This window comes from Pseudonocardia humida, from assembly GCF_023898865.1.
GTDB classification, from domain to species: Bacteria; Actinomycetota; Actinomycetes; order Mycobacteriales; family Pseudonocardiaceae; genus Pseudonocardia; species Pseudonocardia humida.
Map to the genome: position 1 here is coordinate 1 of NZ_JAGSOV010000049.1, position 54,093 is coordinate 54,093.

The 54,093-nt window shown below is 74.8% G+C and carries 61 protein-coding genes, 1 tRNA gene and 1 pseudogene (1 of these 63 only partly in view); 30 read left to right on the forward strand and 33 right to left on the reverse strand.

Annotation, left to right across the window (positions count from 1 at the left end; translation table 11 throughout):
• Positions 1-1,317: MFS transporter (locus KDL28_RS23340; RefSeq protein ID WP_252441619.1), on the reverse strand; the 1,317-nt coding region annotated here is incomplete at its 3' end.
• 69 nt (positions 1,318-1,386) lie between these two features.
• Between KDL28_RS23340 and KDL28_RS23345 the strand changes: the two genes are divergently transcribed.
• Positions 1,387-2,064 carry a TetR/AcrR family transcriptional regulator gene (locus tag KDL28_RS23345; protein ID WP_252441620.1) on the forward strand — a complete coding sequence of 226 codons (678 nt, stop codon included), beginning with the start codon at positions 1,387-1,389 and terminating at the stop codon, positions 2,062-2,064.
• Positions 2,065-2,068: 4 nt separating this feature from the next.
• Here KDL28_RS23345 and KDL28_RS23350 read toward each other — a convergent pair whose 3' ends face one another.
• On the reverse strand, positions 2,069-2,398 hold the full coding sequence (locus KDL28_RS23350; protein WP_252441621.1) for a branched-chain amino acid transporter permease: 330 nt from the start codon (positions 2,396-2,398) through the stop codon (positions 2,069-2,071).
• Complete coding sequence (locus KDL28_RS23355; protein WP_252441622.1) at positions 2,391-3,065, reverse strand: AzlC family ABC transporter permease; 675 nt, start codon at positions 3,063-3,065, stop codon at positions 2,391-2,393. The genes KDL28_RS23350 and KDL28_RS23355 overlap by 8 nt, the downstream gene beginning before the upstream one ends.
• A 62-nt stretch (positions 3,066-3,127) precedes the next feature.
• Here KDL28_RS23355 and KDL28_RS23360 point away from each other — a divergent pair, with 62 nt between their 5' ends.
• A complete protein-coding gene (locus KDL28_RS23360) occupies positions 3,128-3,583 on the forward strand; it encodes an Lrp/AsnC family transcriptional regulator (RefSeq protein ID WP_252441623.1) in 456 nt (151 codons plus the stop codon).
• A gap of 9 nt (positions 3,584-3,592) precedes the next feature.
• Here the strand turns inward: KDL28_RS23360 and KDL28_RS23365 are convergent, their stop codons facing one another.
• The 3 genes from KDL28_RS23365 to KDL28_RS23375 form a co-directional block, all read right to left on the reverse strand.
• Entirely contained in the window at positions 3,593-4,246 is a 654-nt protein-coding gene (locus tag KDL28_RS23365; protein ID WP_252441624.1) for a TetR/AcrR family transcriptional regulator, read from the reverse strand.
• Between the two features lie 254 nt (positions 4,247-4,500).
• A complete protein-coding gene (locus KDL28_RS23370; RefSeq protein WP_252441625.1) occupies positions 4,501-5,511 on the reverse strand; it encodes a phenylacetaldoxime dehydratase family protein in 1,011 nt (336 codons plus the stop codon).
• Complete coding sequence (locus KDL28_RS23375; RefSeq protein ID WP_252441626.1) at positions 5,508-6,533, reverse strand: carbon-nitrogen hydrolase family protein; 1,026 nt, start codon at positions 6,531-6,533, stop codon at positions 5,508-5,510. Before KDL28_RS23375 ends, KDL28_RS23370 begins: the two co-directional genes overlap by 4 nt.
• Positions 6,534-6,658: 125 nt before the next feature.
• Between KDL28_RS23375 and KDL28_RS23380 the strand changes: the two genes are divergently transcribed.
• Positions 6,659-7,594 carry an AraC-like ligand-binding domain-containing protein gene (locus KDL28_RS23380; protein ID WP_252441627.1) on the forward strand — a complete coding sequence of 312 codons (936 nt, stop codon included), beginning with the start codon at positions 6,659-6,661 and terminating at the stop codon, positions 7,592-7,594.
• A gap of 15 nt (positions 7,595-7,609) precedes the next feature.
• On the opposite strand, the gene KDL28_RS23385 is transcribed toward KDL28_RS23380, so the two are convergent.
• Together KDL28_RS23385 and KDL28_RS23390 are read right to left on the reverse strand one after the other, a co-directional pair.
• Positions 7,610-8,050, reverse strand: a complete 441-nt coding sequence (locus KDL28_RS23385) for an OsmC family peroxiredoxin (RefSeq protein WP_252441628.1) — start codon at positions 8,048-8,050, stop codon at positions 7,610-7,612.
• Between the two features lie 5 nt (positions 8,051-8,055).
• On the reverse strand, positions 8,056-9,078 hold the full coding sequence (locus tag KDL28_RS23390; protein WP_252441629.1) for a zinc-dependent alcohol dehydrogenase family protein: 1,023 nt from the start codon (positions 9,076-9,078) through the stop codon (positions 8,056-8,058).
• A gap of 108 nt (positions 9,079-9,186) precedes the next feature.
• Here KDL28_RS23390 and KDL28_RS23395 point away from each other — a divergent pair, with 108 nt between their 5' ends.
• Entirely contained in the window at positions 9,187-10,044 is an 858-nt protein-coding gene (locus KDL28_RS23395; RefSeq protein WP_252441630.1) for a helix-turn-helix domain-containing protein, read from the forward strand.
• A gap of 27 nt (positions 10,045-10,071) precedes the next feature.
• Here KDL28_RS23395 and KDL28_RS23400 read toward each other — a convergent pair whose 3' ends face one another.
• The 6 genes from KDL28_RS23400 to KDL28_RS23425 all read right to left on the reverse strand — a co-directional run bounded on the left by KDL28_RS23400 (position 10,072) and on the right by KDL28_RS23425 (position 13,625).
• Positions 10,072-10,707, reverse strand: a complete 636-nt coding sequence (locus KDL28_RS23400; RefSeq protein ID WP_308216048.1) for a maleylpyruvate isomerase family mycothiol-dependent enzyme — start codon at positions 10,705-10,707, stop codon at positions 10,072-10,074.
• Positions 10,704-11,201 (reverse strand): SRPBCC family protein, encoded by a 498-nt coding sequence (locus tag KDL28_RS23405; RefSeq protein ID WP_252441631.1) that lies wholly within the window; start codon positions 11,199-11,201, stop codon positions 10,704-10,706. The genes KDL28_RS23400 and KDL28_RS23405 overlap by 4 nt, the downstream gene beginning before the upstream one ends.
• Positions 11,198-11,536 carry an ArsR/SmtB family transcription factor gene (locus KDL28_RS23410; RefSeq protein WP_252441632.1) on the reverse strand — a complete coding sequence of 113 codons (339 nt, stop codon included), beginning with the start codon at positions 11,534-11,536 and terminating at the stop codon, positions 11,198-11,200. Before KDL28_RS23410 ends, KDL28_RS23405 begins: the two co-directional genes overlap by 4 nt.
• Positions 11,537-11,588: 52 nt before the next feature.
• Entirely contained in the window at positions 11,589-12,029 is a 441-nt protein-coding gene (locus KDL28_RS23415; protein WP_252441633.1) for a VOC family protein, read from the reverse strand.
• Positions 12,030-12,175: 146 nt separating this feature from the next.
• On the reverse strand, positions 12,176-13,102 hold the full coding sequence (locus KDL28_RS23420; RefSeq protein ID WP_252441634.1) for a pyridoxamine 5'-phosphate oxidase family protein: 927 nt from the start codon (positions 13,100-13,102) through the stop codon (positions 12,176-12,178).
• 37 nt (positions 13,103-13,139) lie between these two features.
• On the reverse strand, positions 13,140-13,625 hold the full coding sequence (locus tag KDL28_RS23425; RefSeq protein ID WP_252441635.1) for a VOC family protein: 486 nt from the start codon (positions 13,623-13,625) through the stop codon (positions 13,140-13,142).
• A 103-nt stretch (positions 13,626-13,728) separates the two neighbouring features.
• On the opposite strand from KDL28_RS23425, the gene KDL28_RS23430 reads away from it, so the two are divergent.
• From KDL28_RS23430 to KDL28_RS23445, 4 genes and pseudogenes are all read left to right on the forward strand, one after another.
• Positions 13,729-14,298 (forward strand): CGNR zinc finger domain-containing protein, encoded by a 570-nt coding sequence (locus KDL28_RS23430; protein ID WP_252441636.1) that lies wholly within the window; start codon positions 13,729-13,731, stop codon positions 14,296-14,298.
• Positions 14,299-14,366: 68 nt separating this feature from the next.
• A complete protein-coding gene (locus tag KDL28_RS23435; protein ID WP_252441637.1) occupies positions 14,367-14,756 on the forward strand; it encodes an ArsR/SmtB family transcription factor in 390 nt (129 codons plus the stop codon).
• Positions 14,753-15,400 (forward strand): annotated as a pseudogene (locus tag KDL28_RS23440) (cation efflux transmembrane domain-containing protein); the annotation flags it as partial. The gene KDL28_RS23435 and the pseudogene KDL28_RS23440, both read left to right, overlap by 4 nt.
• 283 nt (positions 15,401-15,683) lie before the next feature.
• Positions 15,684-16,100 (forward strand): RidA family protein, encoded by a 417-nt coding sequence (locus KDL28_RS23445; RefSeq protein WP_252441638.1) that lies wholly within the window; start codon positions 15,684-15,686, stop codon positions 16,098-16,100.
• A gap of 34 nt (positions 16,101-16,134) precedes the next feature.
• Here KDL28_RS23445 and KDL28_RS23450 read toward each other — a convergent pair whose 3' ends face one another.
• Complete coding sequence (locus KDL28_RS23450; protein WP_252441639.1) at positions 16,135-16,788, reverse strand: class I SAM-dependent methyltransferase; 654 nt, start codon at positions 16,786-16,788, stop codon at positions 16,135-16,137.
• Complete coding sequence (locus tag KDL28_RS23455; protein WP_308216049.1) at positions 16,785-17,864, reverse strand: cytochrome P450; 1,080 nt, start codon at positions 17,862-17,864, stop codon at positions 16,785-16,787. Before KDL28_RS23455 ends, KDL28_RS23450 begins: the two co-directional genes overlap by 4 nt.
• A 178-nt stretch (positions 17,865-18,042) precedes the next feature.
• Between KDL28_RS23455 and KDL28_RS23460 the strand changes: the two genes are divergently transcribed.
• Positions 18,043-18,684, forward strand: a complete 642-nt coding sequence (locus tag KDL28_RS23460; RefSeq protein ID WP_252441641.1) for a TetR/AcrR family transcriptional regulator — start codon at positions 18,043-18,045, stop codon at positions 18,682-18,684.
• Between the two features lie 40 nt (positions 18,685-18,724).
• Here the strand turns inward: KDL28_RS23460 and KDL28_RS23465 are convergent, their stop codons facing one another.
• The 7 genes from KDL28_RS23465 to KDL28_RS23495 form a co-directional block, all read right to left on the reverse strand.
• Positions 18,725-19,552 (reverse strand): alpha/beta hydrolase family protein, encoded by an 828-nt coding sequence (locus KDL28_RS23465; protein WP_252441642.1) that lies wholly within the window; start codon positions 19,550-19,552, stop codon positions 18,725-18,727.
• Between the two features lie 182 nt (positions 19,553-19,734).
• The gene (locus KDL28_RS23470) at positions 19,735-20,673 is read right to left on the reverse strand and encodes a cyclase family protein (RefSeq protein ID WP_252441643.1); all 939 of its coding nucleotides are present in this window, start codon (positions 20,671-20,673) and stop codon (positions 19,735-19,737) included.
• Positions 20,674-20,921: 248 nt separating this feature from the next.
• Positions 20,922-21,182, reverse strand: coding sequence for a VWA domain-containing protein (locus tag KDL28_RS23475; protein ID WP_252441644.1), 261 nt, complete (start codon positions 21,180-21,182; stop codon positions 20,922-20,924).
• A 107-nt stretch (positions 21,183-21,289) separates the two neighbouring features.
• On the reverse strand, positions 21,290-21,949 hold the full coding sequence (gene msrA, locus KDL28_RS23480; protein ID WP_252441645.1) for a peptide-methionine (S)-S-oxide reductase MsrA: 660 nt from the start codon (positions 21,947-21,949) through the stop codon (positions 21,290-21,292).
• A 52-nt stretch (positions 21,950-22,001) separates the two neighbouring features.
• Positions 22,002-23,804, reverse strand: a complete 1,803-nt coding sequence (locus KDL28_RS23485; protein ID WP_252441646.1) for a gamma-glutamyltransferase family protein — start codon at positions 23,802-23,804, stop codon at positions 22,002-22,004.
• A 62-nt stretch (positions 23,805-23,866) separates the two neighbouring features.
• Positions 23,867-24,274, reverse strand: coding sequence for a nitroreductase/quinone reductase family protein (locus KDL28_RS23490; protein WP_252441647.1), 408 nt, complete (start codon positions 24,272-24,274; stop codon positions 23,867-23,869).
• 15 nt (positions 24,275-24,289) lie between these two features.
• The gene (locus KDL28_RS23495) at positions 24,290-25,978 is read right to left on the reverse strand and encodes a TM0106 family RecB-like putative nuclease (protein ID WP_252441648.1); all 1,689 of its coding nucleotides are present in this window, start codon (positions 25,976-25,978) and stop codon (positions 24,290-24,292) included.
• Positions 25,979-26,155: 177 nt separating this feature from the next.
• Between KDL28_RS23495 and KDL28_RS23500 the strand changes: the two genes are divergently transcribed.
• From KDL28_RS23500 to KDL28_RS23515, 4 genes are all read left to right on the forward strand, one after another.
• Complete coding sequence (locus KDL28_RS23500) at positions 26,156-26,677, forward strand: DUF6474 family protein (RefSeq protein ID WP_252441649.1); 522 nt, start codon at positions 26,156-26,158, stop codon at positions 26,675-26,677.
• An 82-nt stretch (positions 26,678-26,759) separates the two neighbouring features.
• Entirely contained in the window at positions 26,760-27,281 is a 522-nt protein-coding gene (locus tag KDL28_RS23505) for a hypothetical protein (RefSeq protein ID WP_252441650.1), read from the forward strand.
• A 138-nt stretch (positions 27,282-27,419) separates the two neighbouring features.
• Positions 27,420-27,986, forward strand: a complete 567-nt coding sequence (locus KDL28_RS23510) for a copper resistance CopC family protein (RefSeq protein ID WP_252441651.1) — start codon at positions 27,420-27,422, stop codon at positions 27,984-27,986.
• Positions 27,987-27,993: 7 nt separating this feature from the next.
• On the forward strand, positions 27,994-28,989 hold the full coding sequence (locus tag KDL28_RS23515) for a CopD family protein (RefSeq protein WP_252441652.1): 996 nt from the start codon (positions 27,994-27,996) through the stop codon (positions 28,987-28,989).
• 5 nt (positions 28,990-28,994) lie between these two features.
• Here the strand turns inward: KDL28_RS23515 and KDL28_RS23520 are convergent, their stop codons facing one another.
• Positions 28,995-30,398: a dihydrolipoyl dehydrogenase family protein gene (locus tag KDL28_RS23520; protein WP_252441653.1), complete on the reverse strand. Its 1,404-nt coding sequence runs from the start codon at positions 30,396-30,398 to the stop codon at positions 28,995-28,997.
• A complete protein-coding gene (locus KDL28_RS23525; RefSeq protein ID WP_252441654.1) occupies positions 30,395-31,066 on the reverse strand; it encodes an NAD(P)H-binding protein in 672 nt (223 codons plus the stop codon). Before KDL28_RS23525 ends, KDL28_RS23520 begins: the two co-directional genes overlap by 4 nt.
• Positions 31,067-31,357: 291 nt before the next feature.
• Between KDL28_RS23525 and KDL28_RS23530 the strand changes: the two genes are divergently transcribed.
• The 3 genes from KDL28_RS23530 to KDL28_RS23540 are packed head-to-tail and all read left to right on the forward strand — an operon-like array spanning position 31,358 to position 34,189.
• On the forward strand, positions 31,358-32,386 hold the full coding sequence (locus KDL28_RS23530) for an NAD(P)-dependent alcohol dehydrogenase (RefSeq protein ID WP_252441655.1): 1,029 nt from the start codon (positions 31,358-31,360) through the stop codon (positions 32,384-32,386).
• A 43-nt stretch (positions 32,387-32,429) separates the two neighbouring features.
• Positions 32,430-33,494 (forward strand): amidohydrolase family protein, encoded by a 1,065-nt coding sequence (locus KDL28_RS23535; RefSeq protein ID WP_252441656.1) that lies wholly within the window; start codon positions 32,430-32,432, stop codon positions 33,492-33,494.
• Positions 33,491-34,189, forward strand: a complete 699-nt coding sequence (locus tag KDL28_RS23540) for an iron-sulfur cluster assembly protein (RefSeq protein ID WP_252441657.1) — start codon at positions 33,491-33,493, stop codon at positions 34,187-34,189. Before KDL28_RS23535 ends, KDL28_RS23540 begins: the two co-directional genes overlap by 4 nt.
• Positions 34,190-34,267: 78 nt before the next feature.
• On the opposite strand, the gene KDL28_RS23545 is transcribed toward KDL28_RS23540, so the two are convergent.
• Genes KDL28_RS23545 through KDL28_RS23555 form a run of 3 tightly spaced genes read right to left on the reverse strand, consistent with a single transcriptional unit; the run spans position 34,268 to position 36,908 of the window.
• Complete coding sequence (locus KDL28_RS23545; RefSeq protein WP_252441658.1) at positions 34,268-34,993, reverse strand: class I SAM-dependent methyltransferase; 726 nt, start codon at positions 34,991-34,993, stop codon at positions 34,268-34,270.
• 8 nt (positions 34,994-35,001) lie between these two features.
• Positions 35,002-36,120 carry a 5-methyltetrahydropteroyltriglutamate--homocysteine S-methyltransferase gene (locus KDL28_RS23550; RefSeq protein ID WP_252441659.1) on the reverse strand — a complete coding sequence of 373 codons (1,119 nt, stop codon included), beginning with the start codon at positions 36,118-36,120 and terminating at the stop codon, positions 35,002-35,004.
• 35 nt (positions 36,121-36,155) lie between these two features.
• On the reverse strand, positions 36,156-36,908 hold the full coding sequence (locus KDL28_RS23555; protein ID WP_252441660.1) for an IclR family transcriptional regulator: 753 nt from the start codon (positions 36,906-36,908) through the stop codon (positions 36,156-36,158).
• 133 nt (positions 36,909-37,041) lie between these two features.
• Here KDL28_RS23555 and KDL28_RS23560 point away from each other — a divergent pair, with 133 nt between their 5' ends.
• Positions 37,042-37,296: a DUF2630 family protein gene (locus KDL28_RS23560; protein ID WP_252441661.1), complete on the forward strand. Its 255-nt coding sequence runs from the start codon at positions 37,042-37,044 to the stop codon at positions 37,294-37,296.
• 131 nt (positions 37,297-37,427) lie between these two features.
• Complete coding sequence (locus tag KDL28_RS23565; RefSeq protein WP_252441662.1) at positions 37,428-38,045, forward strand: nucleoside/nucleotide kinase family protein; 618 nt, start codon at positions 37,428-37,430, stop codon at positions 38,043-38,045.
• A 24-nt stretch (positions 38,046-38,069) separates the two neighbouring features.
• Here the strand turns inward: KDL28_RS23565 and KDL28_RS23570 are convergent.
• Positions 38,070-38,155 (reverse strand) — tRNA-Leu (locus KDL28_RS23570).
• 132 nt (positions 38,156-38,287) lie between these two features.
• Between KDL28_RS23570 and KDL28_RS23575 the strand changes: the two genes are divergently transcribed.
• The 10 genes from KDL28_RS23575 (at position 38,288) to KDL28_RS41655 (ending at position 49,900) form a co-directional block, all read left to right on the forward strand.
• Positions 38,288-39,481: an FHA domain-containing protein gene (locus tag KDL28_RS23575; RefSeq protein ID WP_305882232.1), complete on the forward strand. Its 1,194-nt coding sequence runs from the start codon at positions 38,288-38,290 to the stop codon at positions 39,479-39,481.
• Between the two features lie 68 nt (positions 39,482-39,549).
• A complete protein-coding gene (locus KDL28_RS23580) occupies positions 39,550-40,008 on the forward strand; it encodes an FHA domain-containing protein FhaB/FipA (protein WP_252441698.1) in 459 nt (152 codons plus the stop codon).
• Between the two features lie 67 nt (positions 40,009-40,075).
• Positions 40,076-41,467, forward strand: a complete 1,392-nt coding sequence (locus tag KDL28_RS23585) for a PP2C family protein-serine/threonine phosphatase (RefSeq protein ID WP_252441664.1) — start codon at positions 40,076-40,078, stop codon at positions 41,465-41,467.
• Complete coding sequence (locus KDL28_RS23590; protein WP_252441665.1) at positions 41,467-42,906, forward strand: FtsW/RodA/SpoVE family cell cycle protein; 1,440 nt, start codon at positions 41,467-41,469, stop codon at positions 42,904-42,906. Before KDL28_RS23585 ends, KDL28_RS23590 begins: the two co-directional genes overlap by 1 nt.
• On the forward strand, positions 42,903-44,375 hold the full coding sequence (locus KDL28_RS23595; protein WP_252441666.1) for a peptidoglycan D,D-transpeptidase FtsI family protein: 1,473 nt from the start codon (positions 42,903-42,905) through the stop codon (positions 44,373-44,375). Before KDL28_RS23590 ends, KDL28_RS23595 begins: the two co-directional genes overlap by 4 nt.
• Positions 44,372-45,757, forward strand: a complete 1,386-nt coding sequence (locus KDL28_RS23600; RefSeq protein WP_372497050.1) for a serine/threonine-protein kinase — start codon at positions 44,372-44,374, stop codon at positions 45,755-45,757. The genes KDL28_RS23595 and KDL28_RS23600 overlap by 4 nt, the downstream gene beginning before the upstream one ends.
• Positions 45,758-45,866: 109 nt before the next feature.
• The gene (pknB, locus tag KDL28_RS23605; protein WP_252441667.1) at positions 45,867-47,786 is read left to right on the forward strand and encodes a Stk1 family PASTA domain-containing Ser/Thr kinase; all 1,920 of its coding nucleotides are present in this window, start codon (positions 45,867-45,869) and stop codon (positions 47,784-47,786) included.
• Positions 47,787-47,858: 72 nt separating this feature from the next.
• Positions 47,859-48,506 (forward strand): aminodeoxychorismate/anthranilate synthase component II, encoded by a 648-nt coding sequence (locus KDL28_RS23610; RefSeq protein ID WP_252441668.1) that lies wholly within the window; start codon positions 47,859-47,861, stop codon positions 48,504-48,506.
• 602 nt (positions 48,507-49,108) lie between these two features.
• Positions 49,109-49,381 carry a cell division protein CrgA gene (gene crgA / locus KDL28_RS23615; protein ID WP_252441669.1) on the forward strand — a complete coding sequence of 91 codons (273 nt, stop codon included), beginning with the start codon at positions 49,109-49,111 and terminating at the stop codon, positions 49,379-49,381.
• A gap of 45 nt (positions 49,382-49,426) precedes the next feature.
• A complete protein-coding gene (locus KDL28_RS41655; protein ID WP_252441670.1) occupies positions 49,427-49,900 on the forward strand; it encodes a PH domain-containing protein in 474 nt (157 codons plus the stop codon).
• Positions 49,901-49,916: 16 nt separating this feature from the next.
• On the opposite strand, the gene KDL28_RS41660 is transcribed toward KDL28_RS41655, so the two are convergent.
• From KDL28_RS41660 to KDL28_RS23645, 4 genes are read right to left on the reverse strand one after another with little or no spacing between them, the layout of a single operon-like run.
• Positions 49,917-50,789 carry a rhomboid family intramembrane serine protease gene (locus KDL28_RS41660; RefSeq protein ID WP_308216050.1) on the reverse strand — a complete coding sequence of 291 codons (873 nt, stop codon included), beginning with the start codon at positions 50,787-50,789 and terminating at the stop codon, positions 49,917-49,919.
• A gap of 11 nt (positions 50,790-50,800) precedes the next feature.
• The gene (locus KDL28_RS23635) at positions 50,801-51,331 is read right to left on the reverse strand and encodes a peptidylprolyl isomerase (protein WP_252441671.1); all 531 of its coding nucleotides are present in this window, start codon (positions 51,329-51,331) and stop codon (positions 50,801-50,803) included.
• Between the two features lie 58 nt (positions 51,332-51,389).
• A complete protein-coding gene (locus tag KDL28_RS23640) occupies positions 51,390-52,562 on the reverse strand; it encodes an alpha/beta hydrolase family protein (protein ID WP_252441672.1) in 1,173 nt (390 codons plus the stop codon).
• A 60-nt stretch (positions 52,563-52,622) separates the two neighbouring features.
• On the reverse strand, positions 52,623-52,946 hold the full coding sequence (locus KDL28_RS23645; RefSeq protein WP_252441673.1) for a putative quinol monooxygenase: 324 nt from the start codon (positions 52,944-52,946) through the stop codon (positions 52,623-52,625).
• 133 nt (positions 52,947-53,079) lie between these two features.
• On the opposite strand from KDL28_RS23645, the gene KDL28_RS23650 reads away from it, so the two are divergent.
• Positions 53,080-53,883 carry a GNAT family N-acetyltransferase gene (locus tag KDL28_RS23650; protein WP_252441674.1) on the forward strand — a complete coding sequence of 268 codons (804 nt, stop codon included), beginning with the start codon at positions 53,080-53,082 and terminating at the stop codon, positions 53,881-53,883.
• A 55-nt stretch (positions 53,884-53,938) separates the two neighbouring features.
• On the forward strand, positions 53,939-54,093 hold the beginning of the coding sequence (locus KDL28_RS23655; RefSeq protein WP_252441675.1) for a class I SAM-dependent methyltransferase. 640 nt of this gene lie beyond the right edge of the window; the window shows 155 of its 795 coding nt (coding positions 1-155); the start codon lies at positions 53,939-53,941; its stop codon lies beyond the right edge, outside the window.

Genomic DNA, 54,093 nt, shown 5'->3' on the forward strand with positions numbered 1-54,093 from the left:
GGGCGCGGGGGCCACCGCGGGGGGTGGGGGGGGGTTCTGCGCCGCGCCCGGGGGGCGGGGGGGGCCCCCCCCCCCCCCCCACGCCAGCAGCGCCAGGCACACCGCGCTGCCCAGCTCCTGGGTCGAGTTGATCAGTCCGGCGGCGGCGCCCTGCTCGGTGTCCGGCACGCCGCTGGACGCCGCGACGAACGTCGGCGCGTAGGACATGCTGCTGCCGAGCGCGAAGAGCGCGAGCGAGGGCAGGACGTCGACCAGCCCGCCCTCGACCGGCACCCGAGCCAGCAGCAGGGCGCCTGCCGCGAGCAGGGTGAGCCCGCCGGCCAGCAGGGTGCGCACGCCGAAGCGGCCGGTCAGCGCGGCGGCCCGCGGTGAGAGCACCAGGATGGCCACCGTCACCGGGGCGAACACCGCGCTCACCGCGAGCGCCGAGTACCCCAGCACGACCTGCAGGTAGAGCGTCGTGAAGAACAGCGCGGCGCCCAGCGCACCCGCGTTGAGGAAGAGCGTGGCGTTGGCGGTGCGGACCCCGGGCAGGCGCAGCAGCCCCAGCCGCAGCACCGGTTCCGCGCGCCCGCGCTCGACCAGCGCGAACACCGACAGCACCGCCGCCGCGCCGACCAGCAGCCCGACGACCGGTCCGACGCCGGTGCCGTCCGCCGCGGCGGCGAGCGCCCCGACGAGCAGCGCCGTCCCCCCGGCCAGCAGCGCGGAGCCCGCGACGTCGATCCGCCCGCGCCGCTCGGCGCGCGACTCGGGCAGGGTGCGGGCCAGCACCGCGACGACCAGCAGCCCGATCGGCAGGTTGATCAAGAAGATCCACCGCCAACCGAACAGCTCGGTGACCGCCCCGCCGATCAGCTGACCGGCCACCGCCCCGGCCGAGCCGACCGCGGCCCACAGCCCCAGCGCCCGGTTGCGGGCCGGCCCCTCGGCGAACCGGGCGTTGATCGAGGCCAGCGCGTTGGCCGAGACCATCGCGGCCCCGACGCCCTGCGCGGCCCGCGCGGCGAACAGGTGCCAGTCGCGCTGGGCCGCCGCGGCGGCCGCCGAGGCCAGCGTGAACACCACCATGCCGGCCAGCAGCACGGCGCGCCGTCCCAGCACGTCCCCGACCCGGCCCAGGACGATCAGCAGGCTGCCGAACGTGACCGTGTAGGCCACGCCCACCAGCGACAGCCGGGCGTCGGGGATGACCAGGTCGCGCCGGATCGACGGCAGCGCCACCGTGACGATCACGACGTCGACGATCAGCACGAACTGCGCCGCGCACAGCGCCAGGACGGCCCAGCGGGCCCGCCCGGCAACGACTCCGGCCACCACGTCCACCTCCCGTTATCCCTACAGCGTAGGATTCAGACGGGTAAACCTACGCTGTAGAGTCGGGGCATGTCGAGCGATCCCGAGCCGCGACGACCGCGGCGGGGCCGACCGCCCGCCGGTCGGCCCCGGCTGACCAGGGAGGCGATCCTGGCCACCGCGCTGGCCCTGGTCGACGCGCACGGCCTGGACGCGCTGACCATGCGCCGCCTGGCCGGCGAGCTGGGCGCCGACCCCATGTCGATCTACCACCACCTGCCCGGCAAGGACGCGATCGTGTCCGGGCTGGTGGGGGTGGTGTTCGCCGAGATGCGCCCGCCCGAGGACGCCGGGACCTGGGACGAGCGGGTCCTGGGCTGGGCGCGGGCCTACCGCGGCCTGGCCCGGGCGCACCCGAACCTGGTGCTGCAGATCGTCACCGACGCCGCCGCGGTGGGCGAAGCCGCCGTGCTCGTCGACGAGCCCCTCTACGCCGCCCTGGAGTCGGCCGGCCTGCCCCCGACGACGATCGTGCACGCGGCCGGGCTGCTGGTCGACTACGTCAACGGCTTCGTGCTCGCCGAAGCCGGGCCCACCGCCGGGCAGGCGGACGACACCATCGCCGACGCCCTCGACCGGCACGACCCCGACCGGTTCCCCGTGCAGCGCCGGGTGCACGCCGCGGCCGAGCCCGGCGGCGGCTTCGAGGCCGGCCTGGACATCGTGCTGCGCGGCATCCGCACCCTGGTGCCGGGCCGACCGGGCTGACCGGTCAGCGCAGGATCGCGCTGAGCAGCACGACGTGCACCGCCGTGCCGGCGACGATGCTGAGCACGATGTCGCGCCGCCACAGGTGCAGGCCGACGGTGGTCGCCAGGGCCAGCGCCGTGGGCAGGCCGTGCGGCGGCACGGCCAGCGGGACGTCGCGCAGGGTGTGGGCGACGAGCACGGCCATGACCCCCACCGGCATCCCGGCGCCGAGGTGGGCGACCAGCGGGCTGCGCCGCAGCGGCCCGAGCAGCGCGAACGGCAGCGCGCGCAGGCCCCACGTGATCGCCGCGCTCACGGCCACCGCCGCGAGCAGGTAGCCCGGCTCAGGCACCGGCCCGACCCCCGGCCGCGTAGCGCACCAGCAGGTAGGCGGTGAACAGGCCCATCCCGCCGATCATCGCCTGCCCGCCGAACAGCACGTGCCCCAGCAGCGCGCAGGCGACCGCGGTCACCGCGGCGGGGACGTCGCGGCGGGCGCGGAACGCGTCGATCCCCAGCACGACGAACAGCGCGGTGACCGCGAAGTCCAGGCCGACGACGGCGGCCGGCACCAGCGTGCCGCCCAGGGCGCCGAGCGTCACGCTGCCGACCCAGTAGACCTGCACGAGCGCCTGCAGGCACAGGATGCGGCCCCGGCTCCAGCACTGCGCGGCGGGCGCCGCGGTCAGGGCGTAGGCCTCGTCGGTGAGGGCGAACGTGCTGTAGGCCTTGGCGATCCTGCCGGGCACGCGGTGCAGCGGGAAGGAGAGCGCGTAGAAGACGTGGCGGGCGTTGACCACGAACGCCGCCGCCGCGACCTGCCCCAGTGGCGCGAGCGCCGTGACCAGGCCGAGCAGCACGAACTCCAGCGACCCGGCGAAGACGACCGAGGCGAAGACGGTCGCCCACCACCACGGCAGCCCGGAGCGGGCCACGAGCACCCCGAACGCGACCCCCATCGCCGCCGCGGCCACCCCCACGGCCAGCGAATCGCGGGCCGCCGCCCTGAGCTCCTGCACGGGGAAACTTTATGTCGATCGGCTCGACATGTGGTTGCCAGTTATTCCCGTACCGTCTCAGGATGCGCAATCAAAGGGTACTTGATCGGATCGATCGCGACATATTGTTCCACCTGGAACGCGACGGGCGGCTCAGCAACGTGGAGCTGGCCCGCCGGGTCGGCCTCACCCCGCCGCCGTGCCTGCGCCGGGTCAAGCGGCTCGAGGACGAGGGCGTCATCACCGGCTACCGGGCGGTGCTCGACCCGGAGGCGGTCGGGCGGGGGTTCGAGGTGGTGGTGTCGGTGGAGATCCGGATGACCGACCGCGACACCCTGCTCGACTTCGAGGCGGCGGTCGCGGCGTTCGACGAGGTCGTCGAGTTCCGCCGGTGCTTCGGCACGCCCGACTACTTCCTGCGGGTGCTCGTCGCCGACCCGGCCGCCTACGAGGCCCACCACATGAAGCTGCTGGGCCTGCCGGCCGTCTCGCGGGTGGTGTCGCACCAGACGATGAAGCGCATCAAGACGACGGACTGACCGCCGCGGTCAGTCGACGGGCAGCAGACCGCCCAGGACCCGGCGCAGCGCCGTGGGGAGCGGGTCGCCGCCGTCGCCGCCGAGCCGGATCGCGGCCAGGTGGGGGTGCTCGCCCCGGGCGACGACGTGGGCGAGGTACCGGGCGCCGCGCAGCACGTCGACCGAGGAGGCCTCGAACTGCGCGTTCGCCGCGACCACGGCGTTGAGCAGCGCGAGGGCCACCACCTTGTCGCCGTCGGGGGCGGGGTGGTCGGCGAGCACGGCGAGGACGTGCTCGGCGAGGTCGAGCCCGTTCGGGCCGGCCACCGGCCGGGTGAGCACCAGCTCGGGCAGCCAGGGGTGGCGGCGGTAGATCTCGCGGGCCTGCAGGCCGACGTCGACCAGGTCGTCGAGCCACGAGCCGGTCGGCGGGCCCAGCCGGTACTCGCCGGCGACGTGGTCGGCCATGAGGTCGAGCAGGTCCTCGCGGGTGTCGACGTAGCGGTAGAGCGACCCCGCGCCGGTGCCCAGCTCGGCGGCGACGTGGCGCATCGAGACCCCGGCCAGGCCGTCGCGGTCGGCCACCCGCACGGCCGCCTCGGTGATCTCGGCGCGGCTGCGGCTCGCGGGCCTGCCGACCCCGGCGCCTTCCGGGCGCATCCAGATCAGGTCCGACGACGTCATCCACCCCTCCCTCGGTCGCCCGGAGCCTAACCGCTGCGTAGTTTCGAGTTCGGCGTTCGCGAACGATGCAAGTCGAACGACGCGTACGCCCACCTCGTCACCGCGGTCGGCGCCACCCACGCCGGCATCGACGCCCCCATCACCCCGCCCGCGGGGCCGGGCACCCGGGCCGTCGCCGAGGCACTGCGCACCGAGGAGGACGGGACGCGGCCCCTGCGCGAGCTGGTCGACCGCGCCGCCGGCTGAGCGGCCCATCACCCCATCAGCCCGGTGCCCGGGACGCAGTCGACGTACTCGAAGCACTGCTCGTCGGCGGTCGCCACCGAGACCTCGTGGTAGAGCCGCAACCGGGCCGCCGGACCCATCGCCATCAGGTACTTCATCGCGGCGCCGAAGATCGCGACGTGCGTGGGGTGCGACTCCGCCCAGCGCTCCAGCGCGTCGAGGCTGCGCCACCAGCTCATCCCGAAGCTGCGATCGACCGGCTCGCCGTCCTCGACCACCGTCGCGTACCGGTTGGCGTAGCAGCCGATCGCCCGGCCCTCGTCGCGCAGGAAGTCCATCCCCGCCCGCAGGACCGGCTCGACGTCGCGGAGGTACATCGCGCGCTCGTCGCCCTCGGTGGCGGTCCAGTCCTGGCCGGAGCGGATCAGGCACAGCCCCGACCCCGGCCGCACCCGGACCCGGCCGCCCCCGCTCTCGACGACCGGTTCGCCGGACGGGGCCATCGGATCGGTCTGGGACAGCGGGATCCGGTCGCGCATGCCGCCCCAGTAGGCGTGCTCCTGGACCTCGCCGGACATCCCGTCGGCGAGGACCGCGACCCCCTCGGCCCGGTCGGGCGAGGAGAACAGGGTCTCGTGCTCCTCCACGGTCGGCCGGATGATCTCCGCCCAGCGGCCGTGCCCGTCGCGGACGGCGTCGCCGAGCCAGGACTCGCGGTGCGCGGCGAACCAGCGGTCGAACGCCGCGGGATCGTCCCAGTAGGCGATCGACACGACCTCGGTGGTGCCGTCGGGCCCGTCCACGCGGGCGCGGTCGTGGTGACCGGGCCCGTCCACCGCGGCGAACGCGGCGTCGAGCACCGCGAGCGGGGGCCGCTCCCCGCGGAACTGGATCCCGAGGTAGGCCATCACGACCTGGCGCACGGCCGTCGACGACCGGGCGACGAACGACGGGTACGGCGGGGCGAAGTCGTCGGGGATGCGGCGGTGGCGGGTGCGCCCGGTGCGCAGGTGCTCCGGGATCGCCGACTCGACGGTCACGAGAGCACCTCGGCCCGCTCGGGCGCGGCGGGCGCGACGTCGCCGTCGATCTCCACGCCGGGGGCGGAGAACGGGACCACCCGGTCGCCGGGGGTCTTGTTGAGCAGCAGCCGCGTGACGTCCGGGCGGGAGTAGTGCCCCGACGGGTCCGCCGCGGCCTTGGCCAGCGAGATGAGGCCGAGGTCGAGGTCGGCGTAGAGCAGGCCCTCGACGTCCTCGGGCAGCGGTTCGGTGAGCAGCTGCCCGTCGGGGGCGTAGATGCCGGCGTACCCGCCGCCGGGCTGCAGCAGCGCCCGCTTGGTGTCGTCGGTGCACAGCAGCTCGACCATCTCCGGCGAGACCGTGGCGCAGGGGGCCAGCACGAAGCACTGCCCCTCGACGGCGTAGACGCGGCTGGCCGCGGTGTTCACCTCCGGGCCCAGTGCGTAGGCGCCGCCCTTGTAGAGCGAGAAGCTCGGCCACGCGCCCACGTGGACCTGCTCGTTCTGGGCGTACATCGCGTACTTCGACAGCGGCTGCAGGTGCTCCCAGCAGCAGAGCCCGCCGAGGCGACCCAGCGGCGTGTCGTACACCGAGAGGTCCGAGCCGTCGCCCTCGCCGAAGACCGTGCGCTCGACGTGGGTCGGCTTGAGCTTGCGGCGCCGGGCGATCGTGGCGCCGTCCGGGCCGATGATCCACTGCGCGATGTAGAGGCTGCCCGCCTGGCGCTCGGAGATGCCCAGCACGACGGTGATCCCGTGCTCGCGCGCGGCGGCCGCCAGCCGGTCGGCCTGCGGCGAGCCGTAGACCAGCGAGTTGTCGTGGTAGCGGCCGAAGAACTGCATCCCCCACGCCGGGGCGTCGAGCCAGATGAACCACGGGTAGCCCGGGAGCCATGTCTCCGGGAAGCCGACCAGCGCCGCGCCGTTCGCGGCGGCCTCGGCGATCAGCGCGATCGCCTTGTCGACCCCGGCGTCCAGGTCGAGGAACTCCGGGGCGGCCTGGACCACCGCGGCGCGGAACCGTGGGTGCTCGATGCTCATGGGAGTCGAGGGTGCGGGCGCGGAGGGCCCGGCGCTGGTCCCTGAGTGTCGGGCTTGTTGACTCTGCGCGTCACCGCCACCGGTGAGGTCTTGCCCGGTCAGGCGCCCGTCCCTACCGTCTGCCCATGGGGCGGCTGCTCACCACCGACGCGGTCGACCCCGGCGACCGGTTGGCCCACTGGAACGAGGCCGTCTCCGACGCCTACGTCCAGCTGTCCTGCACCGCCCCCGCGGGCGACGTCGTGGGCGACATCCGCGTCGACACGCTCGCCACCCTGGAGCTGTCGCGGGTGACGTCGACGGCGCAGCGCGTCACCCGGACCCCGTCGCTGATCGCCCGGGCCGCCGAGGACTACTTCCTGGTGTCGATCCAGACCCGCGGGACCGGCCGGATCACCCAGGACGAGCGCACCGCGCTGCTGCACCCCGGCGACTTCGCGCTCTACGACTCCACGCGGCCCTACGAGCTCGACTTCACCGACGGCTTCCAGCAGTACGTGCTGATGCTGCCCGGCCCCACCCTGCGCTCCCAGCTGCGCGAGGCGCCCGAGCTGACCGCGCGCGGCGTCCGCGGATCCCGCGGCGCCGGCCACCTGATGATCGAGATGATCCGGACGCTGGCCGCGGACGTCGCCGTGCTGGAGCCGGCCGCGGCCGCGGCGGTGGCCCAGGGCGTCGAGCACATCGTCGTCGCGGGGCTCAGCTCGCTCACCGGCGCCGCGCCCGAGCCGTCGGCCCAGGCGCGGCGCGAACAGGTCAAGGCCTGCGCGCGGGCCCGGCTGCGCGACCCGGGGCTGACCGTCGCCGCGATCGCCGCGCAGCTCCACACCTCGGTGAGCACGCTGCACCGGGCGTTCGCCGGCGAGCCGTGCACGATCGCCGAGTGGATCTGGGCCCGCCGCCTCGAGGCCGTCCGCGCCGACCTCTGCGACCCCGCGCTGCGCCACCGCACCATCGGCGACCTGGCGTTCGGGTGGGGCTTCGTGGACGCCTCGCACTTCAGCCGGGCGTTCCGGGCCCGCTACGGCCGCACGCCCCGGGAGGTCCGGTCAGGCGCGTAGCGGACAACTCGCGGCTCACCGGCCGCGGAGCGACGCGGTGAGCCGGATCTCGGCGACCCCGGCCAGGGCCCGGGTGAGCGCGCAGCCCGCCTTCGCCGACTCGGCGTGGCGCCGGAAGGCGTCCTCGTCGAGCCCGTCGACGTCCGCACCGGCGTCGAGCTCGACGAGGGTGATGGTCGGCGTGCCGTCGACGGCCCGCAGGTGCACCCGCGCCCGGGTGCTCACCGAGCGCGGGGGGCGTCCGGCTTCGGTCAGGACGTGGGTCAGGGCCATGGCGAAGCACCCGCTGTGGGCGGCGGCGAGCAGCTCCTCGGGGTTGGTGCCGCCGGTTCCCCGCTCGGCGAAGCGCGACCGGAAGCTGTAGTCCGCCTCCCACCGCCCGGGGCCGACGCGGACACGACCGGCCCCCTCCTGCAGCGTCCCCGACCACTCGGCGCTGCCCAGACGTGGCGCCATCCCGGTCACCGCCCCCCGGTCGTGGCCACGGAGACGACGACCTTCCCGACGGCCCCGCCCGCGCGGTGGTGCGCGAAGGCCTCCGGCGCCCGGTCGAAGGGGAAGACGCGGTCCACGACCGGGCGCAGCCGGTGCGTCGCCACCGCGCGCACGAGCCCGACGAGGTGGGAGCGGCTGCCCAGCGCGACCGGGCGCAGCGTGACGCCCCCGGTGAACAGCGCGGACGGGTCGACCGGTGCGGGGGTCCCCATGAAGCCGACCACGTCGACCTGGCCGCCGAACGCCGTGGCCGCCACCGAGGCCGCCAGCGTGCCGGCGACCTCGACGACGTGGTCGGCGCCGCGTCCCCCGGTCGCCTCGCGGACCGCGGCCGGCCAGTCCGGCGCGGTGCGGTAGTTGACCACCACCGCCGCGCCGAGCCGGGTCAGCAGCTCGGCCTTCGCGTCGTCGCCGGTCGTCGCGACCACCTTCGCGCCCATCGCCGCGGCCAGCTGCACCGCCCACAGCGACACCCCTCCGGTGCCCAGGGTCAGCACCGTCTCCCCCGCCCGCACCCCGCGCCCCCCGGTCAGCGCGTTCCACGCGGTCACCCCGGCGCACGCCAGCGAGGCGGCCTCGGCATCGGTGAGGAACCCGGGCACCTCCACCAGTGCGTCGCCCGGCAGCACCCGGTACTCGGCGAGCATCCCGTCCAACGACCCGCCCAGCTGGTCGGCGACGTCCAGCGCGAACGGGCCGTCGCGCCAGCGCGGGAAGACCGCGGGAACGACCCGGCTGCCCACCGCGGGCCCGGACCCGGCACCGGGACCGACCTCGGCGACCACCCCGACGCCCTCGGCGAGCGGGATGCCGTCCGCGCGCACCGGGAGCACGTAGTCCCCGTCCAGGACCAGCTGGTCGCGGTGGTTCAGCGCCGCGGCCCGCACCGCGACCAGCACCTCGCCCGGACCCGGCGAGGGCACCTCCTCACGGGTCGAGCGCAGGCCCGCCAGGCCCGCGCCGGAACTGCTCAACCGGTAGCTCTGCATGAGCACACCCTCCGGCCGTCCGCGGCGCGGTTCCATTACCCGTCGGGTGCGGTCGGCTGCACCTCGCGGGTAATGGCCACGTCGACCACCAGCGGGCACGCTGGGGCCGTGGCCGACCCCCGCACCGCCGATCCGGCGACGGCAGTGACGACCGCAGCGACGACGAGCGGTTCCCGGCCCGGGTCCGCGGGCGAGCTGCTGCGGTTCTGGCGGCACCGGCGCCGGATGAGCCAGCTCGACCTCGCCCTCACGGCCTCGGTGTCGACCAAGCACCTGAGCTTCGTCGAGACCGGTCGGTCGCACCCGAGCCGGCAGCTGCTCGTGCACCTCGCCGACGCGCTGTCCATCCCGCTGCGCGAGCGCAACCGGCTGCTGCTCGCCGCCGGGTACGCCCCGCCGCACCGCGACCGCCCCTTCCACGACCGCGCCATGCAGCCCCTGCGGCACGCCCTCACCGCCCTGCTCACCGCGCACGAGCCGCACCCGGCGCTCATCGTGAACGCGCACTGGGAACTCGTCGCGGCCAACACCGCCGCCGACGTGCTCTTCGACGGCGTGGATCCCCGGCTGCTCGGCCCGCCGGCCAACCTGCTCCGGCTGTTCACCCACCCCGACGGCCTGCCCCGGATCTCCACCGCCACCCCGGTCTGCAGCCGGCCCCTGCTCGAGCGCCTGCGCCGCCGGGCCCACGAGGAGACCGACGACGCCCTGCTCGACCTGGTCACCGAAGCCGAACAGCACCTCGTCGCGGCCGAGAGCCGGGGCGATGGACCCGGCTGGACCGGCGACGGGGTGATGGCCACCTTCGAGCTCACCACCCGCCTGGGCCCGGTGCGGCTGTTCACCCTCATCGCCACCCTCGGCGCCCCGCTCGACGTCACCGCCGCCGACCTGGCCATCGAGACGTTCCTGCCGGCCGACCCGCAGAGCAGCGCCCGCCTGCACGCGCTGGCCGCCGAGCGCTGACCGGGCGAGCGGGTGGCGGCCCGGGCCTCATCCCCCGATGCGCTCGGCCAGTGTCGGCTGCCCCGGACCCGACAGCTCCCCGACCACACCGCGCCGCCCGGCCAACGCCATCAGCAACGACTCGGCCGGACCCTCCACGACCGGCCCCGACCCCGTGCTCCACCCCAGATCGGTGGCGGCCAGCGTCAGTCCACGGATGCGCTTCTTCGCGCGGATGGTCGGCGCGGCACGGGCGAAGTCCAGCACGCACAGCAGCCGGTCGGCGGGGATCTCGCGGGGCAGCCCGAGCGGCCGGCGGATGTCCTGGTGGTGGATCGTGCCGTCGGTCAGCGCGATCCGCCCGCCGAACCCCGCGGTGAGCCCCCGCGGGTCCAGGTGGGCGCGCGCCAGCGCCAGCAGCTCGTCCGGGGTGCGGTCGGCGTGGGCGTCGACCCCGATCTGGTTGACCCGCCCGGGGACCACCCCACCCCGCAGGAACCGGCCGACCAGCGCGGCGGTGCCGAGCTCCTCGAAGCTGAACACGTGCGCGACCACGTCCCGCACCCGCCACCGCGAGCACAGCGTCGGCGCCTCCCACTGGTCGGGGGTCAGCGTCGCGAGCAGCTCCACGAGGTCCGCGCGCTCGGCCCGGGCCAGGTCCATCGCGTCCACCGTCGTCGTCACGACCGACCCTCCCCCGCCGGGCCCGCGAGCGCCTCGGCGAACCCGGCCAGCAGCAGCGCCCACCCGCCACCGCCGTTGATCGCGTCGTTGATCGCCTGGCCACCGACCAGGCGCTCGAAGTACCGGTGCTCGACCGCCACCGTCGTCTGCTCGGCGCCGTCGGCGGTGAACCGGGCCTCGATCTCACTGGCGTGCTCGGGGTCGGGGTCGAACCGCCACGACCCGCTGATCTGCCAGGTGAAGACCACCCGGTGCGGCGGCTCCCAGACCAGCACCCGACCCCAGTCGCACTCGCTGCCGTCCACCCCGCGCTCGTACCAGCGCCCACCCACGCCCGGCTCCAGGACCACTTCGGCGACCTCCGCCTGCCCGATGTGGTACGCGTGCGGCCACCAGGTGTCGATCGAGCCGGTGAACACGTCGAACGCCTTCTCGACGGGTACGCCGATGGTCACCGTGCCGGTGATCGGCGGGATCGGGGCCGTGGTGCTCATGGGGTCTCCTGTTCGGGATCGGGCCGCTCGGCCGCCGCTTCGGCGGCCTTGTGGAAACCGGCGAGCGCATCGCCCCACACGCCGTCGAGCCACGCCCGCAGCGCGGTCACGCCCTCCGGGTCGAGCTGGTAGATCCGCCGCGTGCCCTCCGCCCGGCTCACCACCAGGCCGCCGTCGCGGAGCACCCGCAGGTGCTGCGACACCGCGGGACGGCTGATCGGGAGCTGGTCGGCGAGCTGCTGCACCGAGCACGGCCGCCGGGCGAGCAGCTCGAAGATCGCCCGCCGGGTCGGGTCGCCCAGCAACCCCAACCCCCCGTCTCGGTAAGCGACCACGAACGGTAAGCGTAGCCGCACCGAGTTCCCGCAGCAAGGACCTCCGGGGAGCTCAGCCGAGCTTCTCGGCCAGCCCGACCACGATCCCCTCGGGACCGCGGACGTAGCAGAGCCGGTAGAGGTCCTCGTACTGCGCCACCTCGCCGACGAGCTCGGCCCCGTGCGCGCGCAGGCGGGCGACGACGTCCTCGACGTCGTCGACGGCGAACATGATCCGCCGGATGCCCAGGGTGTTGGCCGGCGCGTCCACCGGCTCCGACCTGATCGCCGCAGGCGCGTGGAACCTCGCCAGCTCGACCCGGCCGTGGCCGTCCGGGGTGCGCAGCATCGCGACGTCCTGCCGGACGCCGTCGATACCGATGACCCGCTCCACCCACCGGCCCTCGGCCGACCCCTTGCCCTCCAGCTCCATGCCGATCTCGACGAAGAACGCGATGACCGCGTCGAGGTCCTCGACGACGATGAGGGTGTTGTCCATCCGCTGGATCGCCATACCGGGTCTCCTCCGTGTCGTACTGGTCGTGTCGACCCGGGGACGGAGCCGCCCGGACGTTCTCGACATCCGCCGCGCTGGTGCGGCTCACGGCTCCAGATCCATGATCGACGTCTGATCGGCACCCCACCTACCCGGTGGTGCGGTCAGCGAGCCGCCGGCGGGGTGAAGCGCGACGGCTCGGCCACCGTCCAGGCCGTGGGCAGCACGCCGTGCGCCCGGACGACCTCGGCGAGCCGGAACTCGACGACCCGCTGCGCGCCGGGGAACTCGGCGGCCGCCGCCTCCGGATCCCACTCGACGGTCGCGGTGCCGGTGAGGTGCAGCGCGGTGCCGGTGCCCCAGTCCGGGACGAGGAGCCCGGCGGCGGCGACCTGGCCCAGGTTGCCCAGGGTCATCAGCATCGCGTTGCCGGAGTAGTCGGGCCAGCGCAGCCGGCTCGGGCCGAGCACGCGGAGGAAGCCGGGCGCTCCGCCGCGGTGCGAGGCGTCGGCGTCGCCGTCCGCGGAGCGGGTGGCGACGAAGAACGTGTCCGCGTCGGCGACCAGCCGCCGGTCCTCGACCGACAGCTCGGTCGCGACCTCGACCCCGGGGTCGGTGGCGCCCGGTCCCGCGGCGGGCCGAGGCAGCGGTGCCCGTCGCGCGATGTACTTCGGGCAGTTGCCGTAGACCTGGTCGACGGCGATCCGCAGTCCGGACCCGGTCGGCTCGGCGCGGCCGTTGAGCCGCATCCGCCGCCGGGTCGCCGGCTCGATCGCGAGCGTGCCCACCCGCGCCGGGCGGGCCAGCGCGACGGCCAGCGGATCACCCGGCGCGGGGCGGGCCGCGACCTCGACGGTGCGGTCGTCGAGGGCCCGGACGAAGCCCGGCGGGCCGGTCAGCAGCGTCGCCCACATCCGACCCGGGGCGTCCGCGGCCCCGACGACCAGCATGGGCCGCGCGGCCAGGAACGCCGCCGCCCGGTCGGGGATCTCCCCGCGGATCGCGCGGCGGCTCGCCTGCGCCGGCCCCGCCAGCCCGGCCGACGCCTGGGCCGCGAGCTCCCCCGCGTGGTACTGCCCGGCCGTGCTCATGGTCGCCTCCCGTTGCTCGGTGGTGGTGGCCGGTCCGTCAGAAGAACCCGCAGGTGGGCGCGCCGGCGGTGGGGGCGGGCGCCGCCTCGGCCCCGCTGGGGGCGTACACCTCCAGCCGGGTGCCGTCGGGGTCGGTGAAGAAGACCCCGCCCGACCCGACGCCCTCGCCGTGCGCGACCACGCCGTCATGCACCAGCTCGGCACCGAACTCCGCCGCCGCGCCGCGCAGCACCTCCTGCACCGCCTCGACCTCGGCCATGGTCTCCACCTGGAACGCGAGGTGGTGCAGCCCCGGCCGGTCGGACGCGAAGCGGTCCCGCGCCTGCTGCCACAGCGTCACGACCGGCCGCCCGTCGCGGCCGAGGAAGGCCCACCTCCGCCCCGGTTCGGCGTCCGCGGCGCTGTGCGCCACGACCCGCAGGCCCAGGACCCGCTCGTAGAACCGCACCGACCGGTCCAGGTCGGTGACGTTGACCCCCACGTGGCCGACCCGCGTCACGGTCGGTGCTGCCGTCGTCGTCATCCCGCTTCCTCCTGCCACCCAGCCCATTGATTCTAACCAGTGAAAAGATTTAGCCAGTTAGCGCACCACCTGTCAAGAGGGCCGAGCCGGTTAGACTCGGTCCGTGGACCGGAACGGCGACGACACGCGCGACCCACGCCCCCTGCGCGGCGAACCGCTGGGGCTGGACCTGCTGAACACCGTGTGGGTCGACTCCGGCGGCCGGCACGACCTGCTCGCGGAGCGGTCCGGGCTGTCGCTGTGGCTGGCCGAGCACGGGTTCGACGACCGGGTGCCGGCCACGCCCGCGGTGCGCGAGGCCCTGCTCGCCGCCCGCGACGCGATCGCCGCGCACGTCGCCGACCCCGACTCCCCCCGAGCCGCCGCCGCGCTCAACGCGGTGCTCGCCGGCGGAGCGCTGCGGCGCTCGCTCCGCCCGGACGGCCCGGCGACCACGATCGCCGTCGACGACCCCGCCACCCTCCCGGGGTGGGCCGCCGCGGAGGACTACCTGCGACTGCTGTCCCGCGACGCAGCGCGGGTGCGCCACTGCGCAGGCCCGGGCTGCGTCCTGCACTTCTACGACACCAGCAAGCGCGGCGACCGCCGCTGGTGCTCGATGGCCGGCTGCGGCAACCGGGCCAAGGCCGCCCGCCACTACGCCCGGACCAAGAAGGGCGAGGCGACGGGCTGAGCGGGAGCGTCGAGCACCGGCGGGACGACCCGTTCCATTCCATCGCTACGACTGACTAACATCGCCGCATGGCGATGGATTGCTGCCCGGCCGACACCGCTCCCGCCGTCGCGCTCTTCCGATCGCTCGGGGACGCGACCCGGCTGGCGATCGTCTCGCGGCTGGCCCGCGGCGAGGCCCGGGTCGTCGACCTGACGCGGCTGCTGGGCCTGGCCCAGTCCACCGTGTCCAAGCACCTGGCCTGCCTGCGGGACTGCCGGCTGGTGGACTACCGCAGCGAGGGTCGCCAGTCCTACTACTTCCTGGCCCGCCCGGAGCTGATCGACCTGCTGCGCAGCGCGGAGCTGCTGCTGGTCGAGACCGGCGACGCGGTCGCCCTGTGCCCGGTGTACGGGGGCCCCGACCAGGCCACCACCGCGCCCGTCGCCGGGGAGCCCGCCGAGGTGGCGGCACCGTGACCGCCGTGGCCGGGGATCGGCAGGCGGTGCTGCGGCGGCGGGTGCGGCTGCTGGTCGCGGCCACCATCACCTACAACGTCATCGAGGCCGTCGTCGCGCTGGTCGCCGGCACCATCGCCGGCTCGATCGCACTGATCGGGTTCGGCCTGGACTCCGTCATCGAGGTGAGCTCCGCGGCCGCGGTCGCCTGGCAGTTCGCCGCCCGCACCCCCGACCGCATCGCCCACCGCGAGCGCACCGCGCTGCGGATCATCGCCTGGTCGTTCTTCGCCCTCGCCGCCTACGTCACCGTCGAGTCCGCGCGCACCCTGCTCGCCCTCGGCCTCGGCCTGGACCTCGGGCTCGGCCCCGACGGCGGGCCGGACCACTCCCCGGTCGGGATCGTGCTGGTCGCGGTCAGCGTGGCCGTGATGCCGGTGCTCTCGCTGGTCCAGCGACGCACCGGGCGCGAGCTCGGCTCGGCCAGCGCGGTCGCCGACTCCCGGCAGACCCTGCTGTGCACCTACCTCTCGATCGCCGTGCTCGTCGGCCTGGTCCTCAACGCCGCCGTCGGCTGGTGGTGGGCCGATCCCGTCGCCGGTCTGGTCCTGGCCGCGCTCGCCGTCCGCGAAGGCAGCAACGCGCTGCGCGGCGACACCTGCTGCGCCCCCGTCCACCTCACCGCTCCCGCGCCCGGCCACGGTGGCGACCGCCGAGCGGACGACCGGCGCCTGGCGCTCACCGACGACGACCCGACCAAGGTCGAGGGAGCGGACGGACGCTGCGGGTGCGCGAGCGGCTGCACGGCGCCGTGCTGCGCACCGGCGGGAGAGCGGAGCCGCACGACGCCACCGGATCGACGCCAGCGGCGTCGGGGGTTCCCGACAGATCCCCCGTTCCCCCCACCGCGCCCTTCTCCTCGGGACCGGTGACTGCAAGTGTGCGGGTATGGCGCACGGTTACAACCCGCAGGACGTCTGGCAGCCGAACGGGCGGGCCTTCTCCCAGGGCGTGATCCAGGGGCCCGGCCACGTCGTGCACCTGACGGGGCAGGTCGGGTGGGACGCGAACGGCCGGGTCGTCGGCGTCGGCGACGCGGAAGCGCAGATGGAGCAGGCCGTCGACAACGTCCGCCGGATCCTCGACGAGGTCGGCGGGGTGCTGGACGACATCGTGTCGATGACCATCTACTTCCTGGACCGGACCGACCTGCCGGCCATCCAGCGCGTCCGCTCGCGGTACTTCACCGAGGGCACCGCGCCCGCGAGCATCCTCGTCCAGGCCGCCGGACTGGTCGTCCCGGAGCTCCTCGTCGAGCTGGTCCCGATCGCCGTGGTGCCCCCCGAGCGGTTCCGGCGCCCCTGACTTCCACGGGGCCGGTACCTGTCGGTGCGCCGCCTCACCCGGGTTCGGTTGCGGGCACCGCCACGGCGAGGACGTGGCTGGAGAACGGGGTCGCGGCGTCCGGGAACCGGAACCGCTCGACCCGGTCGAGCGTGAACCCGGCCCGTCGGACCACCGCGGTGGTGTCGCGCCCGACGTGGCAGCCGCCGGCGATCCGCGGCCACACCGTCGCGTCCATCCAGCGCTGCACGCGGACCAGGCGCGGGTGCCCGTCGGCGCGGACGTGCTCCAACACCCGCAGCTCGCCGCCCGGGCGCAGCACCCGACGGGCCTCGGTGAGCGCGGCGACCGGGTCCGCCACCGAGCACAGCACCAGGCAGAACACCACAGCGTCCGTGCTCGCGTCGGGCAGCGGCAGCCGTTCGGCCGTCCCGTCGACGACCTCGACCCGCGCCGGCGCTGCCGCCGCGGCCCGTCGGGCGATCTCGCGCAGCCGCGGCTCCGGCTCGACCGCCAGGACCTCCGCGACGGTCGCCGGGTAGTGCGGGAAGGTCCCGCCGGGCCCCGCACCCACTTCCACGACCTGCCCGCGCAGCCCGGCCAGCAACCGCTGCCGGTGCTCGACCAGGCCACCCCGGTCCATGGCCCGCGCCAGCCGCGGGTACAGCCGGGCGAACAGCTCGTGCCGCACCCCGGGTCCGCTGCTCACCACGTCACCGGCAGCTCGACCAGGCCACCGGTCAGCGCACCGGTGTGGATCCGCAGCTCGTCGAGCCCGACCGCCAGGCGCATCGTCGGGAATCGGGCGGCCAGCCCGCCGAGCACCACCTGCAGCTCGATGCGGGCCAGTGGCGCGCCCAGGCAGTAGCGCTCGCCGTGGCCGAACGCCACGTGCGCCGCCGCCCGGCGGGTGGCGTCGAACCGATCCGGGTCGGCGAACACCTCCGCGTCGTGGTTGGCCGCACCGATGTCGAGCAGCACCAGCTCCCCCGCCCGAACGGTCGTGCCGGCGATGTCGAGGTCGGTGCGGGCGTAGCGGGGGACGCCGTTGCCCCCGACGCTCTGGGTGCGCAGCACCTCCTCCACCACCGGCGCCACCCGCTGCGGGTCCTCGTGCAGCGCCCGCCACTGCGCGGGATCGCTCAACAACGCGGTCGCCCCGAGGCCGATCGCGACGACGGTGGTCTCGTGGCCGGCGAACAGCAGCGCCATCCCCAGCCCCGCCGCCTCCGCGTCCTCGACCCCCTCGGTCGCCACGAGCCGGGAGAGCACGTCGTCGGCCGGGTCGCGGCGCTTGCGCGCCACCAGCTCCAGGCCGTACCCGAACAGCTCGGCCAGGCCCCGCTCGGAGCGCCCGCGGTCGCGCACGTCGGCCGCGGCCTGCGTCCACGCCCGGAACCGCGTCCGGTCCCCGAACGGCACCCCGAGCAACTCGCAGATCACCGCGATCGGCAGCGGCAGCGCGAGCGCCGCGACCAGATCGGCCGATGGCCCCTGCTCGGCCAGCTCGTCCAGCAGCCGTTCGGTCAGCTCCTCCACCCGGGCGCGCAGGTCGCGCATCCGCCGCGGGGAGAAGTGCGGCCGCAGCAGCGAGCGCATGCGGGCGTGGTCGGCCCGCTCCGTGGCGAAGTCCCCCAGCGGGCCGCCGAACAGCGCCGATTCCCCCGCCCGGGCCGCGGAGCCCGGGTCCGGGTGGGAGCGGCCCAGCCGCTCGTCGTCGAGCAGGCGGCGGACCTCGGCGTAGCCCGTCACGAGCCACGCGTCGTCCCCGACGGCCGTGCGCACCCGGTGGATCGGACGCTGCGACTGCAGTCGCCGGAGCAGGGGCGCCACCTGCAACGGACCCGGTTGCTCGAACGGCAACTGGACTGTGGTCGTCATACCGACCCCTATTCGACTCGCGTTACTATACATCGGAGTCTACAAGCTAGAGGTAGGCTCCCGGGTCGACAAGAGGGGGGCGATGAACGCTCAGACCACCGGTGGCGACCCGTCGGACGTGCCACCACGGGTCCGCCGGCTGCGCCGCGCGGAGCGCCGCGAGCAGATCCTCGGGTCCGCCACCCGCGCATTCGCCCGCGGCGGGTTCACCGCGACCGGCCTCGACGACGTCGCCCGCGAGGCCGGCGTGACCCGCGACCTGCTCTACCGGCACTTCGACTCCAAGGCCGACCTGTACCGCGCCGTGCTGGAACGGGCATGCCGGCGCGTGGACGCCCGGGTCGGCGCCGACGACTTCGACGACGACGCCATCCCCGCCCTCGTCGCCGCGGCCGCGGCCGACCCCGACGGCTTCCGCCTGGTGTTCCGGCACGCCTCCCGGGAACCGGAGTTCCGCGACCTCACCGACGGGCTCGCCGCGCTCTCGGTCGACATCGCCCGCCGCAACCTCGCCCGCCACCTCCCCGACGGGCCGTGGCTCGACTGGGCCGCACGACTGATCCCCACCCTCGCCACCGAGTCGGTCATCACCTGGCTCGACGCCGGCCGGCCCGACCCCGAGCACGCCCCGGCGCGCATCAGCCAGGCCATCCACGGAGTCATCGCGGCCGCGGCGAGCCCCGCACCGCTCCGCACGAGCGACTCCGACGACCTCCCCGCGTGAGCGCGGCCGCGGGACCCGACCTCGGCGCCACCCCTGCCGATCAGCTCGTCAGCAGGCGGCGGAACCAGTCGGTGGCGATGTCGTCGACCGCCTTCGCCGCGGGCAGCTGCGGAGCGGGCTGCAGGCCGGGTTCATCGGCCAGGGGATGTGCCAGGTTCGGCACGTCGACCAGTTGGACCTGGTCGGAGCGTCGACGGAGCACCTCGACGAGTGCGGCGGCGTCGGCGCGCAGGGCCGGGTGGTCGCGCTCCCCGCTGACGAGCAGCAGCGGCGGCACCTCCGCGAGGTCCGCGGCCCGGGCGACGAAGTCCAGGTCGTCGGCGATGCGGTGGGACTCCGCGGTCCACCGGTACGGGTGCCCGGCCAAGCCCTCGACGAGCGGGACGACCGAACGTATCCGCACCGCCGGGTTAACCAGCGCGACCGCCCTGATCGGGATCTCGGAGGCGGCCAGCACCTGGAGCGCCACCGCACCGCCGAGCGAGGCGCCCAGGAGGCTGACCGGCTGGTGATCGACCGGCAACTGGTCGCGCAGAGCGGCCAGCGCCGCCGGGAACTCGGTCGCGGCCTGGTGGGTGAACGCCGCCAGGAAAGCCGTCACCGCGTCTTCACGGGCGAGCTCGAACGCGGCGTCCGGGCGACCGTCGACCATGCGGGCGCCACACATCGGCATGCCCAGGTGCACCCGCCAGGCGGGGACGCCGGCCATCGGCAACGCGGCCGCGAACGCCGCGTCCGTCCGCGGCGCGTCCAGCATGTGCCAGGTGACGATCAATGGCGTGGGTCCGCTGGTCGCGGTGGGCGGAAGCGCCGTGAACGGCACTCCGGCCGCGGTGCCGGTGATCGTCTTCGGGTGTGGCGCGGACATGCTCGGAACCGTAGGCGGCTCCCGAGGAGCTGCGGTCGGCTTCCCCTGACGGCGAAACGTTCGCCGACAGCCGAACCGCATCGCGGCTGCCCGGATTCGATCGGGCCGTGCCCTGGAGCCGGGGATGCTCGACGATCAGCGACGGGTGGACCCGCCGATCACCACCTGGCCCGCTGGACGCCTCAGAACGTCGCGATCGGGTTGACCGGGCTCCCGGAGGTGCCGGCGAAGCGGACCGGCGCGACCGCGAGGTGGAAGTCCCACTGGCCGAGCTCGGCGGCCGTCGTCGCGCACAGCTCGAGGTCGCAGTTGTCGAGCAGCCACAGACCCATCGCGACGAGGCCCACGGCGTGGACCGGCATCAACACGTCCCGGTACCCCGACGGTTGGACGTCCTGGGGGGTGTCGGCACCGATCAGCGCGACCTCCCGGTCGTGCAGCCACGGCAGGCAGGACGCGTGCCAGCCCGCCTGCGTGAAGCCCTGCGCCGCACCGGCATCGTGCCGGGCGCGACCACGACCGGTCCGCAGGAGCACCGCGTCGCCGGAGCGCACCCGGACACCCTGGCGACGCTGGGCCTCCTCGAGGTCCTCGGGGAAGACACCCTGCCCCGGTTCCAGCCACGGCACGTCGCGGACCGCCGCGACGTCCAGCAGGACACCGCGGGTGGTGATCCCGTTCGCCGCCGCCGTGACGGCCGCCCACGCCGATCCCGTCGCGGGGTCGACCAGCGAGTGCGGCCGCCCGTTGTACATCGTGCCGTCCCAGAAGATGTGGCACGGCGAGTCGACGTGGGTGACGGTGTTGCCGTGGAACGTGATGCCGAGCCGCTCGGACGAGAAGCCCCAGTGCCGATCGTCGCGGAACCCGGGCAGCGGCATGTCCTCGGCGCCCGGCATGTCGGCGGCGCACGGGCACGTCGTCGTCGACCGCTCCATCTCCCCCGGCACGGCGATCTCCCACGCGCAGGACACGCTCCGGCCGTGGCGCACGGCCCGCGACGCCGCCAGCCGGACGTCGTCGGTGATGTGGTTCAGCGTGCCGAGCTCGTCGTCGTCGCCCCACCGCCCCCAGTTCGACAGCGTGTCGAAGTACCCCAGCACGTCGTCGCCCGTGGGCATCGGCCGCTCCGTTGTCATCCCTGGCCCCCTCCCGTACCGGTCGGGCAGGTGCCGCCGTCGTGGTGTGGCGCACCAACCTGCCCGACATGGGCCTGCGCATCTCCACCGACAGCGGGCTGCCCGGCCTTGCTCAGGCTGATCACGGCATTGATGGTGCCGCACGGCGTCGTTCGGATCATCGCCACATCCGGTTCGCCGGAGTCCGCGCGTCGCAGGTGGTCGATAGCGCGGCCCGAGCTGCCGGGCCGTCACGGCAGGATCCCCAGCTCCCGGGCGGCGGTGGCCCAGCGCGGGAACTCGGCCAGCAGCCGGTCGTAGAGCTCGGCGTCGGGCACCGCCTCGATGTCGGGCACGGCGAAGAACCCGACGTTGTCCACGGTGCGCCCGGGCAGCGTGTCGAAGCGCTCCAGCACCCCGAACTTCGCCGTGCCCAGGCCGACGAACTGCCAGAAGACCGGCTCGGCCGCGGCGGCCCGCAGCTCCTGCTCGATCTCGCGGTTGCGGCGCACGCCACCGCGGCTCCGGGTCGGTCACCTATCTGATCCTCGACGATCAGCAGCGGGTGGACCTGCTGATCGTCACCTGGGCCGGCTGAACGCGCCGATGACGCACCCCATCAGTCGAGCTCGGCCGGCGAGCCGACGGGACACGGCACACCCGTCCCGTCCAGCCCGCAGTACCCGTTGCCATTGCGCGCGAGGTACTGCTGGTGGTAGTCCTCGGCGTAGTAGAACCGCCCCAACGGGGCGATCTCGGTGGTGACGGCACCGCGGCCGGCGGTGCGCAGTGCGTCGCCGTAGGTCTTGGCGGAGGACTCGGCGGCCTCGCGCTGGGCGTCGTCGACGTGGTAGAGGGCGCTGCGGTACTGGGTGCCGCGGTCGTTGCCCTGGCGCATGCCCTGGGTCGGGTCGTGGTTCTCCCAGAAGACCTTCAGCAGCCGGTCGTAGCCGACGACGGTCGGGTCGAAGACGACGAGCACGACCTCGGCGTGGCCGGTCAGGCCGGTGCAGGTCTCCTCGTAGGTGGGGTTCTCGGTGAATCCGCCCGCGTAGCCGACCGCCGTGGAGTACACGCCCGGGGTCTGCCAGAACAGGCGCTCGGCGCCCCAGAAGCAGCCCATCCCGAACACCGCCGTGCGCAGGCCCTCCGGGAACGGCGGGCTCAGCCGGTGGCCGTTCACGTGGTGCTCGGCGGGCACCGGGAGCGGGGCGGAGCGCCCCGGTAGGGCCCGCTCCGCGGTGACCATCTGCGACGTGTCGCGCCCGAAGAGACCCATCCCCCGAGGTTACGTGCGCGGCCAGGGGCGGGACCTTTCCGAACGCCGACGGTCAGCGGGCGGCGGCGGCGCCCACGCCGCTGCGGGTGTCGGCGGCGGCGCGCAGCAGGGGGCCGTCGCCGCGACCGACCGCGCACAGCCTGCCCAGCGCCCACGGCCCGGCGTCGACCACCGAGTGGCCGCGGCGGCGCAGCGCGTCGAGGGTGGGCTCGCCGAGCCGGGACTCCGCGACGAGGCCGCCGGGCTCCCAGCCGCGCGGGGCGAACGACGACGGGAACGCGACGGAGTGCCAGGCCGGTGCGTCGATGGCGGCCTGCAGGTCGAGGCCGGCGACGGTGTGCGCCAGCCAGAAGCACAGCTGCCACTGGTCCTGCTGGTCGCCGCCGGGGGTGCCGAACGCGATCCGCGGTTCGCCGTCGCGCAGCCCCAGCGACGGGCTGAGCGTCGTCCGCGGGCGCCTGCCCGGCACCAGCGACGAGGGCAGGCCCTCCTCCAGCCAGAACATCTGCGCGCGCGTGCCCAGGCAGAAGCCCAGCGCCGGGATCGTCGGCGACGACTGCAACCAGCCGCCCGACGGGGTCGCCGACACCATGTTGCCCGCCGCGTCGACCACGTCGACGTGCACCGTGTCGCCCCGGACGGCGCCGGTGCGGCTGACGGTGGGCTCACCCAGGCCGAGGCTGGTCACGCCGTCGCCGCGGGCCTGCCCGGGGCGGGCGGCGTAGTCGGCCAGCCGGGGGGTCAGGCCGTCCGGGGAGCCCGGGCGCAGCTCCAGGGAGGCCCGGTCGCCGATCAGGGCGCGCCGGGCGGCCGCGTACTCCGCGGACACCAGCGCGGCCAGCGGCACGGGGGCGCTGTCGCCGTACCAGGCCTCGCGGTCGGCGAAGGCGAGCTTGGCCGCCTCGGCCGCCACGTGCACCGTGTCGGCGGTGGCGACGCCGTCGGCGTAGACGACGTCGGTGTCGCGGAGCAGCCGCAGGATCTGGGCCAGCACCGGGCCCTGCGACCAGGCCCCCGGCTTGGCCAGCGACCAGCCGCCGCCCACGTCGACCAGCAGCGGCTCCTCGTAGGTCGCCGACCAGGCCGCCATGTCGTCGGCGGTGAGCAGACCGGCGTGGTCGCGGCCGGACTCGTCGCGCGCCGGCGTGCGGCAGAACCGCTCGACCTCCTCCGCGACGAACCCCCGGTACCAGGCGTCGCGGGCGGCGTCGATGCGGTGCTCGCGGTCGCCGCCGGCCTTCGCCGCCTCGTCCAGCAGCCGCTGCCAGGTCGCGGCGAGCGCCGGCAACCGGTGGGTGCTCGTCGGCACGGCGCCGTCGGGCAGCCAGGTCGCCGCGGAGGACGGCCAGTGGGCGCGGAAGTGCTCGGCGACCGCGGCGATCGTCGGCGGGACCCGCGGCACCAGCGGGAACCCGCCCGCGGCGTACCCGAGCGCGGGTTCGAGGACGTCGGCCAGCTCCCACGTGCCGTGGTCGCGCAGCAGCGTGAGCCAGCCGTCCCAGGCGCCGGGGACGGTGGCGGCCAGCAGGCCGGTGCCCGGGACGATCGGCAGGCCGAGCTCGTCGCGGAGCCGGGAGACGGTGGCCGCCGCGGGCGCGACCCCCTGCCCGCACAGCACGCGGGGGTTCGGGTCGGCCGCGGTGACGAAGACGGCGGGCACCTCCCCGCCGGGCCCGCACAGGTGCGGCTCCACGACCTGCAGCACGAACCCGGCCGCCACCGCGGCGTCGAACGCGTTGCCGCCCCGGGCGAGCACCGACATCGCGGTGGCGGTGCCCAGGTAGTGGGTGCTGGACGCGGCGCCGTGGACGCCGCGGCGCTCGTGCGTGGTCGGGGCCCCGCCTCCGGTGGTCATGCCCCGATCCTCGCCGATCCGGGCGCCGAATTCAGGTCCTGGCCGTGACGACGCGGCAGAGGTCAGGCGCGGGTGAGGGCCACCACCGGGATCTCCCGGTCTCCCGCCTTCGCCTCGTGGTCGACGAAGAACGGGTGGGCCTGCGTGATCTCGCTCCAGACGCGGTCGCGTTCGGCGCCCGAGAGCACCTCGGCCAGGGCCGGGTACCTCTCCCGCCCGACCTCCACGACCACGTGCGGATCGGCGGCCAGGTTGAGGTACCAGGCGGGGTGGGTGGCGGCGCCCATGTCGGAGGCGATGACCAGCAGGCGCTCGCCGTCGGGGTGGAACATCATCGGGCTCGTGCGCGGCTCGCCCGAGCGGCGACCGGTGGTGGTGAGCAGCAGCAGGCGGTCGCGGTGCATGCCCTCGACCTCACCGCCGGCGCGGAACTGCTCGATCACCGCGCGGTTGATCGACCGGATGTCCATCGGGCCTCCCGGGAGCTACAGGTCGGCGGCGAGCGGGACCTGCTCGACCGCGGGTGAGGTCATCCACTCGCGCAGGGCGCGGGTGGCCGCGACGTCGTCGGCGTTGTACTCGAGGAGGCGGCGGCGCTGGTCGGCGTCCGGCGGCTCGCCGTCCATCCCGACGGCGTCGCGGTACCAGCGCATCGAGTTCTCCCCGCCGGCCTCCGGGTCGCGCCAGCTGAAGCCGGCGACCGGGGCGACGCGCTTGAGGCCCTTGCCGTGCGCGCACAGGAACCACTGGTCGACCACGGCGTACATGTCGACCCAGCCGGGGTGGGCGATGAACTCCTCGACCTCGGACACCGGCGGGATGCCCTGGCGCCCGGCGAAGCGCCGGGCCGAGGCCAGCAGCCAGCGGTTCTCGGCCTGCTCGTTGTAGCAGTAGGCGGCGAACGTGCGCCCGCTCGCGGCCGCGGCGGCGCGCACCCCCGACAGCCAGGCCCAGAACTCGGCGAACGAGCGGGCCTCGTCGGAGTCGGGGACGGGGACCCAGGTGGCGAAGGCGCGGTAGCCCTCCTCCTCGTCGCCGGGGAGGCGACCACCGGAGTAGGCGAGGTGCACGCCCCACAGGTAGGCGCCGGACTCGCCGAAGCTCTCCATGTCGATGTCGACCTCGACGTCGGCGCGCAGCACCGGCACCGACGGCACCCGGCGCACGACCGACAGCCCCCGCAGCCACGCCCTGGCCAACGCGACCACGTCGGCGAATGGCGGACCGGCCAGCGGGACGGGCTCGACGGCCGGGTCGCACGCGGCCAGCTCGGCGACCGTGCGCACGCCGACCTCGCGCAGCGCGACCGCCGCCTCACCGCGCACGACCAGGCTGACGTCGCCCGCGCGCTCCAGCTCGCCCGCGCAGGTGGGCCACCAGGGACAGCGGCGGCACTCCATCACCCGGGACGGGAGGGCCAGCGCGGGGCGCTGGTCGGCGGCGGCCTCGGCGACGGCGGTGCGGTCGGCGAAGCGGGCGTCGTACTCGGCGAGGGTGGAGCGGTCGCCCGGCCAGTGCCCGGCGCGCAGGTCGTGCCAGACGACGACGTCGGCGTCGAGGCCGACGACACCGCCGACGTCGGCGTGGCGGGCCCCGGGCGGCGGGGCCCAGCCCGCCGCCCGCAGCATGCGGTTGAGGTGGGCCAGGCGCAGCAGGTCGCGCGGCTGGGAGCGGACCTTGCGCCGCGGGTCGGGCCGGGCCGCCCCGGGGCGCGGGTCGGTGAGCGGGGAGGTGACCGCCGCGTCGCCCGGGTCGGTGATGCGGTGGCGGACGACGAGGAAGGGCACGTAGCCGCCCTCCGGCAGGCGGACGAGCAGCTCGGCGCCACCGCGGCGGCCGTCGGCGTCGGGCAGGACGGCGCCCCAGACGAACTCGGCGCCCTCGGCGACCGCGGCCGCCGTGGCCTCGCGGCGCTCGGCGGCCGGGCCGGGGGGCACCCGCCGCCACGACGGGCCGGCCGTGGCCGCGAGCACCTCGCCGATGCGCTCGCGGTGCTCGGCGGCGTCGGCGCGGCGCTGCTCGATGGCCGGGTCGGGCAGGGCGCGCGGGGCGGCGGCGGCCGTCGGGTCGTGATCGAGGTGGACGCGGCGCCGGCAGAGGGTGGTGGCGACGGCATCGAGCACGATGCCCCGCGCGCGGGGCCCGGCCTGCGGCCGGTTCTCGATCGCCGTCATGCCCCCGAGGGTAGTGACCGGTACCGACAGCCCTCGCCGCAGCCGCACGCCCGCGTGCGTCGGGTGGATCACGATCGGGCGCCGGCCGCGTTCCACCGGACGTCGGCCGCGCGGTGTCACTAGGCTGCGCCGGAGCCCGGTCCGACGAGGTGGAACGGGGACGAGGGGGTGCACGGGATGGCGCTGCGGCGGCGGGCCGCCGGGTCGGCGGACGGCTCCGGGTCGGGCACGGCGGAGACGGTGGCGGAGGCCGCGCGGGCCGCGCGCAAGCCGTTCACCGCCGCCCGGGCCAAGCGGATGATCGGGGTGAGCAAGGCCGTCGCGCCGCTGCTGGCGCCCTACGCGCTGGCCGCCGCGGGGGTGGCGCGGTCGCGGTGGGACGCCTACCGGGCGGGCAGGCTGGGCGTGGAGCCCGGCCAGCTGTCGCAGTACACCGGGCCGGGCGGGGCGCTGCACGCCCGGCTGTCCCGGATCGCCGAGGCCCTGCAGGAGCTGGAGACCGGCACCGGGAGCCGCGGCACCGAGGACGACCGCGCCTTCGTCGCGCAGGTCCGGCCCCGGCTCGCCGACCTGGCCATCGCCGTGCGCGCCGCCGGGCAGATGCCCACCCCCCGCCGCCGCACCGCCTACCGCGCGATCGGCGGGGAGCTCGACCGCGTCGAGGTCGAGCTGCTGACCCGGCTCGGCGTCATCGGCTGACGACCCCACCGATCCGGCCGCCCGCCGCAGCGCGGCGCGGGCCCGGGGGCCCGATCAGCGGCTTCGACTACCGTCGAGGCCCATGAACGGCTCCACGGACCCCGGCGCGCGCCGGTTCCGTGGCGGTCTGCTGGTCGGCCTCAGCGCCCTGCTGACCGCCGTCGGGCACCTGGCGGGCGGCGGTGCCCTGCCCGACCTGGCCCCGCTCGCGGTGCTGCTGCCCGCGCTGGCCTGGCCGGTCGTCGCGCTGGCCGACCGCTGCCGCGGCACCGTCGGCACGCTGGTGGTGCTCGGCGGCGGCCAGCTGCTGCTGCACGAGCTGCTGAGCACCGCGCACTCCCACCACGCCGCGCCGGACGACCCGTCGATGGTGCTCACCCACGCCCTGGTCACGGCGCTGACGGCGGCCGCGCTGCGGTTCGCCGACCGCGGGATGGCGGCCGTCGCCGCCGCGCTGGGGCGGGTGGTGCCGCGCCGGCCGCCGGCCGCGCCCGCCGACCGGCCGCTCGCGGTGCTGGTCGTCCCGGGCACCGACGTCCCCGCGGCCGTCCGCCGCGTCCTCTCCGCCACGCACGCGCGGCGGGGCCCTCCGGTGCGCTGCTGAAGGTCCCCTTCACCAGCACAACCGCACCCGGAGATCCCGCATGTCCGCATCACCCCCGCGGCGCCCGCGGGGCGCCGCCACCCCGCGGACCGCCGCCGCCCCCCCCCGCAACGGCACCGAGAAGACGGGAGCGGGCGCATGACCCGGCAGCTGCTGCGCACGGCGGCGGTGACCCTGCTGTGCGGGTTGGCCCTGCTGCTCGGGACCGCCCCCGCCTTCGCCCACACCCGGCTGGAGAGCAGCGACCCCGCCGACGGGTCCAGCGTCGACGCGGCGCCCCAGCGGGTGTCGCTGACCTTCAACGAGTCGGTCCCCGCGGAGTTCTCGCAGGTCACGGTGGTCGGCCCGGACGGGACCAACTACCAGACCGGCACCGTCACCTCGGCCGACGGCGTGGTGAGCACCGCGGTGCTGCCGCTCGGCCCGGCCGGGCGCTACGAGATCGGCTACCGGGTCGTCTCCGACGACGGGCACCCGGTGACCGGCAGCGTGGCGTTCACCCTCACCGCGGCGGCCACGCCGAGCCCGGCCGCCGCGGCCCCGAGCGCGTCGGCCGCCGCGCCCGCACCGGCGCCCACTCCCCCGTCCGCCGCGGCGGCCCAGCCCGACGACGGCGGGTCCCCCGTGTGGCCGTGGATCGTCGGCGCGGTGGTGCTGGTCGGCGGCGGGGTCGTGGCGGCGCTGCGCCTCGGCCGCAGCGGCTGAGACCGCGATGACCCGACCGGCCACGGGCCCGGCGGGCCACCGCGTCGCGGTGGCCGGCTGGGTCGGGCTCGTGGTCGGCGCCGCGGTGCTGGCGGGTGCGCTGGGCGGCCCGCCCGCGGCGGACCCCGACGCGGCCGTGCAGGTCGCGACGGTGGTCACCCGGGCGGGCCTGGACGCCGCCGCGGTCGCCTGCGTCGGGCTCACCCTGCTGGGCGTGCTGCTGCCGCTGGGCGCAGGCACCCTCCCGGGCTCCGCGCTGCGCGACCTCGTCCGCGTGCAGGACACCGCCGACCGGGCCGTGGTGGTCGTGGCAGGCGGGTGGCTGGTGCTGGTGCTGACCGGCATCGCGTTCCGCGCGGCGAACGCGGTGGGCCGCACCGTGGGGCAGCTGTCCGCGGCCGACGTCGGCGCCTGGGCCACCCGGCTCTCGGCCGGGCGCGGGATGCTGCTGACGGCGGGCTGCGTTGCGGTCGTGCTCGGCTGCGGGATCGCCCGGCTGCGCCGCCGCGACGCCGTGCAGGTGCGCGTCCCGATGATCGCCGCGCTGCTCGGCGCGCTGATGCCCGCGCTGACCGGGCACACCGGCTCCGCCCCCGACCACCAGCTGGCGGTGATCTCGGCCGCGCTGCACGTGGCCGCGGCGTCGCTGTGGGTCGGCGGGCTGGGCGCGATCCTGGTGCTGGTCGCCAGGCACCGGGCGCTGCTCGACGCCGTGCTCCCCCGGTTCTCCGCGCTGGCCGGCGGCTGCGTGCTCGCCGTGGCGGCGACCGGGGTCGTCAACGCGGCCACCCGGCTGGAGGGCTGGGCGGCGCTCGTCGGCACCGGCTACGGCCAGCTGGTGCTGGCCAAGGTCGCGCTGCTGGGGCTGCTGGCCGGGCTGGGCGGGCTGGCCCGGCGCCGGCTGCGCGCCGGCAGGCGCCCGGTGCTGCGCTGGGCCGGCCTGGAGGTGGCGCTGATGGCGCTGACCATGGGCGTCGCCGCCGCGCTCACCCAGACCGGCTGACGACCTCAGGACCGGTAGGCCTCCAGCAGCCGCAGCCACACCTCGCTGATCGTCGGGTAGGCGGGCACGGCGTGCCAGAGCCGGGGCAGCGGCACCTCGCCGACCACCGCGATCGTCGCCGAGTGCAGCATCTCGGCCACGTCCTGGCCGACGAACGTCACTCCGACGAGAACCCCGCGGGCCTCGTCGACGACCATGCTCGCCCGACCCTCGTAGCCGTCGGCGTGCAGCGACGAGCCGGCGACGGCGATCGGCAGCTCGACCACCCGCACGTCGATCCCGGCCTCCCGGGCCGCGGCCGCGGTGCGCCCGACCCAGGCCACCTCGGGGTCGGTGAAGACGACCTGGGTGACGGCGACGTGGTCGGCGGTGGCCGAGTGCTCGCCCCACGGCGAGGTGTCGACCGGCCTCCCGGCCGCGCGGGCGGCGATCGCGCCGCCGGCGATCCGGGCGGCGTACTTGCCCTGGTGGGTCAGCGGGGCCCGGCCGGTGACGTCTCCCGCGGCGTAGAGCCACTGCCCGTCGACGCCCTCGACCAGCCCGGAGTCGTCGACCGCGAGCGCCCCGCCGGGCTCCAGCCCGACGGCGTCCACGCCGACGTCGGCGGAGGCGGGCCTGCGGCCGGTGGCGACGAGCAGCTCGTCGACGACGACCGTCTCGGCGCCCAGCCGCAGCGCGATGGCGTCGCCCTCGGCCGCGACGCCGTCGAGCCCGGTGTCGAGCCGCACGTCGACGCCCTCCTGGCGCAGCGCGGCGGCCACCATCTCGCCGGCGAACGGCTCGGCGCCGGCCAGCAGCCGCGGACCGCGCTGCACCAGCACCACCTGCGAGCCGAGCCGCTGGAACGCCTGGGCCATCTCGCAGCCGACGACCCCGCCGCCGAGCACGCCGAGCCGGGGCGGGACCTCCTTGGCCGAGGTGGCGTCGCGGGACGTCCAGGTGCGCACGGTGTCCAGGCCCGGGACCGGCGGCGTGACCGCGACGCTGCCGGTGCTCACCACCACGGCGTGCCGGGCGGTCAGGGTGATCGGATCCGGCCCGTCGACGGTGACCGTGCGCTCGCCGGAGATCCGGCCGTGCCCGCGCACCACCGCCATCCCGGCGCCCTCGGCCCACTCGACCTGGCCGGCGTCGTCCCAGTCGTGGGTGATGGCGTCGCGGCGGGCCAGCACGGCCCGGGGGTCGAACTCGGCGGTCGTGCCGGGCAGCCTGCGCAGCGCGGCCGCGGCGTGCCCGGTGCGCAGCAGCGCCTTGGACGGCATGCACGCCCAGTACGAGCACTCGCCGCCGAGCAGCTCGGACTCCACGATCGCCGCGGACAGCCCGGCGCGCACGGCGTAGTCGGCGGCGTTCTCGCCGACCGGGCCACCACCGATGACGATGACGTCGAACTCCGTGGGGACGGTCACCGCGCCACCGCCGTCGTCGCCTCGAGCACGTCGGCGGTGCCCTCGCGCAGCTCGAGCACCTTCCCGGCGGTGCCCGGGGTGTCGAGCAGGGCGACCAGCACGGCGGCGGTGTCGTCGCGGGTGACGGTCGCGGCGACCCCGCCGGCGTCGAGCGGCGGCGGCCGCAGGAGCACGGAGTTGGTCCCCGGGTCGTCGGTCAGGCGACCGGGCCGCAGGATCGTCCACTGCAGGTCGGTGGCCGCGATCGCGTCCTCGGCCGCCTTCTTCGCGCGCAGGTAGGCCGCCCACACCTCGTCGGTGCCCTCGGCGGGGGGATCGTCCACCCCCGTCGAGGAGACCAGCAGGTAGCGGCGCACCCCCGCCAGGTGGGCGGCGTCGGCGAGCAGCACCGCGGCGGCCCGGTCGACGGTGTCCTTGCGCTGCGCCCCGCTGCCCGGCCCGGCGCCCGCGGCGAACACCACGGCGTCGGCGTCGCGCAGGTGGTCGGCCAGCTCGACGGCCGAGGCCGACTCGAGGTCGAGCACGACCGGGGTCGCGCCCGCGCTCTCCAGGTCGGCCCGGTGCTCGGGGTTGCGCACCACCCCCACCGCGACGTCCCCGCGGGCGGCCAGCAGCGCGGCCAACCGCAACCCGATCTTCCCGTGCCCTCCGGCGATCACGACCCGCATCGGCCCGACCGTAGTGGTGGAGGCGGCGCGGCGCCCACCGGTCACCTGACCGGGAGGCGGCGGCGCGGGCACCGAGGACGGCGTCGGCCACCGCACGGGCCGGGGCTACCCCGATGGTGGGCGCCTCTTCGGCATCCGCACCCGCCGAGGCACTCCGGCATCGCCGCAGGTCACCTCGCCGTCACCGGTCCAGACGTGTCCGTTTTCTCACCAGCCGGAATGGCGGCGGTTGTCGGGCAGCGGGCCCCGGTCTGCAATCGGAGGCAGTCGAGGACACCCTGGAGGTGGACCGTGAAGGCCGTGCGGGTGCACGCTTACCACTCCGATCCGAAGATCGACGACATCCCCGAACCGACCCTGCAGGGCCCGCTGGACGTGATCGTCAAGATCGGCGGCGCCGGGGTCTGCCGCACCGATCTGCACATCCTCGAGGGCCAGTGGGCCGCGGCCCAGAACCCCGAGCTGCCCTACGTCATCGGCCACGAGAACGCCGGCTGGGTGCACGCCGTCGGCGACGGGGTCACCAACGTCGCCGTGGGCGACACGGTGATCCTGCACCCGCAGCCCAGCTGCGGGCTGTGCCTGGCCTGTCGGGCCGGGCGCGACATGCAGTGCGAGAACGCGTTCTTCCCCGGCCTGTCCGACAACGACGGCGGCATGGCCGAGTACCTGCGCACCACCGCCAGGGCGTGCGTGAAGCTCAACCCCGACACCAACCCGGCCGACGTCGCCGCGCTCGCCGACGCCGGCATCACCGCCTACCACGCGGTGCGCAAGGCCGTGCCCGACCTGTACCCCGGCACCACCGCCGTCGTGCAGGGCGCGGGCGGCCTCGGCCACATCGGCATCCAGGCGCTGGCCGCGCTCACCGCCACCCGGATCGTCGTGGTCGACCGCAACCCCGACGCGCTGGCCCTGGCCAAGCAGATCGGCGCCGACGAGACCGTGCTGGCCGACGGCACGCACATCGACGCGGTCAAGGAGCTGACCGGCGGCCTGGGCGCGAACGTGGTGTTCGACTTCGTCGCCGAGCAGGGCGCCGAGAACGACGCCTGGCAGATGACCGCGCCCGCCGGGTCGCAGTACGTCATCGGCTACGGCGGCGAGCTGCGGATCCCGACGCTGGACTTCGTCGGCGGCGAGAAGAACGTCATCGGCAACATCGTCGGCACCTACAACGACCTCGCCGAGCTGATGGTGCTCGCCCAGGCCGGGAAGGTCACGCTGCACACCAAGCAGTACCCCCTCGACGCGGCGCTCGACGCCCTGCACGACCTCGACGCGGGCCGCGTGCGCGGCCGGGCGATCCTCGTGCCCTGACCTCCTTCCGACATATCCCGCACTGACGCGAGAGGACCACCACATGTACGAGAAGGACGGCGAGAAGTACTTCATCGTCGATTCGCACAGCCACTTCTGGGACGCCAGCCGGGAGAACTGGAAGCCCGGCCAGGAGCAGTACGCGAAGGGCTGGATCGACTGCTTCTACGGCTACCACCAGCTCGGCCCGCCCGAGACCCACTGGGACTACGAGAAGTACCTCAAGGTCAGCCCCGAGGACTTCGAGCGCGACATGTTCGTCGAGGGCCACGTCGACCACGCGATCTTCCAGTCGACGTACCTCAAGGAGTGGTACACCGAGGGCTTCAACACGATCGACCAGAACGCGCAGCTCCTGGACAAGTGGGGCGACCGGCTGATCGTCAACGGCCGGTTCGACCCGCGCGACGGCGACGCCGGGCTCAAGCAGCTCGAGGAGGACATCGCCAAGTACAACTGCAAGGGCGTCAAGCTCTACACCGCGGAGTGGAACAACGGCTCGCGCGGCTACAAGCTCTCCGACCCCGAGGCCTACCGGTTCCTGGCCCGCGCCCAGGAGCTGGGCATCAAGAACGTCCACGTGCACAAGGGCCCGACCATCTGGCCGCTGGACAAGGACGCCTTCGACGTCTCCGACGTCGACCACGCGGCCACCGACTTCCCCGACCTGAACTTCGTCGTCGAGCACGTCGGGCTGCCCCGCATCGAGGACTTCTGCTTCATGGCGGTGCAGGAGCCCAACGTCTACGCCGGGCTCTCGGTGGTGATCGGCGGCCTGATGCACGCCCGGCCGAAGTTCTTCGCCAAGGTGATCGGCGAGCTGATGTTCTGGGTCGGCGAGGACAAGATGCTCTTCGGCGGCGACTACAACATCTGGGTGCCGAAGTGGCAGATCGAGGGCTTCGTCGACTGGCAGATGCCCGACGACGAGGCGTTCACCGACTACGCCAAGCTCACGACGGCCACCAAGAAGAAGATCCTCGGGCTGAACGCGGCGAAGCTCTACGACATCCCGGTGCCCGCCGAGCTGCAGCTGCCCACCACGGCCGACGAGTCGATGCAGCCCGGTGAGGAGCTGGTGCGCGACACCGCCGGGGCCCAGGCGTGACCGCGCCGGCGCACGCGCCGGCCCCGACGCACGTGCAGGACCTCGTCTGGGCCGCGCTCGGCACGGTGCTCGACCCCGAGCTGGACGAGCCGATCACCGACCTCGACTTCGTCGAGTCGTGGTCGGTCTCCCCGGACGGGGTGGCGACCGTGCGGCTGCGGCTGCCGACGTTCTTCTGCGCGCCGAACTTCTCGTTCCTGATGGTCGCCGACGCGCACGACGCGGTGTCGGCGGTCCCGGGGGTGGCGCGCGCGGAGGTGACGCTGGCCGACCACCACGCCGCCGACGAGATCAACGGCGGGGTGGCCGCGCAGTCCGGGTTCGTCGCCACGTTCGGCGCGGAGGCCGTGGCCGAGCTGGACGAGCTGCGCGCCAAGTTCCTGACGAAGGCCGCGTTGGCCGGGCAGGACGGCGTGGCCCGGCCGCTGGTCGACCGGGGCGCCACCCCGGAGGACCTCGCGGCGACCACGCTGGGGGCGGTGCCGCCCTCGCCGGAGCTCGACCGGCTGCGCCGTCGCCGGGCCGCCCTCGGGCTGCCCAGCGGCGACGACGCCCCGCTGCTGATCACCGACGACGGCAGTCCGGTCCCGGTCGGGAGCATCCCGCTGCACCTGCGCCGGGCGCGGTTGCAGCGGGTCGGGATCGAGACCAACGGGGAGTACTGCAAGAGCCTGCTCAAGACCCGCTACGCCTGACCCGGGCTCCGTCGAGAACGAAGTCGTTGCCGTCTTGGACCGGTCCAACCGACAACGACTTCGTTCTCGACGGTGGGGTCAGGGGCGCGGGCGGGCGGTGAGCAGGTGGAATCGGTTGACCAGTCGGTAGCCGCCGTCCGGGGTGCGGTACTCGGCGCAGCGCCGCAGGAGCGCCTCGCGGACGGCGGCCGGGCCGGCCACCCGGGCCGCGACCGTGCCGATGCCCGCCGCCAGGACCGGGCCCACCAGCGCGTCGGCGTCCGGGTAGTGGAACGGGACGTCCACGTCCTCGGTGGTGATCGGGTGCAGGCCGGCGAGGTCGACCAGCCGGCTGATCCGGCCCGGCTCGGTGATCGGCAGCGGGTCGCGCCGCGGCGGCGGGCGCGGCGGCAGCCACTGCGCCAGCGCCTCGCCGAACGCACGCAGGTCGCACTCCGACTCCCGGCCCCACAGCGTGATCACCACGATCGGCGCGACCGCCGCCGAGCGCCGCAGGATCGAGACCGGGTCGGCCGCGTGCATCAGCAGCTGCACCGCGGCGACCACGTCGAACGGGCCGGGCGGGGGCTCGTGCGCGTCGCCGACGCGGAACTCGCCCCCGGGGACCCGCGCCGCCGCGGCCGCGACCGCGGCGGGATCGGCGTCGATGCCGGTGACCACCGCGCCCCGCTCGGCGGCCGCGGCGGCGAACTCACCGCTGCCGCAGCCCAGGTCGAGCAGCCGGGTGCCCGGGCCGACGCCGGCCCGGTCGAGGGCCAGCGCGTGCAGCGGCGCCGCCCAGCCCCGCGGCCCGTCCTGCGCCACGACGCCGCTCAGCCCCAGACGTCCTGCGCGACCCGCACGATCAGCCGCAGCTTGGCGACCTGGTCGTCGTAGGTCAGCTCGTTGCCCTCCACCGTGGAGGAGAAGCCGCACTGCGGCGACAGGCACAGCTGGTCGAGCGGGACGTACTTGGCGGCCTCGTCGATGCGGCGCTTGAGCGCGTCGGCGTCCTCCAGCTCGCCGCGCTTGGTGGTGACCAGCCCGAGCACCACCTGCTTGCCCGGCGGCACGAACCGCAGCGGGGCGAACCCGCCGGAGCGCTCGTCGTCGAACTCGCAGAAGAAGCCGTCCACGGCCAGCTCGCCGAACAGCGCCTCGGCCACGAAGTCGTAGCCGCCCTCGGCCGCCCACGAGGACCGGAAGTTGCCCCGGCACATGTGGGTGGTGACCTTCATGTCGGCCGGGCGGTCGGCGATCGCGGCGTTGATCTGCTTGATGTAGCGCAGGTGCTGGTGGTCGGCGTCCTCGCCGCGGGCGGCCATCTCGGCGCGCTGCGCGGGGTCGTTGAGGTAGGCCAGCGAGGTGTCGTCGAGCTGCAGGTAGCGGCAGCCCAGCTCGCCCAGCGCGCGGACCTCGTCGGCGTAAGCGGCCGACAAGTCGGACCAGAACTCCTCGACGTCGGGGTAGACGGCGCGGTCGATGGCCGCGGTGCCGCCGCGGTAGTGGACCATGCTGGGCGAGGGGATGGTCAGCTTCGGCACCGCCGTCGTGACCGCGGACCGCAGGTAGCGGAAGTCGTCGGCGAAGATCGGCTCGTCCAGCCGGACCTTCTCCCGGATCGCCAGCCCGGCCGAGGTGAACGCGCCCTCGCCCTGGGCGTTCACCATCCGCACCCGGATCTGCTCGTCGGTCTTGGCGACCCCGCCCAGCCGGTAGATGAAGTCCATGTGCCACGACGTGCGGCGGAACTCGCCGTCGGTGGCCGCCTGCAGCCCGACCTCCTCCTGCATGGCCACGGCCTCGGTGATCGCCGAGTCCTCCGCGGCGCGCAGCCCGTCGGCGTCGAGCTCGCCAGCGGCGAACCGCTCCCGGGCGGCCAGCAGGGCCGGGGGTCGCAACAGGCTGCCGACGTGGTCGGCGCGGAACGGCGCCGCGGTGCGTCCAGACATGCCCTCGAACCTAGTGCCCCCCGCCGGAGGGACGCTCACCCGACGGGCAGGGCCGCGACCCGGGACCCGGCGCGGCGCACCCCCCGTTCGAGCTCCCACCGGCGGGCGGCGAAGTCGGCCCGGCTGACCGAGACGCCCAGCCCGGCCACGACCTCGCCGTCGGGCCCGAGCACCGGCACCGCCAGCCCGGCCACGCCTGCCGCGTACTCCTCGACCTCGACGGCGACCCCTTCGGCGCGCACCCGGCGCAGCTCCCGGTCGAGCCCGCGGCGGTCGGCGACGGTGTGCGGGGCGAGCGCGGGCAGCCCGACGCGGCCCAGCAGCTCGGTCAGCCGGGGCCCGCGCAGCCCGGACAGCACCGCCTTGCCGGCCGCGGTGGCGTGCGGGGCCGTCGGCTCGCCCGCCCGCAGGCCGGGGGCCAGCGGGTGCTCGGGGCAGTCGTCGACGTGCGCCACCACGACGTCGGCGTCGCGGCGGGCGACCAGGTAGGCGGCCGCGCCCAGCTCCAGGTGCACCTCGTGCAGCACCGTGCGGACGGCGGCCGGCGGGCGCACCTGCTCGGCCAGGCTGTGCTGCAGCTCGGCCACCCGGTAGCCCAGGCCGTAGCCGCGCACCTCGTGCAACCGCACCAGGTAGCCCTGCTCGACCAGCGTGCCCAGCGCGCGGTAGACCGTGGGCAGGGGGCAGCCGAGCCTGCGGGCGATCGCCTTCGGGGTGATCCCGTCGCCCGCGGCGGCCACCGCCTCCATGATCCGCAACGCGCGGGTGACCGACGACGCTGCTGCCACGCCTGCCAGTGTTGGGTACAACGGTCACCTCCGCACCCACCTACCGAACGGGATATTCGATGAGCGAGCTTGCGAGCGGATCATCAGCACAGCGCTTGCGCGAAGCGCCGGCCGAGCTCTGCGAGGTCGGGTGATGAGCGAGCCGACGGACGACGCCGCACTGCACCGGCGCATCGACGAACTGGTGGCCGAGGAGCACCGGCTGGAGCGCGCGCACGTCGGCACCCCGCTCTCCGACGACGAGCAGGCCAAGCTGGCCGACATGGGCGTGCAGCTCGACCGGCTGTGGGACCTGCTGCGCCAGCGCGACGCCCGGCGCCGGGCCGGCCTCGACCCGGACGAGGCCCAGGAGCGCCCGGGGGGCGTCGTCGAGGGCTACCAGCAGTAGCCGGCGGCGCTCCCCGCGGGGGCCGCCGCCGACCTTCCCGGCGGCGGCTTCCCGCCATGATCACTCTCACACCGGCGGGCCGGGACCGTCCTGAGTGGCCGGATCGACCCCCGCTGGGCCAGCATCGAGGCATGCAGGTCACCCCGCTCACCCCCGAGCGGCTCGTCGACGAGGTCGTCGGGCTGGTCGAGGCCAGGTCGCAGCGGGTGCGCGTGGCGCTGGACGGCCCGCGGCCCACCGGGCCCGTCGAGCTGGCCCGGCGCGCGGCCGAAGCACTGACCGCGCGTGGCCGGGCCGCAGTCGTCGTGGACGCGGACGACTTCCTGCGCCCGGCGTCGGTGCGCCTGGAGTACGGCCGCGAGGATCCCGACGAGCTGCTCGACGGCTGGCTGGACGTCGCGGGCCTGCGCCGCGAGGTGCTCGAACCGGCCGCCCCGGACGGCTCGGGGCGGGTGCTGCCGCGGCTGTGGAACGCCGCCGCCGACCGCGCCTACCGCGACCGGTACGTGCAGCTGCCCGCCGACGGCGTGGTGCTGCTGGCCGGGGCCCTGCTGCTGGGGCGCGGGCTGCCGCTGGACGCGGCGGTGCACCTGCGGATGAGCGGACCGGCCCTGCGCCGCGGATTGCCACCCGAACTGTTGTGGACGGTTCCGGCGCACGAGCGCTACGCGCGGGAGAATGACCCCGAGGGGATCGCCGAGCTGGTGGTCCTCGCCGACCATCCGGACCGACCGGCGGTGCGGAGGTGAAGGAGGCTAAGAAGAAGGTGGTGCTGGTGGGCGAGGAGGGAGTTGAACCCTCACGTCCTTTCGGACACACGGACCTGAACCGTGCGCGTCTGCCATTCCGCCACTCGCCCTGACGGGGAAGAAGCTAGCACGCCGCCCGGAGGGGCCTCGAAGGGGCCCCGTGTCGGGCGGCGACAAGGCGCTGGATAGCACAGATACGATCGGGGCTGTCAGCAACACGCCGAGGGAACGGAGGAAGATCGTTGGGTCGCGTCGACAGGTTCGAGCGCCGTCTGCAAGGGATGGTGGGCGATGCCTTCGCGCGGGTTTTCGGTGGCAGCGTCGTCCCGCAAGAAGTGATGGGCGCGCTGCTCAGGGAGGCCGAGGACCACATCGAGGAGCTCGCCGGAGGACGCCTGCTGGCGCCCAACCGGTACACCGTGCTGCTCGGACCGACCGATCTTGCCCGCATGGCGGGCGACCACCAGGCGGAGATCGTGAACTCGCTGTCCACCTCGGTCGCCGAGCAACTCGCCGACCAGGGGTGGGACACCTACGGCGAGGTCGTAGTCTTTCTGGAGCGCTCCGATGCGCTGCACACGGGACAGTTCCGCACCCGCTCATCCGTGGACCCCGACGCCTCCCGCCGGGACGCCATCCGAGCACGCGACGCAGGAGAAGCACCCATGAGCCAGCAACCGGGCCACCCCGAGGAGAACGGGCAGTACGGCTACGACCGTGGCGCCCCCGGCGGATACGGGCAGCAGACGTACGCCCCGCCCGCCTACGACCAGCGAGGGGGGTACGACCAGGGCGCCCAGCAGGGGTACGACCAGCAGGGCTACGGCCAGCAGGGCGGTTACCCGCAGCAGGGCGGCTATGGGGGCCAGCAGGGCGGCGGCTACGGCGGCCAGCAGCAGCCCGGCTACGGCCAGCCCGGCTACGGCGGCCAGCCCGGCGGCGGCTACCCCCCGCAGCCCGGCTACGACCAGGGCTACGGCCAGCAGGGCGGCGGCTACGGCGGCCAGCAGCAGGGCTACGCCCCCGGCGGCTACGACCAGGGCTACGGCCAGCAGGGCGGCGGCTACGGCCAGCAGGGCGGCTACGGCCAGCAGGCGCCGTACGACCAGGGCTACGACGCCGGCTACGACCAGGGCGGCTACGGCGGCTACGGGTCGGCCTCGCTGAGCCTGGACGACGGCTCGGGCCGCACGTTCGACCTGACCCCCGGCACGCACGTCATCGGCCGCGGCCAGGACTCGTCGTTCCGGCTCCCGGACACCGGTGTCTCCCGGCGCCACCTGGAGATCAACTGGGACGGCCGGACCGCCACGCTGAACGACCTCGGGTCCACCAACGGCACCACGGTGAACGGCAACCCGGTCCAGACCTGGCAGCTCAACGACGGTGACGTCATCCGGGTGGGCCATTCGAGCCTGGTCTTCCGCACCCGGTAACAATCCGCGTGCGGCGGGTAGGGGAGGATCGATCGACCCACGGAACAGATCGGAGTTGGCGGCGAGTGCTGCCGGAGTTGGTGCTGCAGCTGACCAGGGCGGGCTTCCTCGCCCTGCTCTGGCTGTTCGTGCTCGTCGCGCTCCGCGTGGTGCGGTCGGACCTCTACGCGGCTTCCGGTCTGCGCGCGCTGGTACCCGGCGGTGGTCGGGCGAACGCCCGCACCGGGCGCGGGCGCACGCCCCGGCAGTTGATCGTCACCGCCGGCGCGCTGGCCGGCACGAGGATCACGTTGGACTCCCGGCCGATCCTGATCGGCCGGGCCGATGACTCGACCCTCGTGCTCGACGACGACTACGCGTCGACCCGGCACGCGCGCATCGCGCAGCAGGGCGAGGAGTGGTACGTCGAGGACCTCGGGTCCACCAACGGCACGTACCTCGACCGGGCTAAGGTCACCGGACCCACGCGGGTGCCCCTCGGGGTACCCGTCCGTATCGGCAAGACGGTGATCGAGCTGCGGTCATGAGCAGGACTACGCCGCGCGGCCCAACCAGGGCGCGCCTACCCACCGGACCCACGGGCGGAGCGCCGAGATGACGCTTGTGCTGCGCTACTCGGCCCGCAGCGACCGCGGGCTCGTCCGCCAGAACAACCAGGACGCCGTGTACGCCGGTCCCCGGCTGCTCGCGCTCGCCGATGGCATGGGCGGTCACGCCGCGGGCGAGGTCGCCTCCTCGCTGGTGATCACCGCACTGGCCCAGCTCGACGAGGACACCCCGGGCGACGACCTGCTGGGCTCCCTCCACGACGCCACCGCCCAGGGCAACGCGGCCATCACCCGGCACGTGGCCGAGTCCCCCGACCTGGAGGGCATGGGCACCACGCTCACCGCCATCCTGTTCGCGGGGTCCCGACTCGGCCTGGTGCACGTCGGCGACTCGCGCGCCTACCAGCTGCGCGAGGGCGTGCTCTCCCAGATCACGAAGGACGACACGTTCGTCCAGTCGCTGATCGACGAGGGCCGCATCACCGAGGAGGAGGCGCACACGCACCCGCAGCGATCGCTGCTGCTGCGCGCCATCACCGGCCAGGACGTCGACCCCTCGCTGACCATCCGCGAGGCCCGCGCGGGCGACCGCTACCTGCTCTGCTCGGACGGGCTGTCCGGGGTGGTCAGCGACGAGACCCTGCAGGACACGCTGCAGGCATACCGCGACCCGCGCGAGTGCGCCGACCGGATGATCGAGCTCGCGCTGCGCGGCGGCGGTCCGGACAACGTCACCTGCATCGTCGCCGACGTCGTGGACATCGACTTCGGCGAGGACGACCCGATCATGGGCGGCTCGGTCGGCGGCGGCATGGACGACGGCCCGCAGCCCGACTCCCCCGCGGCCCGAGCCTCCGCGGCCACCATGACCCGCCCCGCACCGCGGGTGGTCGCGCCGGTCGCGCCGGCGGTGGCACCGCGCAGCCGGTGGCGCCTGCAGCTGGCCGTGCTGGTCGCCGTGGCGCTGATCCTGCTGGTCGGCGGCGGCGCGCTGGCCCGGCTGTGGGTGCTCCAGCAGTACTACGTCGGGGCCGACGCCGAGCAGGTCGCCATCTACCAGGGCGTGCGCGGCGACGTGCTGGGCATCCCGCTGCACCAGGTCGCCGAGCGCAGCGACCTCGCGCTGGTGTCGCTGCCCGAGGCCGACCGCAGCGCCGTGCAGGACGGCATCGGCAGCTCCGACGGCCTCGACGGCGCCCGCAGCGTGGTCGAGCGGTTGCGCAACCGGATGCTGCCGCCCTGCTCGGAGCTGGTGCCGCCGGTTCCCTCGGTGGTCGTGGCACCGACCCTCACCCCGGCCCCCGGGCTCCCGCCGGCCGGCGACCCGAACGCCCTGCCCCCCACCGGCCCGGTGGTCCCGACCACCCCGCCCGTCGAACTCACGCCGCTGCCCCAGCAGACGCCCGAGCCCGGGCAGAACTGCAGGCCGGAGAGCTGATGGCCGCCGTCGACGACCGCCCCAGCGCCGCGCCGGCGGCCCCAGCCCCCCTGCCCACCGGGCGGGGGATCGAGCTGGTGCTGCTGGCGTTCGCCGCGGTGCTCGTCACCGGCGCGCTGGCGCTCGTCGAGGCCAACCAGGAGCAGCAGCTGACCCAGGCGCTGCTCTGGGTCGGGCTGGCCTACCTGGCCCTGTTCACGGTGGCGCACTTCGCGGTGCGCACGTTCGCGCCCTACGCCGACCCGCTGATCCTGCCCTCGGTGGCGCTGCTCAACGGCCTGGGCCTGGTGATGATCCACCGGCTCGACCTGGCCGAGCTCGCGCAGGCCGCGGCGGTGGGCGACCCGCCGCCCACCGAGCTGATCAGCCGGCAGGTCGCCTGGACCGCGATCGGGCTGGCGCTGTTCGTCGCGGTGCTCTGGCTGGTGCGCGACCACCGCAAGCTCTCGCGCTACGCGTTCACCGCCGGCCTCGTCGGGATCGTGCTGCTGGCCCTGCCGGGCCTGCTGCCCTCGTCGATCTCCGAGGTCAACGGGGCGAAGCTGTGGATCAGGATCGGTCCGGTCGGCATCCAGCCCGGTGAGTTCGCCAAGATCCTGCTGATCATCTTCTTCGCCGCGTTCCTGGTGCAGAAGCGCGAGCTGTTCACCACCGCCGGACGCCGATTCCTGGGCATGGAGTTCCCGCGCCCGCGCGACCTCGGCCCGCTGCTGCTGGCCTGGGGGCTGTCCATCGGCGTGCTCGTCATCGAGCGCGACCTGGGCTCGTCGCTGCTGTTCTTCGGCATCGTGCTGGTGATGCTCTACGTGGCGACCGAGCGCGTCTCCTGGCTGGTCATCGGCCTGAGCATCTTCGTCGGCGGCGCGCTGATCGCCTACCAGCTGTTCGGCCACGTGCGGGTGCGCGTGCAGGTCTGGCTCGACCCCTTCGCCGACTTCAACGGCACCGGCTTTCAGATCGGGCAGGCCCTGTTCGGGCTGGGCACCGGCGGGGTCGGCGGCACCGGGCTGGGCGCGGGCCGCCCCGACCTGGTCCCCTTCGCCTACAGCGACTTCATGCTGTCGTCGCTGGGCGAGGAGCTCGGGCTGATCGGGCTGTCGGCCATCCTCATCGTCTACCTGGTGATGATCACCCGCGGGCTGCGCAGCGCGCTGGCCGTGCGCGACAGCTTCGGCAAGCTGCTGGCCGCCGGCCTGGCCTTCGCCATCGCGCTGCAGATCTTCACCGTCATCGGCGGGGCCACCAAGCTCATCCCGCTGACCGGCCTCACCCTGCCGTTCCTGTCCTACGGCGGGTCCTCGCTGGTCGCCAACTACGCGCTCGTCGCGCTGCTGCTGCGGATCTCCAACGCCGCCCGCGCCCCGCTGAACCGCCGCCCGGCCGCCCCGCTGCCGCCGATCGCCGAGGCCGGCACCGAGCTGGTGGAGCGGCCGAAGTGAACACTCCCATCCGCCGGATCGCCATCGCGGTGATGGCGATGATCCTGCTGCTGCTGGGCAACCTGACCTACGTCCAGGTGGTCAAGGCGGGCGACTACCGCGAGGACTCGCGCAACAAGCGGGTGCTGCTGGCCGAGTACGCGCGCAAGCGCGGGCAGATCAGCGCGGGCGGCAAGGTGCTGGCCAGCTCGGTGCCCTCCGACGACGAGCTCAAGTACCAGCGCCAGTACCCCGACGGCCCCGTCTACGCGCCGCTGACCGGCTACTACTCGACCATCTACGGCCCGAGCGGGCTGGAGCGCGCCGCCGACGGCGTCCTCAACGGCAGCGACGACCGGCTGTTCGTGCGCCGCGTGTCCGACCTGATCACCGGCCGCGACCCGAGCGGCGGCAACGTGGTCCTCACGATCGACCCCGAGGTCCAGCAGACCGCGTTCGACCAGCTGCAGAGCAAGGGCTACACCGGTTCGATCGTGGCGCTGCGCCCGCAGACCGGCGAGATCCTGGGCATGGTCTCCACGCCGTCCTACGACCCCGGCCCGCTGGCCAGCCACCGCGCCGAGGAGCAGAAGCAGGCCTGGACCGAGCTCAACGACGCCGAGCCCGCGGTGCTGCCCAACCGGGCCATCTCCGAGCGCTACCCGCCCGGCTCGACGTTCAAGCTGATCGACGTGGCGGCCGCGCTGAGCAGCGGGCGCTACACCCCGGACAGCCCGTTCACCGCGGCGCCGAGCATCATCCTGGAGGGCACGCGGACCCCGCTGCCCAACTTCGGCGGCAACCGCTGCGGCGGCGGGGAGACCGCGACCCTGCGCGAGGCGCTGCAGCGCTCCTGCAACACCGCGTTCGCCGAGCTGTCCGCGCAGCTGGGCCCGCAGGCGATCCAGGAGCAGGCGGCCGCGTTCGGCATCGGCTCGACCGACCTGACCATCCCGCTGAAGGTGGCCGGCTCCACGCTGGGCGACATCGAGAACACCGCGCAGCTGCAGCAGTCCAGCATCGGGCAGGCCAGCGTCGCGCTGACGCCGCTGCAGAACGCCATGATCGCGGCGGCCATCGCCAACGGCGGCGAGGTCATGCGGCCCTACCTGATCAAGGAGATCCAGGACCAGGAGCTGAACAGCGTCGAGACCACCGAGCCCGACCGCATCGGTCCGGCGATCGACTCGGGGGTGGCCAGCACCATGACCGAGATGATGGTCAACAACGAGAACTCATACGCCCCGCTCAACAAGATCCGGGGCGTGCAGATCGCCGCGAAGACCGGGACCGCCCAGCACGGCGCCGACGACAGCGTGCCGCCGCACGTCTGGTACGTCGGCTTCGCCCCCGCCGAGGACCCGCAGGTCGCGGTGGCGGTGCTGGTCGAGTCCGGCGGCGACCCCAACAACCTCGAGGCGACCGGCGGCCAGGTGGCCGCCCCCCTCGGGCGCGCGGTGATCAGCGCCGCGCTGGGCGAGTCCCCGTGACCGTGCTCGCGGCCGGCCAGCACATCGCCGAGCGCTACCACCTCGACCGGCGGATCGCGGTGGGCGGGATGGGCGAGGTCTGGGAGGCCTCCGACACCCGGCTCGGCCGCTCGGTCGCGGTGAAGGTGCTGCGCCCCGAGCTGTCCGACGACCCCGAGTTCCTGCACCGGTTCCGCATCGAGGCCCGCACGGTCGCCTCGCTGGACCACTCCGGCATCGCCGCCGTGCACGACTACGGCGAGGACGAGAGCCCGAGCGGGCGGCGCACCGCCTACCTGGTGATGGAGCTGGTCCGCGGCGACCCGCTGTCCACGTTGATCTCCCGCGGCCCCATCGACGCCGACGAGACGCTGCGCCTCGTCGAGGAGGCCGCCTGGGCGCTGCAGGCCGCCCACGAGCGGGGCTTCGTGCACCGCGACGTCAAGCCCGGCAACATCCTGGTCCGCACCGACGGCCTGGTGAAGCTGACCGACTTCGGCATCGCCAAGGCCGCCGACGCCGTCCCGGTCACCCGCTCCGGCATGGTCATGGGCACTGCCCACTACATCGCCCCCGAGCAGGCCAGCGGCGGCGAGGCCGGGCCGGCGGGCGACGTCTACTCGTTGGGCATCGTCGGCTACGAGTGCCTGGTCGGGCACCGCCCGTTCCGCGCCGAGAGCGCGGTGGCGGTGGCCATGATGCAGGTCCGCGACGAGCCCCCGCCGCTGCCCGCGACGATCCCGGTCGGCACCCGCGAGCTCATCGAGGCCGTGCTGGTCAAGGACCCGTTGCAGCGCTACGCCACCGGTGGCGAGTTCGCCGAGGCGGTGGCCGCGGTGCGCCGCGGGGAGCCGATGCCGGTGCCGCGCTCGCTCACCGGCGCGACCCCGGTGGTCACCCCGCGGCCGCGGCCGCCGCGCGGGCGCACCGCGACACCGACTCCGACGCCCACCCCGACGCCGACCCCCAGCCCGGTGCCCAAGCCGCCGCACCGGCGCGCGGCCGACGCGGCCCGCCCGCGGCCGCGCCCGGCCACCCCCCGCACGAGCGCCGACCGCACGGGCGACACGCCGCGGCGCCCGGCCCGCCACCACGCCCCGCCGCCCGCGCCGCCCACCGAGCCGCTGCGGCTGCAGCCGCGGTCCGGGCGCAGCCGCACCGTGCTGCTCGTGCTCTTCGTGCTGCTGACCCTGGCCGCCTTCGCGGTCGGGTTCTACGTCCTGCGCACCGTCGTCCTCGCCACCCCCGACACGCCCGGCCCGGCGGTGCCCGCAGGGGCGGCCGGTACCGTTGCGGTGCGGGGATCCGCGGGACCGTCGCCGAGCGGTCCGGTCGGTGCGTTCGCCGTGAACGGTTCGTCGGTCGTCGTGGATGCGGCGGCATCGGTCGGCAGCGCCCGGTGAGCCCGCGCAGCCGACGGTCCGGCGCTCGAGGAGTGCCCGCGACCTCCCGGAGGGCGACGCGGCCCGGCAGAATGTCCGAATCCCCCATGACTCCCAGGAACCGGCAGCGATGACCACCTCCCGACTGTTGTCCGATCGGTACGAGCTGGGCGAGGTACTCGGCTACGGCGGCATGTCCGAGGTGCACCGCGGCCTGGACACCCGCCTGGGTCGCGATGTCGCGATCAAGGTGCTGCGCGCCGACCTCGCCCGCGACCCCCAGTTCCAGCTGCGCTTCCGCCGCGAGGCGCAGAACTCGGCCGGGCTCAACCACCCGGCGATCGTGGCCGTCTACGACACCGGCGAGGTGGAGGGCGAGTTCGGCCCGCTGCCCTACATCGTCATGGAGTTCGTCGACGGGCAGACCCTGCGCGAGATCGTCAAGACCGAGGGCCCGATGTCGCAGCAGCGCGTCACCGAGGTCATGGCCGACGTGTGCGCCGCGCTCGACTTCAGCCACCGCCACGGCATCATCCACCGCGACGTCAAGCCGGCCAACATCATGATCACCCGCGGGGGCGCGGTGAAGGTGATGGACTTCGGCATCGCCCGCGCGCTCGGCGAGGGCCAGAACGTCACCCAGACCGCGGCCGTCATCGGAACCGCCCAGTACCTCTCCCCCGAGCAGGCCAGGGGCGAGGCGGTCGACGCGCGCAGCGACGTCTACGCGGCGGGCTGCGTGCTGTTCGAGCTGCTCACCGGGGAGCCGCCGTTCACCGGCGACACCCCCGTCGCGGTGGCCTACCAGCACGTCCGGGAGGACCCACGGTCCCCGTCGCAGGTCAACCCGAACATCCCGCCCGCCCTCGACGCGGTCATCCTCAAGGCCCTGTCGAAGAACCCGGCCAACCGCTACCAGTCCGCCGCCGAGCTGCGCGCCGACCTGGTCCGCGTGCGGGCCGGGCAGAACCCGATGGCCCCCGCGGTGATGAGCGAGGACGAGCGCACCGCGATGCTCGCCGCGTCCGCCGGCGGGGTCACCCGCCGCACCAACGGCCGCCACGGCCCGCCCACGGGCGGCGGCGGCCCGGCCACCGACTACGGCTACTACGACGAGGAGCCCCAGCGCAGCACGGGGCGGATCGTCGGGATCGTGGTCGCGGTGCTGGCGGTCATCGGCATCGTCGGCTTCGGGGCCTACCAGTACCTGGCCCCGCCGTCGGAGCCGACGAAGGTCGCGGTGCCCACGCTCGTGGGGCAGACCGAGGAGGCCGCGCGCAGCCAGCTCGTGGCGGCCAGGCTGCGGGTGGGCGAGGTCGTGCAGGTCCCGTCCTCGGTCGAGGACCGCGGCAAGGTCACCCAGACCGACCCGCCGGTGGGCGCGCAGATCAACGAGTCCACCGCGGTCAAGCTGTCGGTGGGCGCCGGGCCCGCCGAGGTCACGGTGCCCCGGCTGGTCGGCGGCGACCCGGACGAGGCCGAGGCCGAGCTCAAGGCCGTCGGGCTGGTGCTGGGCAGCAACACCAGCCGGGAGACCCCCGACCAGAGCCAGGTCGGCAAGATCATCGAAACCGACCCGGAGCCGGGCGTGAAGGTGGCGGGCGGCTCCGAGGTCAACATCGTGGTCGGCAAGAAGCAGACCACCGTCGAGATCCCCGACGTGCAGGGCAAGGACCCCCAGGAGGCGGCCAACCAGCTCGCCGCGCTGGGCCTCGACGTCAACCGCGAGGCCCCCGAGGTCGAGGGTCCCGGCGAGAAGGGCACGGTCGCCGAGACCGACCCGCCGGCCAAGGCCAAGGTCGACCCCGGCAGCAAGATCCAGATCAAGGTCTCCGACGGCTCCCAGGCCGAGGTCCCCGACATCGACGGCCTGTCCGAGAGCGAGGCCCGGGCCAAGCTCGCCGAGGTCGGCATCTTCAACATCAAGGTGACCGAGCAGGGCGTCGACGACGACAACCAGGACGGCAAGGTCATCGACCACTCCGCCGAGGCGGGCGAGGGCGTCGACAAGGACGACCAGTTCACGATCGTCATCGGCAACAAGGACTGACCGCGGCGACCGGCCCGGCGTCACCCCGGAACCGGGACGACGCCGGGCCGGTCGCTCCGGGACACTGGTCCGATGCGCGTTCTGGTCGTCGACAACTACGACAGCTTCGTCTACAACCTCGTCCAGTACCTGGCCCAGCTGGGCGCCGCCACCACGGTCCGGCGCAACGACGAGGTCGACCTCGACGAGCTCGACGCGGTCGACGGCGTGCTGGTCAGCCCCGGCCCCGGCACCCCGGAACGGGCCGGGCGCAGCATCGAGATCATCCACCGCAGCGCCGAACGCACCCTGCCGCTGCTCGGCGTCTGCCTGGGCCACCAGGCGATCGGCGTGGCGTTCGGCGGCGTGGTCGACCGCGCCCCCGAGCTGCTGCACGGCAAGACGTCCCTGGTGCACCACAGCGCCGGCCTCGCCGGCCCCGACGTACTGGCCGGCCTGCCCGACCCGTTCGTCGCCACCCGCTACCACTCGCTGTCCATCCGCCCGGAGACGCTCCCGGCGGAGCTCGAGGTCACCGGCCGCACCGACACGGGCGTGATCATGGCCCTGCGGCACCGCGAGCTGCCGCTGCACGGGGTGCAGTTCCACCCGGAGTCCGTGCTGACCGACGGCGGCCACCGCCTCCTGGCCAACTGGATGGCCGCCGCCGGCCACCCCGTCCCGGAGCCCACCGTTGCCGCGCTGACCGAGGAAGCCGCGGCGGTCACCGCCCGCGCCTAGAGGTGGGCGGCCTTCCGGGACGCGCCGCCGAGCGAATGGCGCTCTCGGCCAACGAGGTGGGGTGCACGCGCCACTCGCTCGGACGCACCACCCGCCTCGAGCGAAAGCGGCTCTCGTCCCGCCGGGCGCAACGAGAGCCACGCTCGCTCCACTGGACGCAACGAAAGCCGCGCTCGTTCTGCCCGAGGCGGCGCGCAGCACCGCGAGGCGAGGGAACGCTACCCCTGCTCGATCCGAGGTCGCCCGCCGCGCAGGCGCCGCCGGAGGCGCCCTTCCCCGGCCCGGAGCCGGGCCTCTGGATCTGAGCTGGGCGCGTCGCCCACGACAGCCACTGCTCAGGGCGCCTCCGGCGGCGCCACCCCGGCGGGCGTCCTCAGCTCCAGCAGGGGGTGCGAAGTACTCCCTGCCGCCACCGTGGGGCGGGGAGCGAGGGCGGCGCTCGTTGCACTGGCGATCGCACCCGGGTGGAGCACATCTCTGGTGCGCCGGCGGAGACCGGCGGCTCACCTGCGACGTCGGGCACGCTACCGTGGAGGCCAGGTTCAGCACGCCGGGTCGGTCGACCGGCCGTGCCCGATACGAGGCCGTCACGAGGTCAGCACATGCCGAAGTCCAAGGTCCGGAAGAAGACCGCATACACCCCGCCGACGCGCGACGCGGGCGGCAACCGCACCCCGGTCAAGGTGAAGGGCCCGACCCACCCGGTCTACATCGCGGTGATGCTCGGTCTGATGCTGGCCGGGCTGGCCTGGCTGGTGGTCAACTACCTCGCGGGCGACCGGCTCGACTTCATGATCGCGCTCGGTTCGTGGAACTTCCTGATCGGCTTCGCGCTCATCGTGATCGGGCTGCTGATGACCATGCGGTGGCGCTGATCCCGCTCATCGGTCCCCGGCTGTGGACAACCGCTGTGGACAACCGTGGACGCTGACACCGGCCCGCACGAGCGGGAGTGGAGCCCGGCGGTCGGGCTGGTGGTGATCGGGTGGGCGGCGGCCGTGGCCGCCGTCGCCTGGTGCGTGCTGCTCTGGGCGTCGCACGCCGACCCGGCGGGTCGGCTGATCGCCGGTGTGGCGGCCGTGGGCCTGGTCGTGGCCGCCCTGTACGGCACCCGGGCCCGGCCGCGACTTCGCGTCGACGTCGACGGGATCACCGTCGGCGGGCTGCTGCGGGCGCGGCACTACCCGTGGCCGCTGGTGGGCGACCTGCGGGTGCTGACGACCCGGCGCCTCGGGCTGCGCGGCTCGCTGCTGGAGATCGACGCCACTACCGCCGACGGCGGAGAGCGGCTGCTCGTGTTCGGTCGGCTCGACCTGGACGAGGACCCGCAGGACGTCGCCCCGCAGGTGCTCGCCCTGCGCCCGGCCCGCGGCCGCCCCGTCCAGCCCGACTGATCGGGCCGGACGGGGCTCAGGTCAGGGTCGTCACCCACATCAGGACGATCACCAGCGCGGCGAGGGCGCCCAGCAGGACGGCCTGCATGGCGGTGCGGTTGCGCCCCGGGCCGTAGACCAGCGCTGCGGTCGCCGCCGCGCCGACCACCAGCCCACCGAGGTGCCCGGTGATCGAGATGCCGGGGATCACGAAGCTGATCACGATGTTCACCACGATCAGCCCGACGACCTGGCCGAGCGGGAAGCGCAGCCGGCGCAGCACCACGGCCAGCCCGCCCATCAGGCCGAACACGGCCCCGGAGGCCCCGGCCACCTCGATGCGCGGCAGGTCGAACAGCATCACGGCGGCCGAGCCGCCGAGCAGGGCGATGCAGTACACGGCCAGGAAGCGGCCGCGGCCGAGCACCGACTCCAGGTCGCGGCCCAGCACGTACAGCGCGAGCATGTTGAAGACCAGGTGCACCGGGCCGATGTGCAGGAACCCGGCGGTCACCACGCGCCACCACTCCCCCGCCCCCACCAGCCAGGGGACCAGCGAGAGCGCTCCGAACAGCGGGGCGTCGGCGTTCGCCGTGATGCTGCGGGCCTGCAGCACGGTCCACACGAAGACCGCGACGTTGATCGCGATCAGGGTGGGCACCACCACCGGGCGCCCACCGGGCTGGGCCCCGGCGACGGTGCGCCCGCGGCGCGCCCCGCGCTGCCCCTGGGCGACGCAGTCCACGCACTGGTAGCCCACCGAGGCCTCGCGCAGGCACTCCGGGCAGGCCGGGCGGCCGCACCGGGTGCAGGCGAGCCCGGTCGGGCGGTCGGGGTGGCGGACGCAGACCGCCGGGGCATCCGGGGTCGGGCCGCCCTGGTAGGGGCTGGGAGGTCCGGCCGAGGACACCCGGGGGCCGCCTAGTCCGCGATCTCGACGCGCTGGATGACGACCTCGTCGAGCGGGCGGTCGTTGCGGTCGGTGCGGGCGGCGGCGATGGCGTCGACCACCTGGCGGGACTCCGCGTCGGCGACCTCGCCGAAGATGGTGTGGCGGCGGTTGAGGTGCGGCGTCGGGGCGACGGTGATGAAGAACTGCGAGCCGTTGGTCCCGGGCCCGGCGTTGGCCATGGCCAGCAGGTACGGGCGGTCGAACTGCAGCTCGGGGTGGAACTCGTCGCCGAACTTGTAGCCGGGCCCGCCGCGGCCGGTGCCGGTCGGGTCGCCGCCCTGCAGCATGAAGCCGCTGATCACCCGGTGGAAGACCGAGCCGTCGTAGAACGGGCCGCTGTCGCCGCCGGAGGCGTTGGGCTCCGAGTACTGCCGCTGCCCGGTGGCCAGGCCGACGAAGTTGTCGACCGTCTTGGGGGCGTGATCGGGGAACAGCACGATCCGGATGTCGCCCTTGTTGGTCCGCAGCGTGGCGGTCGTCTTGGAGTTGGGTTGGGTCACGGGGCCCATCGTGCCAGCCCACCGGGCCGCGCGTCGGTCCAGACCCTCGCCCGGGGGTTCACCCGAGCACCTCGTCGAGGAACCCGGTGACGGTCCGCTCGTAGGCCGCGGGGTCGGCGTTCCAGGCCGCGGTGTGCTCGACGTCGGGCACCTCGACCAGGCGCATCGGCCAGTCCAGCCGGGGTGCCGCGGCGACCAGCGACCGGCTCGTCCAGGGCGGCACCGCGGTGTCGGCCGTGCTGTGCACGACGAGCGTCGGCGGCCGTACCGCGGGCGGGCGGCGGCGCAGGTCGAAGCGGTCGAAGTCGATGCCGATGCGCCGCTCGGTGACCGCGCCGGCCAGCGGGCTCAGCTGCCCCGGGAGCCTGCGGTTGCGGGCCTGCTGGCGCAGCGTGGCCCGCCAGTCGACCAGCGGCGCGTCCCACACCACCGCGGCGACCCGGTCCGCGGCGGGCGACCGGTCCAGGAAGGCGCCGATGATCGCCGCCCCCATCGACCAGCCCATCAGCACCACCCGGTCGGCGCCGCGGCCGCGGACGTAAGCGACGGCGGCCTCCAGGTCGGCCCACTCGGTGTCGCCGAGGTGGTAGTGGCCGTCCGGGCTGGGCGGGGCGCCCTCGTCGTTGCGGTAGCTGGCCACGAGCACCGGGTGGCCGCGCCCGTGCAGCGCGGGCAGGATCCGCAGCCCCTCGCGCAGGGTGCCGCCGCGCCCGTGCACCAGCACCACCCAGGGCTGGTCGCCGCCGGGCACGACCCAGCCGGGGTAGTCGCCGAGCGGGCCGGGCACGTCGACCGCCTCGAACGCCAGGCCGAGCGCGCCGGGGTCGGGGTCGTAGGGGCCGGTGTCGAGCACGGCCTCGGTGCCGGCCGGCGGGACCGGCCCGCCCCGCAGCTCGCGCACCACCCGGTGCCGGTCGCCCCCGACCACCGGCCCGACAGCGGCGAGCCCGTCGGCCCAGCGCAGGCCCCAGATCCCGGGCTGGCGGGTCAACCGGTTCGCCACCAGCGTGACGGTGTCGCGGTCGGCGGCCAGCACCCGCTCCGGGTAGATCGGGCGGACGGTCGGGTCGAGCAGGATCGAGGAGTACACCCAGCCGATCCCGGCGACCGCCCCGGTGCCCAGGCCGAGACCCAGGCCGGCGCCGATGCCGATGCCCAGGATCCGCGGCCCGAGCCGCGCCCGCCCGTTCGGCGCGATCAGCCAACCGGCCGCGGTCCTGGTCGACGCCACGCGGTGATGATCCCTGATCGCGGCCGCGACGGCACCGGTCGTTTCCCGGCGCACCGCGGCTCAGCGCGGGGTCACCTCGCCCATCTTGTTCCAGCCGCTGCCCTCGACGCCCTGGATGCTGACGATGTCCGGGGTGGTGGCGACGACATCGGGCATCCAGCTCATCGCCGTCTTGAAGTGCTCGGAGGTGACGTGCGCCTCGCCCGCGTCGTCCTGGAAGGCCTCCACCAGCACGAACTGGTTGGGGTCGTCGACGCTGCGCGACCACTCGAAGAAGATGTTGCCGGGCTCGGCCCGGGTGGCGGTGGTGAACGGGTCGACCAGGTCGAGCCACTCCTCCGCCCGCTCGGGGCGGATCGTGAACTTGACGACGATGAAGATCACAGCGGTCCTCCAGCTCGGTTGTCGACGACGGTCATTCTGGCCGTCCACGGAGCCGGGGACACCTCGTCGAACGAGCGGGGCGCGTACGGCCCGCTTAGGGTGGCGGCACGGGGGACCACCCAGGAGGGGCGACGTGGTCCGACGCAGGGCAGGCGACGCGGGCGGGGCGCCCGACGTCCTGGACGTCAGCGAAAGGTTCTGGTCATCGGGCGGCGAACGCCTCGACGTCGACGGCGCGGTGCTCGTGCGGAACCCGGCGGCGCCCGGCCACCCGTCCGGCACGTTCCTCACCGCGGTGCGCACCGGGTCGGCCGAGCAGCTGGACCGGGTCCTCGCCCGCTGCCACGACCTGGTCGAGGGCGGCTGCCGGCGCGTGGTCGTCGACGCCGCAACACCACCGGTCGTGGCGGCCCACCTCGCCGTCGAGGACTGGACCCCGACCACGCAGCTGCACCTGGTGCTGCCGGCCACCGCCGCGGTGCCCGCCGCGGGCATCGCGCCCCGCCCGCTGAGCACCGACGAGGACTGGGCGCGGGCCACCGAGCTGTTCCGGGCCGATCACCTGGAGGAGGACGCCCGGCACGTCCGCAGCGCCCGGCCCGCGGCGGCGACCGCGGCCGCCGTCGCCCTGCGCCGCAGCCTCACCCCCGCCGCGACCTGGTTCGCCGTCGAGCGCGACGGCGGGTTCGTGGCGATGGTCGCCGCCTGGGCGGGCGACGGGGGCACCGGTGTCGTCGAGGACGTGTTCGTGCGCCCGGACGCGCGCCACGCCGGGCTGGCCCGCGAGCTGCTGCGGTTCGCCGTCGGGCAGGCCAGGGCGGGTGGCGCCGGCCCGGTGCTGATCGGGGCCGAGACCGACGACACCCCCAAGCACCTCTACGCCCGCTTCGGCTTCCGCCCGGCCGCGGTGGGCCACAGCTGGGTGCGCGGCACCTGACGCGGTGGTTCCACGTGGAACACGACAGGCGCTGCGCAGCGCGGAGGAGGACAGCGTGGCCGACGAGCACCGCGAACGGCTCCGGACGACCTCCGGCGCGGTGGCCGAGCGCTACGACGCCGTGCGCCCCGGCTACCCGAGGGCCGTCCTGGACGACCTGCTGCGGCTGGCCGGCGTCGGCCCCGACGACCGCGTGCTGGAGATCGGCTG

What these genes read in the sequence shown, in the direction of transcription:
- KDL28_RS23345 (WP_252441620.1), top strand. Translation starts at nt 1,387, where the DNA reads ATGTCGAGCGATCCCGAGCCGCGACGACCGCGGCGGGGCCGACCGCCC.
- KDL28_RS23360 (WP_252441623.1), top strand. Translation starts at nt 3,128, where the DNA reads ATGCGCAATCAAAGGGTACTTGATCGGATCGATCGCGACATATTGTTC.
- KDL28_RS23365 (WP_252441624.1), bottom strand. Translation starts at nt 4,246, where the DNA reads ATGACGTCGTCGGACCTGATCTGGATGCGCCCGGAAGGCGCCGGGGTC.
- KDL28_RS23375 (WP_252441626.1), bottom strand. Translation starts at nt 6,533, where the DNA reads ATGAGCATCGAGCACCCACGGTTCCGCGCCGCGGTGGTCCAGGCCGCC.
- KDL28_RS23380 (WP_252441627.1), top strand. Translation starts at nt 6,659, where the DNA reads ATGGGGCGGCTGCTCACCACCGACGCGGTCGACCCCGGCGACCGGTTG.
- KDL28_RS23385 (WP_252441628.1), bottom strand. Translation starts at nt 8,050, where the DNA reads ATGGCGCCACGTCTGGGCAGCGCCGAGTGGTCGGGGACGCTGCAGGAG.
- KDL28_RS23390 (WP_252441629.1), bottom strand. Translation starts at nt 9,078, where the DNA reads ATGCAGAGCTACCGGTTGAGCAGTTCCGGCGCGGGCCTGGCGGGCCTG.
- KDL28_RS23405 (WP_252441631.1), bottom strand. Translation starts at nt 11,201, where the DNA reads ATGAGCACCACGGCCCCGATCCCGCCGATCACCGGCACGGTGACCATC.
- KDL28_RS23415 (WP_252441633.1), bottom strand. Translation starts at nt 12,029, where the DNA reads ATGGCGATCCAGCGGATGGACAACACCCTCATCGTCGTCGAGGACCTC.
- KDL28_RS23420 (WP_252441634.1), bottom strand. Translation starts at nt 13,102, where the DNA reads ATGAGCACGGCCGGGCAGTACCACGCGGGGGAGCTCGCGGCCCAGGCG.
- KDL28_RS23425 (WP_252441635.1), bottom strand. Translation starts at nt 13,625, where the DNA reads ATGACGACGACGGCAGCACCGACCGTGACGCGGGTCGGCCACGTGGGG.
- KDL28_RS23435 (WP_252441637.1), top strand. Translation starts at nt 14,367, where the DNA reads ATGGCGATGGATTGCTGCCCGGCCGACACCGCTCCCGCCGTCGCGCTC.
- KDL28_RS23445 (WP_252441638.1), top strand. Translation starts at nt 15,684, where the DNA reads ATGGCGCACGGTTACAACCCGCAGGACGTCTGGCAGCCGAACGGGCGG.
- KDL28_RS23460 (WP_252441641.1), top strand. Translation starts at nt 18,043, where the DNA reads ATGAACGCTCAGACCACCGGTGGCGACCCGTCGGACGTGCCACCACGG.
- KDL28_RS23465 (WP_252441642.1), bottom strand. Translation starts at nt 19,552, where the DNA reads ATGTCCGCGCCACACCCGAAGACGATCACCGGCACCGCGGCCGGAGTG.
- KDL28_RS23470 (WP_252441643.1), bottom strand. Translation starts at nt 20,673, where the DNA reads ATGCCCACGGGCGACGACGTGCTGGGGTACTTCGACACGCTGTCGAAC.
- msrA (WP_252441645.1), bottom strand. Translation starts at nt 21,949, where the DNA reads ATGGGTCTCTTCGGGCGCGACACGTCGCAGATGGTCACCGCGGAGCGG.
- KDL28_RS23485 (WP_252441646.1), bottom strand. Translation starts at nt 23,804, where the DNA reads ATGACCACCGGAGGCGGGGCCCCGACCACGCACGAGCGCCGCGGCGTC.
- KDL28_RS23490 (WP_252441647.1), bottom strand. Translation starts at nt 24,274, where the DNA reads ATGGACATCCGGTCGATCAACCGCGCGGTGATCGAGCAGTTCCGCGCC.
- KDL28_RS23495 (WP_252441648.1), bottom strand. Translation starts at nt 25,978, where the DNA reads ATGACGGCGATCGAGAACCGGCCGCAGGCCGGGCCCCGCGCGCGGGGC.
- KDL28_RS23500 (WP_252441649.1), top strand. Translation starts at nt 26,156, where the DNA reads ATGGCGCTGCGGCGGCGGGCCGCCGGGTCGGCGGACGGCTCCGGGTCG.
- KDL28_RS23505 (WP_252441650.1), top strand. Translation starts at nt 26,760, where the DNA reads ATGAACGGCTCCACGGACCCCGGCGCGCGCCGGTTCCGTGGCGGTCTG.
- KDL28_RS23510 (WP_252441651.1), top strand. Translation starts at nt 27,420, where the DNA reads ATGACCCGGCAGCTGCTGCGCACGGCGGCGGTGACCCTGCTGTGCGGG.
- KDL28_RS23515 (WP_252441652.1), top strand. Translation starts at nt 27,994, where the DNA reads ATGACCCGACCGGCCACGGGCCCGGCGGGCCACCGCGTCGCGGTGGCC.
- KDL28_RS23525 (WP_252441654.1), bottom strand. Translation starts at nt 31,066, where the DNA reads ATGCGGGTCGTGATCGCCGGAGGGCACGGGAAGATCGGGTTGCGGTTG.
- KDL28_RS23535 (WP_252441656.1), top strand. Translation starts at nt 32,430, where the DNA reads ATGTACGAGAAGGACGGCGAGAAGTACTTCATCGTCGATTCGCACAGC.
- KDL28_RS23550 (WP_252441659.1), bottom strand. Translation starts at nt 36,120, where the DNA reads ATGTCTGGACGCACCGCGGCGCCGTTCCGCGCCGACCACGTCGGCAGC.
- KDL28_RS23560 (WP_252441661.1), top strand. Translation starts at nt 37,042, where the DNA reads ATGAGCGAGCCGACGGACGACGCCGCACTGCACCGGCGCATCGACGAA.
- KDL28_RS23565 (WP_252441662.1), top strand. Translation starts at nt 37,428, where the DNA reads ATGCAGGTCACCCCGCTCACCCCCGAGCGGCTCGTCGACGAGGTCGTC.
- KDL28_RS23585 (WP_252441664.1), top strand. Translation starts at nt 40,076, where the DNA reads ATGACGCTTGTGCTGCGCTACTCGGCCCGCAGCGACCGCGGGCTCGTC.
- KDL28_RS23590 (WP_252441665.1), top strand. Translation starts at nt 41,467, where the DNA reads ATGGCCGCCGTCGACGACCGCCCCAGCGCCGCGCCGGCGGCCCCAGCC.
- pknB (WP_252441667.1), top strand. Translation starts at nt 45,867, where the DNA reads ATGACCACCTCCCGACTGTTGTCCGATCGGTACGAGCTGGGCGAGGTA.
- KDL28_RS23610 (WP_252441668.1), top strand. Translation starts at nt 47,859, where the DNA reads ATGCGCGTTCTGGTCGTCGACAACTACGACAGCTTCGTCTACAACCTC.
- crgA (WP_252441669.1), top strand. Translation starts at nt 49,109, where the DNA reads ATGCCGAAGTCCAAGGTCCGGAAGAAGACCGCATACACCCCGCCGACG.